Origin of the sequence: Lactococcus muris (assembly GCF_042849115.1) — a bacterium.
GTDB lineage: Bacteria > Bacillota > Bacilli > Lactobacillales > Streptococcaceae > Lactococcus > Lactococcus muris.
Genome location: NZ_BAAFQO010000004.1, coordinates 57,672 through 115,342, shown reverse-complemented (window position 1 = coordinate 115,342; position 57,671 = coordinate 57,672). Strand labels below are relative to the sequence as shown.

The 57,671-nt window shown below is 39.8% G+C and carries 54 protein-coding genes (2 of these 54 cut by a window edge); 5 read left to right on the top strand and 49 right to left on the bottom strand.

What is annotated here, in order from left to right; genetic code table 11:
* The 23 genes from ACGHCK_RS03765 to ACGHCK_RS03655 form a co-directional block, all read right to left on the bottom strand.
* On the bottom strand, positions 1-131 hold the start of the coding sequence (locus tag ACGHCK_RS03765; protein ID WP_394304474.1) for a hypothetical protein. The gene continues 1,513 nt to the left of window position 1, outside the view; the window shows 131 of its 1,644 coding nt (coding positions 1-131); it begins with the start codon at positions 129-131; the stop codon falls past the left edge of the window.
* 201 nt (positions 132-332) lie between these two features.
* Entirely contained in the window at positions 333-854 is a 522-nt protein-coding gene (locus tag ACGHCK_RS03760; RefSeq protein ID WP_251423028.1) for a dihydrofolate reductase family protein, read from the bottom strand.
* Positions 855-962: 108 nt separating this feature from the next.
* Positions 963-1,964 carry an ETX/MTX2 family pore-forming toxin gene (locus tag ACGHCK_RS03755; protein WP_271328250.1) on the bottom strand — a complete coding sequence of 334 codons (1,002 nt, stop codon included), beginning with the start codon at positions 1,962-1,964 and terminating at the stop codon, positions 963-965.
* Positions 1,965-2,001: 37 nt separating this feature from the next.
* Positions 2,002-2,778 (bottom strand): hypothetical protein, encoded by a 777-nt coding sequence (locus ACGHCK_RS03750; protein WP_251423017.1) that lies wholly within the window; start codon positions 2,776-2,778, stop codon positions 2,002-2,004.
* Positions 2,779-3,009: 231 nt separating this feature from the next.
* Positions 3,010-3,177 (bottom strand): hypothetical protein, encoded by a 168-nt coding sequence (locus ACGHCK_RS03745; RefSeq protein ID WP_202231046.1) that lies wholly within the window; start codon positions 3,175-3,177, stop codon positions 3,010-3,012.
* Between the two features lie 17 nt (positions 3,178-3,194).
* Complete coding sequence (gene obgE, locus ACGHCK_RS03740) at positions 3,195-4,508, bottom strand: GTPase ObgE (protein WP_251423014.1); 1,314 nt, start codon at positions 4,506-4,508, stop codon at positions 3,195-3,197.
* A gap of 481 nt (positions 4,509-4,989) precedes the next feature.
* Positions 4,990-7,665, bottom strand: a complete 2,676-nt coding sequence (locus ACGHCK_RS03735) for a cation-translocating P-type ATPase (protein WP_202231048.1) — start codon at positions 7,663-7,665, stop codon at positions 4,990-4,992.
* 420 nt (positions 7,666-8,085) lie between these two features.
* On the bottom strand, positions 8,086-8,421 hold the full coding sequence (locus ACGHCK_RS03730; RefSeq protein WP_251423011.1) for a DUF2200 domain-containing protein: 336 nt from the start codon (positions 8,419-8,421) through the stop codon (positions 8,086-8,088).
* A gap of 61 nt (positions 8,422-8,482) precedes the next feature.
* Positions 8,483-9,373 carry an ROK family protein gene (locus ACGHCK_RS03725; protein WP_271328249.1) on the bottom strand — a complete coding sequence of 297 codons (891 nt, stop codon included), beginning with the start codon at positions 9,371-9,373 and terminating at the stop codon, positions 8,483-8,485.
* Complete coding sequence (locus ACGHCK_RS03720) at positions 9,357-10,736, bottom strand: glycoside hydrolase family 1 protein (RefSeq protein ID WP_271328248.1); 1,380 nt, start codon at positions 10,734-10,736, stop codon at positions 9,357-9,359. Before ACGHCK_RS03720 ends, ACGHCK_RS03725 begins: the two co-directional genes overlap by 17 nt.
* A gap of 12 nt (positions 10,737-10,748) precedes the next feature.
* The gene (locus ACGHCK_RS03715) at positions 10,749-11,546 is read right to left on the bottom strand and encodes a MurR/RpiR family transcriptional regulator (protein WP_202231052.1); all 798 of its coding nucleotides are present in this window, start codon (positions 11,544-11,546) and stop codon (positions 10,749-10,751) included.
* Positions 11,547-11,555: 9 nt separating this feature from the next.
* The gene (locus tag ACGHCK_RS03710) at positions 11,556-14,174 is read right to left on the bottom strand and encodes a glycoside hydrolase family 38 N-terminal domain-containing protein (protein ID WP_251423000.1); all 2,619 of its coding nucleotides are present in this window, start codon (positions 14,172-14,174) and stop codon (positions 11,556-11,558) included.
* Between the two features lie 57 nt (positions 14,175-14,231).
* Positions 14,232-14,684: a PTS sugar transporter subunit IIA gene (locus ACGHCK_RS03705; protein WP_251422997.1), complete on the bottom strand. Its 453-nt coding sequence runs from the start codon at positions 14,682-14,684 to the stop codon at positions 14,232-14,234.
* Positions 14,685-14,698: 14 nt separating this feature from the next.
* Complete coding sequence (locus ACGHCK_RS03700) at positions 14,699-16,192, bottom strand: PTS fructose transporter subunit IIC (RefSeq protein ID WP_251422994.1); 1,494 nt, start codon at positions 16,190-16,192, stop codon at positions 14,699-14,701.
* A 194-nt stretch (positions 16,193-16,386) separates the two neighbouring features.
* A complete protein-coding gene (locus ACGHCK_RS03695) occupies positions 16,387-17,124 on the bottom strand; it encodes an MIP/aquaporin family protein (protein WP_251422991.1) in 738 nt (245 codons plus the stop codon).
* Between the two features lie 50 nt (positions 17,125-17,174).
* On the bottom strand, positions 17,175-19,004 hold the full coding sequence (gene glpO, locus ACGHCK_RS03690; protein WP_251422988.1) for a type 1 glycerol-3-phosphate oxidase: 1,830 nt from the start codon (positions 19,002-19,004) through the stop codon (positions 17,175-17,177).
* 41 nt (positions 19,005-19,045) lie between these two features.
* Positions 19,046-20,542: a glycerol kinase GlpK gene (glpK, locus tag ACGHCK_RS03685; protein WP_251422985.1), complete on the bottom strand. Its 1,497-nt coding sequence runs from the start codon at positions 20,540-20,542 to the stop codon at positions 19,046-19,048.
* A 123-nt stretch (positions 20,543-20,665) separates the two neighbouring features.
* Positions 20,666-22,132 (bottom strand): helix-turn-helix domain-containing protein, encoded by a 1,467-nt coding sequence (locus ACGHCK_RS03680; protein WP_202231058.1) that lies wholly within the window; start codon positions 22,130-22,132, stop codon positions 20,666-20,668.
* Positions 22,133-22,289: 157 nt separating this feature from the next.
* Positions 22,290-23,501 (bottom strand): chloride channel protein, encoded by a 1,212-nt coding sequence (locus ACGHCK_RS03675; protein ID WP_251422982.1) that lies wholly within the window; start codon positions 23,499-23,501, stop codon positions 22,290-22,292.
* Between the two features lie 156 nt (positions 23,502-23,657).
* Positions 23,658-23,897 carry a DUF896 domain-containing protein gene (locus tag ACGHCK_RS03670; protein ID WP_202231060.1) on the bottom strand — a complete coding sequence of 80 codons (240 nt, stop codon included), beginning with the start codon at positions 23,895-23,897 and terminating at the stop codon, positions 23,658-23,660.
* Positions 23,898-23,907: 10 nt separating this feature from the next.
* Positions 23,908-25,941, bottom strand: coding sequence for a glycine--tRNA ligase subunit beta (glyS, locus tag ACGHCK_RS03665; RefSeq protein ID WP_251422979.1), 2,034 nt, complete (start codon positions 25,939-25,941; stop codon positions 23,908-23,910).
* Positions 25,941-26,909, bottom strand: a complete 969-nt coding sequence (glyQ, locus tag ACGHCK_RS03660) for a glycine--tRNA ligase subunit alpha (protein WP_271328247.1) — start codon at positions 26,907-26,909, stop codon at positions 25,941-25,943. The genes glyS and glyQ overlap by 1 nt, the downstream gene beginning before the upstream one ends.
* Positions 26,910-26,922: 13 nt before the next feature.
* On the bottom strand, positions 26,923-27,702 hold the full coding sequence (locus ACGHCK_RS03655; protein WP_202231063.1) for a formate/nitrite transporter family protein: 780 nt from the start codon (positions 27,700-27,702) through the stop codon (positions 26,923-26,925).
* Between the two features lie 330 nt (positions 27,703-28,032).
* On the opposite strand from ACGHCK_RS03655, the gene ACGHCK_RS03650 reads away from it, so the two are divergent.
* Complete coding sequence (locus ACGHCK_RS03650; protein WP_202231064.1) at positions 28,033-28,521, top strand: hypothetical protein; 489 nt, start codon at positions 28,033-28,035, stop codon at positions 28,519-28,521.
* A 115-nt stretch (positions 28,522-28,636) separates the two neighbouring features.
* On the opposite strand, the gene ACGHCK_RS03645 is transcribed toward ACGHCK_RS03650, so the two are convergent.
* The 12 genes from ACGHCK_RS03645 to ACGHCK_RS03590 form a co-directional block, all read right to left on the bottom strand.
* Positions 28,637-30,292 (bottom strand): hypothetical protein, encoded by a 1,656-nt coding sequence (locus ACGHCK_RS03645; protein WP_394304471.1) that lies wholly within the window; start codon positions 30,290-30,292, stop codon positions 28,637-28,639.
* 199 nt (positions 30,293-30,491) lie between these two features.
* Positions 30,492-31,439: a DNA-binding protein WhiA gene (gene whiA, locus ACGHCK_RS03640; protein ID WP_251421573.1), complete on the bottom strand. Its 948-nt coding sequence runs from the start codon at positions 31,437-31,439 to the stop codon at positions 30,492-30,494.
* Positions 31,436-32,422 carry a gluconeogenesis factor YvcK family protein gene (locus ACGHCK_RS03635; protein WP_251421570.1) on the bottom strand — a complete coding sequence of 329 codons (987 nt, stop codon included), beginning with the start codon at positions 32,420-32,422 and terminating at the stop codon, positions 31,436-31,438. Before ACGHCK_RS03635 ends, whiA begins: the two co-directional genes overlap by 4 nt.
* Positions 32,419-33,309 (bottom strand): RNase adapter RapZ, encoded by an 891-nt coding sequence (gene rapZ / locus ACGHCK_RS03630; RefSeq protein ID WP_202230221.1) that lies wholly within the window; start codon positions 33,307-33,309, stop codon positions 32,419-32,421. Before rapZ ends, ACGHCK_RS03635 begins: the two co-directional genes overlap by 4 nt.
* Positions 33,310-33,353: 44 nt before the next feature.
* Positions 33,354-34,799, bottom strand: coding sequence for a cardiolipin synthase (gene cls / locus ACGHCK_RS03625; RefSeq protein WP_251421567.1), 1,446 nt, complete (start codon positions 34,797-34,799; stop codon positions 33,354-33,356).
* Positions 34,800-35,175: 376 nt separating this feature from the next.
* Positions 35,176-35,589: a gamma-glutamylcyclotransferase family protein gene (locus ACGHCK_RS03620; protein WP_251421564.1), complete on the bottom strand. Its 414-nt coding sequence runs from the start codon at positions 35,587-35,589 to the stop codon at positions 35,176-35,178.
* Positions 35,583-36,224 (bottom strand): pyroglutamyl-peptidase I, encoded by a 642-nt coding sequence (gene pcp, locus ACGHCK_RS03615; RefSeq protein WP_202230218.1) that lies wholly within the window; start codon positions 36,222-36,224, stop codon positions 35,583-35,585. Before pcp ends, ACGHCK_RS03620 begins: the two co-directional genes overlap by 7 nt.
* A gap of 20 nt (positions 36,225-36,244) precedes the next feature.
* A complete protein-coding gene (locus ACGHCK_RS03610) occupies positions 36,245-37,177 on the bottom strand; it encodes a DUF979 domain-containing protein (protein ID WP_251421561.1) in 933 nt (310 codons plus the stop codon).
* Between the two features lie 3 nt (positions 37,178-37,180).
* Positions 37,181-37,855: a DUF969 domain-containing protein gene (locus tag ACGHCK_RS03605; RefSeq protein ID WP_202230216.1), complete on the bottom strand. Its 675-nt coding sequence runs from the start codon at positions 37,853-37,855 to the stop codon at positions 37,181-37,183.
* 296 nt (positions 37,856-38,151) lie between these two features.
* The gene (gene lsa(D), locus ACGHCK_RS03600; RefSeq protein WP_202230215.1) at positions 38,152-39,645 is read right to left on the bottom strand and encodes an ABC-F type ribosomal protection protein Lsa(D); all 1,494 of its coding nucleotides are present in this window, start codon (positions 39,643-39,645) and stop codon (positions 38,152-38,154) included.
* 52 nt (positions 39,646-39,697) lie between these two features.
* Positions 39,698-40,009: a hypothetical protein gene (locus tag ACGHCK_RS03595; protein WP_251421558.1), complete on the bottom strand. Its 312-nt coding sequence runs from the start codon at positions 40,007-40,009 to the stop codon at positions 39,698-39,700.
* A gap of 211 nt (positions 40,010-40,220) precedes the next feature.
* Positions 40,221-41,567 (bottom strand): amino acid permease, encoded by a 1,347-nt coding sequence (locus ACGHCK_RS03590; RefSeq protein ID WP_251421555.1) that lies wholly within the window; start codon positions 41,565-41,567, stop codon positions 40,221-40,223.
* Between the two features lie 490 nt (positions 41,568-42,057).
* Between ACGHCK_RS03590 and ACGHCK_RS03585 the strand changes: the two genes are divergently transcribed.
* The 3 genes from ACGHCK_RS03585 (at position 42,058) to ACGHCK_RS03575 (ending at position 45,205) form a co-directional block, all read left to right on the top strand.
* Positions 42,058-42,867 (top strand): HAD family hydrolase, encoded by an 810-nt coding sequence (locus ACGHCK_RS03585; RefSeq protein WP_251421552.1) that lies wholly within the window; start codon positions 42,058-42,060, stop codon positions 42,865-42,867.
* On the top strand, positions 42,864-43,787 hold the full coding sequence (locus ACGHCK_RS03580; protein WP_251421549.1) for a LacI family DNA-binding transcriptional regulator: 924 nt from the start codon (positions 42,864-42,866) through the stop codon (positions 43,785-43,787). The genes ACGHCK_RS03585 and ACGHCK_RS03580 overlap by 4 nt, the downstream gene beginning before the upstream one ends.
* A 242-nt stretch (positions 43,788-44,029) precedes the next feature.
* Positions 44,030-45,205 (top strand): DUF998 domain-containing protein, encoded by a 1,176-nt coding sequence (locus ACGHCK_RS03575; RefSeq protein WP_251421546.1) that lies wholly within the window; start codon positions 44,030-44,032, stop codon positions 45,203-45,205.
* Positions 45,206-45,302: 97 nt separating this feature from the next.
* Here the strand turns inward: ACGHCK_RS03575 and ACGHCK_RS03570 are convergent, their stop codons facing one another.
* Positions 45,303-45,545 carry a GlsB/YeaQ/YmgE family stress response membrane protein gene (locus ACGHCK_RS03570; RefSeq protein WP_202230209.1) on the bottom strand — a complete coding sequence of 81 codons (243 nt, stop codon included), beginning with the start codon at positions 45,543-45,545 and terminating at the stop codon, positions 45,303-45,305.
* Positions 45,546-45,729: 184 nt separating this feature from the next.
* On the opposite strand from ACGHCK_RS03570, the gene ACGHCK_RS03565 reads away from it, so the two are divergent.
* Positions 45,730-46,221, top strand: coding sequence for a hypothetical protein (locus tag ACGHCK_RS03565; protein WP_202230208.1), 492 nt, complete (start codon positions 45,730-45,732; stop codon positions 46,219-46,221).
* A 63-nt stretch (positions 46,222-46,284) separates the two neighbouring features.
* Here ACGHCK_RS03565 and ACGHCK_RS03560 read toward each other — a convergent pair whose 3' ends face one another.
* The 13 genes from ACGHCK_RS03560 to ACGHCK_RS03500 all read right to left on the bottom strand — a co-directional run.
* Positions 46,285-47,400, bottom strand: a complete 1,116-nt coding sequence (locus ACGHCK_RS03560; RefSeq protein ID WP_202230207.1) for a CDP-glycerol glycerophosphotransferase family protein — start codon at positions 47,398-47,400, stop codon at positions 46,285-46,287.
* A 12-nt stretch (positions 47,401-47,412) separates the two neighbouring features.
* On the bottom strand, positions 47,413-47,826 hold the full coding sequence (locus tag ACGHCK_RS03555) for an adenylyltransferase/cytidyltransferase family protein (RefSeq protein WP_251421543.1): 414 nt from the start codon (positions 47,824-47,826) through the stop codon (positions 47,413-47,415).
* A 229-nt stretch (positions 47,827-48,055) separates the two neighbouring features.
* A complete protein-coding gene (locus ACGHCK_RS03550; RefSeq protein ID WP_251421538.1) occupies positions 48,056-49,003 on the bottom strand; it encodes an LCP family glycopolymer transferase in 948 nt (315 codons plus the stop codon).
* Positions 49,004-49,191: 188 nt separating this feature from the next.
* Positions 49,192-50,379, bottom strand: coding sequence for a CDP-glycerol glycerophosphotransferase family protein (locus ACGHCK_RS03545; protein ID WP_251421534.1), 1,188 nt, complete (start codon positions 50,377-50,379; stop codon positions 49,192-49,194).
* Between the two features lie 61 nt (positions 50,380-50,440).
* The gene (glf, locus tag ACGHCK_RS03540) at positions 50,441-51,586 is read right to left on the bottom strand and encodes a UDP-galactopyranose mutase (RefSeq protein WP_202230203.1); all 1,146 of its coding nucleotides are present in this window, start codon (positions 51,584-51,586) and stop codon (positions 50,441-50,443) included.
* 94 nt (positions 51,587-51,680) lie between these two features.
* Positions 51,681-52,604, bottom strand: coding sequence for a glycoside hydrolase family 43 protein (locus ACGHCK_RS03535; RefSeq protein ID WP_251421531.1), 924 nt, complete (start codon positions 52,602-52,604; stop codon positions 51,681-51,683).
* 143 nt (positions 52,605-52,747) lie between these two features.
* Positions 52,748-53,257, bottom strand: coding sequence for a KdsC family phosphatase (locus ACGHCK_RS03530; protein WP_251421529.1), 510 nt, complete (start codon positions 53,255-53,257; stop codon positions 52,748-52,750).
* On the bottom strand, positions 53,254-54,231 hold the full coding sequence (locus tag ACGHCK_RS03525; protein WP_251421526.1) for a KpsF/GutQ family sugar-phosphate isomerase: 978 nt from the start codon (positions 54,229-54,231) through the stop codon (positions 53,254-53,256). The genes ACGHCK_RS03530 and ACGHCK_RS03525 overlap by 4 nt, the downstream gene beginning before the upstream one ends.
* Positions 54,232-54,233: 2 nt before the next feature.
* Entirely contained in the window at positions 54,234-55,019 is a 786-nt protein-coding gene (kdsA, locus tag ACGHCK_RS03520; RefSeq protein ID WP_251421521.1) for a 3-deoxy-8-phosphooctulonate synthase, read from the bottom strand.
* A 4-nt stretch (positions 55,020-55,023) separates the two neighbouring features.
* On the bottom strand, positions 55,024-55,689 hold the full coding sequence (locus ACGHCK_RS03515) for an acylneuraminate cytidylyltransferase family protein (protein WP_251421518.1): 666 nt from the start codon (positions 55,687-55,689) through the stop codon (positions 55,024-55,026).
* 46 nt (positions 55,690-55,735) lie between these two features.
* The gene (locus tag ACGHCK_RS03510; RefSeq protein WP_251421515.1) at positions 55,736-56,398 is read right to left on the bottom strand and encodes an acylneuraminate cytidylyltransferase family protein; all 663 of its coding nucleotides are present in this window, start codon (positions 56,396-56,398) and stop codon (positions 55,736-55,738) included.
* A complete protein-coding gene (locus ACGHCK_RS03505) occupies positions 56,398-57,057 on the bottom strand; it encodes an RraA family protein (RefSeq protein ID WP_251421511.1) in 660 nt (219 codons plus the stop codon). Before ACGHCK_RS03505 ends, ACGHCK_RS03510 begins: the two co-directional genes overlap by 1 nt.
* Positions 57,058-57,159: 102 nt before the next feature.
* On the bottom strand, positions 57,160-57,671 hold the 3' portion of the coding sequence (locus tag ACGHCK_RS03500) for a hypothetical protein (RefSeq protein WP_251421508.1). 1,138 nt of this gene lie beyond the right edge of the window; the window shows 512 of its 1,650 coding nt (coding positions 1,139-1,650); its start codon lies beyond the right edge, outside the window; the stop codon is at positions 57,160-57,162.

Here is a 57,671-nt window from a genome sequence, read left to right as displayed (position 1 = left end):
TCTCGGATGCGGTCATTGATGGCCCGCTGGTTGAAGGCTTGGAAGGCGAAGGTGCCGCCTACCAAGAGCAATAAGAGGGACAGGAGCGCGAGGTTGCGCAGCCGCCGCTGGTTTTTCTTTTCTGGTGTCATAAACTCCTCCTTTGACGTAACCTGTACTTTTAGATTTTCATTACATATACATTTCTAATGTTACGTTTACTTTCTGAGTCTATAGTATAAAAAAAAAAAAAGGTCAAATGAAATGAGTGTTTGATGAGAAAAATAGGGTTGGCACATTACTTGTTGCACAAAAAAACTCAGCTTCTCATATCAGAGTTTACTGAGTTTTCTTTATTCTCTATTCTTTTTTCGCTTATAAGCCAGTTCTACAAACTGTCCATAGATTGTACTTCCTTGGAATTCTAAGTCTGCTGCATAATCGCCTTGGGGGAAAAGTGGAATTCCTTCACCAAGAAGAACCGGAGCAGTCGTTATCCTATATTCATCAATCAAGTCAGCTTCCAAAAAAGTTTTGATGAGTTGGCCACCACCAATCAACCAAATTTCTCCCTGAAGCCCCTGAACGAAGTCTGTAAGTTGTGACGGATGAACAAATTTAATATTGCCTTTGTCCTCCCAGTTCTTTTTAGAGAAAACATAGGTCATTTTGCCTTCATAAGGCCAAGTCTCCAACTTTTGATCCAAAAGCCACTGATAGGTCCGACTTCCCATAAGAATAATATCAATAGAGGAAAGAAAGGCAGATATGCCATTATCTCCTTTCCCTTGAACTGTCATCAACCAATCAAGATTATCCTGCTTGTCTGCGATGTAGCCGTCTAATGTCTGTGCAATAAAAAGTTTTACCGTCATCTGCTTCTCCTTCTTGTTTCCTCTTCCACTTAGCTTAACAAGATAAAAAAGCAAATTCAAGTCAAATACCTCCTCTGCACAAATTCTGACAGCTCTTTTCTTTCACAACTATGTAGCTTCAGCCTTTACAGGTGCTTCGTAAATTACAGGTCCGCTTGTACCATCATCCTCAATCTCTTTTATCACGAAATAAAGTTCCGTCCCATACTTGGCGTGGTAGCTCCCTACCCCCATGTTGTAAAGCGCAGTGTTATTGTTGACTTGCTGCCAGTTACTTCTGCTTTCTTTCATGAACATGTTCCAATATCTATTACTTAGCAAGTCTTCCGATGCAATGACCTTACCAAGCCCATGTGTTGAGATTGTACCTGTCTCTAAATCAGTTTTGTATGGAATCTGTGCCTTGACCTTATCCTGAAGCTTAATCGTACCAGAAGCTTCTGTGGTTCTAAGAAACCAATCTACTCGAACTTTTGTATGTGGTTCAAGGCGAATCGATGAGGAAGGAACCTTCCAAATAATCGTTTTAGACTTTGTTTTTTCATATCCCGTTGTGTACGTATACTCTACATTAAACTTTACATTAGCAACCCCTATTCCTCCAATACTTGGAAATAGGAAATGCTCTTGTGCAGACATCCCTGTATTGACAGAATGAGTCGTTGTTGTTGTAATCGAATCAGACGTCTCGAAACTGAAAGAAGGGGTGTCAATGTTTTGCACGTTATTTGTATCGTTAGTAAAATGAGAAGAATGCGCTGCAAGAGCTTCGCCCTCTTTGAGCCTCATATCACTGTTCATGGAAAGCGTGGGATGATCACTCGCATTTATTGGTTTTGACTCTGCAGCACCGATGGTACCACCTGTCGCTTGTCCAGTTGCAAACATACTGTAAGAATGTGCAATGGCCAGTTTTTCAAGTTTTTCATCAATTTTAGGACTAAGTTCTCCATTGAGACTGTTTGTTTGTTTGTTTAGACATTCACTATTTCTAGGACAGTTTACATCTTTGGCAGCCACATTCTTTGAGTCAACATTGCCTAATGGCAAAGCAATGCCAAGCACCAAAAGACCGCCAGTTAAAACTGCTCCTGTTTTCTTTAAAATCATAGGGCATATCCATTCTTATTTTTCTTCTACTACTTTGCTATTTGACCATACCTTCAGCTGCCATTCCAGGATCGGCAATCTTCGTTACACCATTTAAAAATGGCATGCCCCAGTCACTTGCATGAGCCGCTCCGTCAAACTCTTGCTCAAATTTTAAGTTATCGCCTGTTACTGCATTCCACAAGTTCCCCGCAGCCCATGCGCAGTTGCCAAGAGGAGAGTAAGCGCCCCTACTTGGCCAAAAAACATATACTCCCATCATCCGAGCGATAGCAACACTTTCCTCTGAGAGCTGTGGCATAATCGTCTTTTCGATATTTTCACAGCTTGTTTTGTCATCTCCAAGCGGCAAGGTCTTTTCAACCGCAAACTTTCTTCCCGCACTGTCATCTGTAAAGTATGAGCTTCCATTTTTCACCCATCCAAAGACCTCGTGAAAACCATAAGAAGTGTAATCACCAGGTTTATTACTATGGAAAACAACAATCCAAGTATGCCCTAGACTACCGCTCCCAAAGTAAGAAATAAGCATCTTTGTTACAGCCTTTGAACGATGTGCACTGTCTCCAACCGGATACTTTGCTGCTGCTTCATCTGCAAGCCTGACAATATCAGTTATATTCGTGCGTTCCGGTGTCCGATTGGTCCGTATACTGATTTGTGGATAGCTTACATTTGGATTTCCAGTAGGCTCATACTGACTTGTATCAATATCCAAAACTCCTGCTTTTACTGTCGTTGAAGCTGTCAAAGCTCCTAAAATACCAAAAGTAAAAGCGATGAGTACGATAGAAAATATTTTGTTTTTTCTCAAAAGATAACCTCCTTTAGTTCTTTCAGCTGAAAATATTTACTTCTACTTGGAATGTTACCCTAAATATCAGTGAAGTTCAATCACATAAAGTTTCTAGAAATACAAGTTCTCTTTTCCTAAAGAAGGAGTCGGAAGATGAGTATAAAAATTGTCTTGCTCTATCGTGCACTTTATTTTCTAAAATAATCTACAAAAAAAAGAGTGCTTCACTAGGCACTCTTTTTACTCATTTTATTCGTCTTCTTTTTTGTCTGCTTCTTGTGCAGCTTTGGAGAGACGGAGTTTTCCTGAAGGATTATATTTCTTAATCAAAGCATCAATCCGTTCATCTGTCCAAAACTCTGCGGAAGCGATAAACTCACCGTTTTCATCACGGTCAGAAATAATCTTGAAGCCCACATCAACCTCCCAAACTTTTAATCTACAAATTCAAACTCAAATTTCTCGATACGAACCAGATCACCATCACGCGCACCAGCAGCACGGAGTTCCTCATCCACTCCCATCGATCGAAGCTGCCGTGCGAACTTCATAACCGACTCGTCACGATCAAAGTTGGTCATCTTGAACAGTTTTTCAAGTTTGGCACCAGATAGACGCCAAGCGGCATCATCATCCCGTGAGATGCGGAAAGGTTGTTCTTCTTCTTCAAAACCATAATATGCTTCTTCACCGAGGAAGTCTTCATCTTCGTAAAGCAAAAATTCAGGGGTCTCGGCTAAAAGTTCACTTGTACGGGCTAAAAGAGCTTGCAAACCTGTTTTGGTTAGGCCAGACACCTCAAAAATCTGGGGCATTTCCTGACCTTCGGGTAGATTCTCCGCTAATTTCTTCTTAAAGTCCGCAAGAATTTCCGGCGCCTCTGGCATGTCCATTTTATTCGCCACAATCAGTTGCGGACGTTCAAGTAGACGAAGATTGTAACTTTCCAACTCCTTGTTAATGGTGACATAGTCCTCATAAGGATCACGCCCTTCAAGACCTGACATATCTAAGACATGCAGAAGGACACGTGTACGTTCAATATGACGAAGAAACTGAATCCCCAGACCTGCACCTGAGTGTGCTCCCTCAATCAATCCAGGCATATCGGCCATGACGAAGCTGTCCCCGTAACCAACCTGAACCATGCCAATATTTGGTGTAATTGTCGTGAAGTGGTAGGCGCCAATCTTTGGTCGTGCATTTGAGACAACACTTAAGAGCGTTGACTTACCAACTGATGGGAAACCTACTAAGCCCACATCAGCAAGGACACGTAATTCAAGCATGAGCCATTTTTGCTCACCGGGTTCACCATTTTCGGCAACTTCCGGTGCAGGATTGCGCGGTGTAGCAAAGCGGATATTTCCTCGCCCTCCGCGACCACCTTTTGCCACGACAAATTCCTGCCCCTGTTCAACCAAGTCAACAATGACTTGACCTGTTTCATTATCTTTCACTGTCGTGCCCTGCGGTACTTTGACAACCAAATCTTCTGCACCGCGACCGTGCATCCCCTTGTTCATCCCTTTTTCCCCAGATTTTGCACGAAAAATACGATTGTATTTAAAATCCATCAGTGTTGACAAACCTTCATCAACACGGAAGATGATGTCACCACCGCGACCGCCATCGCCACCAGCAGGGCCTCCATCTGGTACGTATTTTTCACGACGGAAAGCAACTGCACCATCACCGCCCTTACCCGCTCTGACTTCGATTTTAGCTGTATCTAAAAATAAGCTCATTTTTTATTTTTCCTATTTCTTCCTAAAACACCTGCACTTCTCTTGGGTAATCTTTTGCCCTCTCTTGCAGTCTGTCTCTCTTGCTTTTTTCTGAAAACTTACTTTCTCTCACTCTATTTTCTTCTCAAAATAGAGCCCTGAGCTTTCTCATTTTACCACATTTCATAAATTATCTCAAAAAGAGACTTTTGGAATATGTGATATTTTGGGGGCGAGTTCTGCAGTATTTTTTTACTTCAATTGTTTTGAAAAGATAGGAAGCCAGCTTCTGCTCTCCCTTAGTTTCTCAACTCATAACTTATGATCCAAGAGCCTCATCGATTTTTACAAATTTTTTAGTCAAGTAAGCCAAAGGCTTCAATGAAGTTTCAGGGGATGAAAAAACCTCTCAGCTACAGATGACAAAGTCCATAGCTGGGAGGTTCTCCCTCTCTTAAAAGTTCCTCATACTCACTGTTTAAACAAAAGAGGAGACATGCTTTTATCCTAATTTATTAACACTTACTTTAGCTTTTTTCTGACTGATGAAAACGCGCAGGGCTTTAATGATTTCCATCATGAGCAGAGCTGCCAGAGCAAGACCTGCCGCCAACAACCAGTAGTGCATGTCAAAGTTTGCAGGAATGCTAAAGAATTCACGTGTGAAAGGTAAAGTGGTCAGGCTATAAAGTCCTAAACAGAAGACCACTGCTCCCAAAACGTATTTGTTTGAGAAGAGTCCCAGAGACAGGATAGTTTGAGAGTTTGAACGCGCTGTAAATGTTTGTAAGCTACGTGCCAAGATTAGTGTCGTAAAGGCCATTGCAACACCTAACTCATCTGAAACCTGCATCCCAATATATTGTGAAATAATCGCTGCAATACCAATCAGAGTTCCACGAACAGCGACACTGGCCATCAAACCACCTTCAAAGATTCCCTCATCAGAAGGACGCGGTTTTTTATTCATCACATTTGGTTCTGCTTTTTCCATTCCCAAAGCTATAGCTGGCACTGAGTCATTGACCAAGTTGATAAAGAGCAATTGTAGAGCAGTAAATGGACTTGCCCAGTTCATGACGAGGGCAAAGACAATCGTGATAATTGCTCCCAAGTTACCAGAGAAAAGATAACCGATAGATTTTTTGATATTGTCATAAACTGTACGACCAACAGCGACTGCATTAACAATCGATACAAAGTTGTCGTCTGTCAGAATCATTGCAGATGCATCCTTAGCAACGTCAGTACCTGACCCCATAGCAATACCGATATTGGCTTGTTTTAAGGCTGGCGCATCATTAACACCATCACCTGTCATAGCTGTAACATGAGACTTTTTCTGCCAAGCACGTACGATACGTATTTTATTTTCTGGTGATACTCGCGCATAGACCGAAATTTTCGCCAGTTTATCATCCAGCTCCTGCTCTGACATAGCATCTAACTCTTGACCGGTCACCGCAATATCGTTCTCACCAAAGAGTCCTATCTCTTGCCCAATGGCACGTGCTGTTGTTTTGTGGTCACCTGTAATCATGACAGTACGGATGCCGGCTTTTTTCGCTTCAGCTATCGAAGCATATACAGCTTCACGTGGTGGGTCAATCATGGCTGTTAAACCAATCAAGATAAGGTCGTTCTCATCTTCCAGATCTAAAACTTCTTTATCCTGTCCCAAAGGTTTGTAGGCATAAGCCAATACGCGGAGGGCTTTGTTACTAAAAGCTTCGTTTTCTTTTTGGAAATTCGCTTTGAGTTCATCCGTAAATTCTTGAACCTGACCATTGATAAGCACCTTGCTGCAACGGGCAAACATAACGTCTGGCCCCCCCTTTGTCAACATGATTTTTTCATCATCAATAAGATTGATCGTGGACATGAGTTTACGATCCGAATCAAATGGAAGTTCTGCCAAACGTGGGTAAGCGTCACGCAGTTCCTGATAAGGCTTCCCGACTTTATTACTAAAGGCAATAAGCGCCACCTCGGTTGGGTCGCCCAACTCTTGACCCTCTTCATTTATATTTGAATCGTTACAAAGTACAGCCGCTTGTACGAGAAGTGCTTCGTCATTTCTCCAAGAATCAGGCTGAGCTGGAAAACTTTCTTCTTTGCCGCTCGGCAAAAAGTAGTCAACAACGGTCATCTTGTTTTGTGTCAATGTTCCCGTTTTATCCGTACAGATAACACTTGTTGAACCTAAAGTTTCAACAGCTGGTAGCTTACGAATAATGGCATGTTGCTTGGCCATCTTGTTCGTGCCAACTGAAAGGACAATCGTCACAATAGATGAAAGTGCTTCTGGAATTGCGGCAACCGCAACTGCAACCGCAAACATAAAGGCATCTAGCATCTTCACCTCAATATTTGCACCGTCACCAGCAAAGAAGATGCGGGCAGCTTGTATCCCAAAGATAGCTACTGAAAGAATTAAGATAGCAATACCCAATTGCTTACTGAATTTCTCCAATTTCTGCTGCAAGGGAGTTTGCTTATCTTCAGCAGTTTCAAGCAGGGTCGCAATCTTACCGATTTCTGTCTGGCTTCCTGTACCTGTAACGACAAATTCACCACGACCATATACCGTGAGTGCGCCACTGTAAAGCATGTTCTTACGGTCACCTAAAGGAAGTTCTCCCTCAAGGGCTTCATCTGTTTTCTCAACAGCTTCAGACTCCCCTGTAAGCATTCCTTCTTCAACACGCAAACTCTTACAGGTCAAGATACGCCCATCTGCAGGCACAAAGTCTCCTGCTTCAAGTAGAACAAGGTCTCCAACAACTAATTCACGTGCAGGAATAGTAATTTTCTCTCCAGAACGTAAAACTTTAGCATTTGGAGCAGAGATTTGCTTCAAGGCGTCCAGTGAACTTTCCGCCTTTTTCGTCTGAATGACCGTCACAATCGAACTAATCAGTACTACACCTAGGATGATAATGGCTTCAACCACCTCTCCTAAGGCGAGCTGGACAATCGTTACAATCAATAAGACGATGACCATCGGGTCTTTAAAGGTATCAAGGAAGACTTTCCAAGTGGGAACCTTGTCTTTGCTCTTAAGTTCATTAAAACCATCACGTGCTTGTCTTTCTTTGACTTGCTGCTCCGTCAGCCCTTCAGCTGAAGCTTGCACCTCTTCAAGGACAAGGTCAGTTTCTTTGTTGTAGAATTCCATTCTAACTCCTTTTTACAATATTTGAATATGAGGGTCAGTCAGACAACAGTATTAGCTTCTTCAGAGGAAATAAGAGGTACATTTTGTGAAGTTAAAAGTCAAAAAATGATAATTTTTGGCTAATAAAACGCGCCGGCAATTCCTGTGAGAACTATCATCCTGTATCAGCTAAGAGCTGCGTATCAAAAAGACCCCTGCCAAATCTGGCAAAGGTCTTGCTAAACATGCCGTATCCATGTCAACAAAGCCGGTGAGAAAAGGCTCACGAAATGACGACTTTGTTTCGGCTTCCGCCGACGCTACTCCCCTTTGGGAACTCATATTCATTAATGTTCCTCTATGATAACAAATTCCTTCACCAAATGCAAGAGTGACATTTACAAAATCATATAAAATGAATGAACGATAGTTTGTCTCCGTTTATAGTCTTTTTATTTTTTCCAAGCTTTTTCCTTTGGCGAGTTCATCCACTACCTTATCCATGTAGCGTAGCTTCTTCATGAAGTTGTCTTCAATTTCTTCTACACGAACACCGCAAATCACCCCAGTGATAAGAGGCGCATTGTCATTAAAGGCTTGATTTTCAATCAATTGCCCCAAGCTTCCCGCGAGCTGGCTGGGATTCGTGTATCCTGTCAACCAAGTCAAAATCTCATCCAGTTCTTCTTTTGTGCGTCCTTTTTTCTCTACTTTCTCCAAGTATAGTGGATAAACGGTTTCAAATTTCATCTGTTTTACACGATCAGTGCTTGCCATATTCTTTACCTCTACAAAGCCTTTTCTTTTAAGTATATAGAGTGCTGGTTTTTTTGTCAAATCATCTCTGAGCTTTTGGGAAAACAGTGTAAAAATTTAAAGCCGCCCCAATCAGATTTGCATGGTTCATGTATCGACAACGTTCTACTCTTGGCAAGATATGGACTATATCGTACCTCTGAAGACGTTCTGCTAATTTTTTCTGGAGGATTTCTGGCAAATCTTTCCGCGCTGACATTCCCCCACCAATGATAATTGTATCTGGATCAAGCGAAACTTGGATATTATATAAATAATCAGAAATAATCTCCAGCATATTTTCGATAAGTAAAGTAGCTTGGAGATTTTTTTGATCCATTAAGTCGTACAGTTCCTTACCTGAAATTTTCTGGCCTGTCTCTTTGGAATAAGTTTCCGCAGCTTTAACCAAAGGTCCGGTTTCGCTAAAAGTTTTATGCTTCGTGTTTTTCATCAAACCGAACTCGCCCGCAAAAAGATGCGCACCTTTATAAAGCTTGCGGTTAATGAAGATAGCTCCACCTACTCCTGTACCTATGACCAAAAAAACAGCATTCTGGGCTTCTTTTCCTGCACCATAATCAATTTCACAAATCCCTGCACAATTGGCATCATTTTCGATAGCCACCGGCAAGTCAAAGCATTGTTCAATTTCATCAAATATAGGACGATTGTGCAGATAGGGTACGGCGCTGATTCCTTCAATCCTTCTTTTCGCTGTATTGACAGCGCCTGGAGACGATATCGCTATGCCCTTAAGCTGTGGATAATCTTTGATGATACTGCCCATTTTCGCAGTAAGCATTTCGAAGCTTTGAGGTGTTTTAAAAGAAGCATTATTCAGGATTTTTTCTCCATCCCATAGACCGTACTTTACTGCTGTTCCGCCAATATCAAAAACGGCAAGATTCTGTCCATTATTCTTCATATCCATTTCGCTCACTTAATTTCTTATACCAAAGTCCGCTCTTTTTCACGGTACGTTTATAATCCTCTTCCAAATCAACCCGATAAAAACCATAGCGGTTGCGATAGCCATTCAACCAAGACCAACAATCAATAAAGGTCCAAGTATGGTAACCAAAGCAATTACTTCCTTCTTCAATCGCTTGATGAAGGTAACTGAGATGCTCCTTCATAAACTCAATGCGATAATCATCTTGGATCATGCCTGAATCATCCATAAACCGCTCCTCATCAGCTACACCCATGCCATTTTCACTGACAAACCAAGGAAGATTATGATAGTCCTTTTTCATCATCATCGCTACATCATAAATGGCTTGCGGGTAAATCTCCCAGCCACGATAAGGATTAATTTTCTTTTCAGGCCAATCATAAGGTTGGTAAAAATCATCTAAGGTTTTGGCGGGGAAGCTCGCTTTCTCAGGTGCTTGAACGCGACTCGGTTGGTAATAATTTAAACCGATAAAGTCTACCGTATTCGCTGCTACATCTTTTTCATCTTCTGGCAATGTTTCAGGTAAGAGTTGGTTATTTTTGAGAAGTTCAACCAAATCGCTGTTGTGTTTTCCAAGCACCGCAGGATCAAGAAAGCTTTTTATATTGACTAAATCAGCGGCTTTTTTAGCTTTTAAGTCTGCTGCTGACTGACTGCGCGCATAGCTCGGAGATACATTCAGAATAATACCGATGGATCCTTGCGGCATAAGTTTTCTAAAGGTTTGAACAGCTTTTACGTGTGCCATTAAGGTATGATAAGCCACTTGAACAGCTTTTTTGATATCTACAATTGCAGGATAATGAAAGCCTTGTAAATAACCACACTCCACATGAACCATTGGTTCATTGAAAGTCGTCCAATCATGGACTAAATCACCAAAGCATTCAAAAGCTTTTTGGGCATAAAAACGAAAAGCCTCAACAGACTCTCGTGTTTCCCAACCTCCCTTATCCATCAACCACATGGGCATATCAAAATGATAAAGGTTAATTATTGGCTTGACACCATTTTCTTTCATCTTTGTAAAATAATCTCTATAAAAATCAACCGCCTGAGGGTTGAGCGTTTTACCGTCAGGAAGTAGTCGTGTCCATTGGATAGAGGTACGAATCGAATTAAGCCCGATAGCTTTCATCCGTTGGCAATCCTCTGCGTAATCTTCGTAAAGATTAGAAGTTGTTTCCGGTCCTTGGTTTTCATTAAATCTTTCAGGGTTTTCTTTAAACCAGTAATCCCATGTAGAAGCAGATTTACCCTCTTTTAGAGAATAACCTTCAGTTTGTGGGCCGGATAAAGCTGAGCCCCACAAAAATCCTTCAGGGAATTTTTTCATATTTTAACCTTCTTATTTTTTATTTTTATGTAAAATTTCTTCAGATTTCATCCATTTCTTTACAGAATCAGAAAACAGGTGAAGATAACGTTCGTAAAGTATGTCTAATTGAATCAAAATCGGAATTTGTGGTGAGATATTACCGATAGATTCTTCATGTGTTAAGCCCGCTGAAATTAGTGTAATATCTGCTTGTTTAATCAAATCAGAATTAGGATTGGAAGTAATCAGTGCTATCGGAATATTTTTTTCCTTTGTTATGGTCATCGCTTCAAGAAGGTTGCTGTCTATTCCTCTCAAGGATGCCACGAGTATCATTTCACCCTCACGGGCAAATTCTGCTGACATTAAGATTGACTTTTCTTCTGAAATGACACGGACATACTTGCCAAAACGTGAAAATTTGAATGAAAAGTCAGCTCCTGTATAACTGTTAAAGCCCTTTCCAAAAAAATGAATGATGTTATGATCTTTTATTAAAGCGCACAGCTTGTCCACTTCCACCTCAGAATAAGCATTGTCACTTCGTGTGGCTAAGGCGTGATAAATAGCTGTCACTGCTGATGAAATCGACGGCTCTTCTTTTTTATCCAAGGAAAGGTTGTATAAAAACATGAGTTCCTTGTAATTATCCAAGCCTATCTTTTTACAAAAGCGGGTAATCGATGCCTTTGATACAGCTAGTGTTTGTGCCAATTTATCTATATTCAGCGGTGCCTTTTTACTGATAAAATAGTTGGCTATGATTTCCTCGACATAGGTTAATTCCAAACGGTGCGATTCAATTAATATGAAAATATCTTCCTTCATGATTTTTCCTCAATCTATGAAATGAACAGTTTTAATCTGTCCTGCTCTAAAATCTCCCAGATTAATTTTACTATTTTTTTGTCGTTCGGTCAGCGCGATTCCCTTCAGGTCCACAAACTCATAGCGAAGCTCCTGCTCTGACAGAATAAAATTCTCACCCTGAACCGCTTGGGTACTTGGATTATACACCCGTAAATCCCAACCGCCGTAAAGCTTATTCTTACGGAGTGAACTAAAGACAAGGTCAGGCGCTTTCAAGCTGATATTCTGGGGACTGCAAATTTTTTCTTTCAAGGTATTTGACACAAAATATTTTAAAGTCGTTGTAAAAAGATTTAGACTCTGAATTTGATAGAAAGGCAGGGATAAAGCATAATCAAGGTAACTTTGAGCAAGCCGTGCTGGGTTATAATCCTGTTCTAAACTTATGGCAAATTTGAATGTTAATTTTTCCAGCAATTGGCTATCAGGTGTTGGGATGTACTTAAAAGCATTACCAGAAGCTACACCTGGCCTTCTGAGCAAATCAGGCCGTCCTAAAAATCCGACACTTCGAAAGAGAGTTAAAGCTAACTGACGGTGATTTTCCCCGATTAATTGATATTCTTTGATTCCTTTGGCAAAAACCGTCCAACTGTTTTTATCATCGTGAACATTAACCCATTTTAACATAGGATAAATAGCCGTTGGTTCTTCACGCCAGCCGATATCTTGCCAATCTTTCAAATGCGGATCTTCTGCTTCACGCTTCACTGTACCAAAAGGCGTATCTGTGTAAGAATATTGATGAGCAAAAGGAAGATTGATGATTGCACGCATACGATGGTCCAGCGCTTGATTATCTATCGTCAAATGGCATTCGAGATGCTTGCTCCCTTTTTTTAAGGTAATTTTTAATTCGTAGTCTTGTGTTTGTTGGCAAATGCCTTCTGCCCGTTCTTTCAAATCCTTGGGAAGGTCCCAAGTACCAGTCAAAATCAGCTCTTGATAATGTTCCCCACAAAAAGCTTTTCGCTTACTTCCCGTAAGTGTCAAATCAAAGACACGATCTGCATGAGCTGGCGAGTAATCGTAAGTATCACCTTCATCACCGCCATCTTCAAAAGATAAGATGTTGTCATAACTTTGCTGCATTTTCTTATCAAATAAATGAAGCTGTCCTTTTTTATAGCTCAGCTTGTAGTAATCATTTTCAATATAATCTTGCTTGTCTTCGCTGATGACCATGCTTGACTGTTGACTTTCTTCAACGAAGTAATTCACAAAACTAAGCGCAGGAACCGTAACTTCTACAGCCAGTTCATGAATATAATAATATTTATACGGATCTTGAGCGGCTTCTTCGCGTCTGATTTCACCAGAATATTCTTTATTTCTTGCCAAAACATCAAAACTGAGCGCTTCCCCTGCTGTATTTTTCAGTTGGATATCTTCAAACTCAGTAGAGACATTAATTTTTACCGTTTTAGTTACTTCCCAAGGTAGGGTATTAAAAATGCTGACTTGATGGTCACAAACTTTTTTCTGTGACTCACTGATTTTTCTGGTCAAGTAGTCGACTATGGAATAAGAAAGTTGGTCTGCCTCGATAAAGCGTTCACGAATAATTCGATTGGTTTTATCGCTATTACAGCCGCCCGCACTGTCGTGAGCTTGATTTTTTGCCAGTAGTTTCCAGATTCTGTCAATTAAGCCCTGCTTGTTAGCAATACCAAGTTTTTCAGCCATGAGAACGAGCGGTTCTACCTGATAAATCATTCGTCTTTCCAGCTTATCATTCAAATACTTATGGTCGTAACGTGAAGAATAAATCGAGCGATGGATTTTCGAGACTGAGCTGGAGATAAATTCCCCTTCAATTGTGGTCAGTTCCTCTTTTTCGAGTTCGGAGAACAGCTCCTCATAGTTGCTTTCTTTTAACTCATAGTCACTCAGTTTCTGGTTGTAAAAATTAATCCGCTCACGCAGGTTAAAGTCTACATAACGCTGGTCTCCTCCTACAGGTAAGACAAGATGTTGCCCCACAGCACCGTCGTCAATCTGTGTCATAAGTTCTTGGGTTTGGTCACTATGAATAAGTCCAACGCCGACAAAATAACCATCCTTAATATTTGCGGCTAAAACTTTTGAACCATCTTCAGCTTGCCAATAAAATTCGCGGTCCCTTGTTTTTTCCTGCGGCAATCCACGCCAAAAGACTGTACGATCAATTCCTAACCCTTGATATATCTTAGGCATATCTTTGCTCTGACCGAAAGAGTCTGGCAGGTAACCGATATTCATATAACCACCCAGTTCTTCTGCTAATTCCATTCCCAGAGTCAAATTTCTCACTATTGACTCGCCACTTATGATGAGTTCATCTGTTTGAGTATACCATGGACCAATCCAGAGTTTTCCAGCTTGAACCAGCTTTTTGAGTCGTGTTTTTTGTTCAGGGAAACTTTGGAGGTAGTCATCCAAAATGCTCATTTGCCCATCGAGGAGATAATAAGAAATTTCATTATTCTCCAAAGCGCTCATTACTTCATCCAAATGATAAGCCAACTGGACGAAAGATTCATTATGAGTAAAATACCATTCTAAATCCCAGTGTGTATGATGAATGACGTGTACTTTTTTCTTCATTTTTACTTCCTTATTCATTTTTTCAAAAGGCCAAATCAAGATGATTTGACCTTTGAGTTAAAAATCAATTTTATCTATAACGGCAGTCAGATTATTCGGGTCTTTCTCTGATAAAATATCTTCACGAAATTGATCATCGATTAGTTTTCGAGCGATTAAGCTCAGCAACTTCAAGTGCTCAGTCGCACCTTCCTCAGGAATCGTAAGTGCCAGAGCGACTTTTACGGGTTTGCCGTCTAAAGCATTCCAAGGAATTTCATTGGCAAATCTAACGAAAAACATGCCCGGCTTTAAGTTCGTTTTATCTTTACAATGAGGAATGGCGATATGGTCTTTAAAGCCTGTTGTTGCTTCTGCTTCTCGCTGTTTTAGGCCTTCAAAATATTCGGCTTCATTGCCCACAAAGCCCAGAGAATGTGCAAACTGTGCAATAACTGCAAAGGCTTCTTCCTGTGTACGTGCGTTTGCATCGAAAAGGATATGTTCTTGATTAAAAACTTCTTTGTTCATCTTTATTCACTTTCTTATTTTGCTTTAACTTTTACTGGTTTTTTGAATTCAATACCTCGTGTAAATCCAATCAATAATGCGGTGGTCAAAATACCTGCACATACGCACAAAATCCATGTTACAAAAGGAATCGGTTGCTCAATATAACCAATAAAGGTCCCCAGAGGTGAGCCGATACCGCCATAAAATTTCGAACCGGTAGCTGAGATAAGTCCACCTGCAACAGCTGAACCTACAACGTTTGAGAAAATCATTCGTACAGGATGTGCTGCCACAAATGGAATAGCTCCTTCAGTGACACCGACAATCCCCATACCGAAGGCTGCACTGGCAGCAATTTTTTCATCTTTTGAAAATTTATTTTTAAATAATATCGTAGCCAACCATACACCTAAGGGAGCTACCGAAATCGCTGCTTGTGTTGCTGTACCGGGTACAAAGTTTGCACCTTCAATACCATATTTTGTCATTGTATCGGTAAATATTGCTGTCCCAAACACCAAAGCCGTTTTATTGATTGGTCCACCCAAGTCAAACCCAATCATTGCGCCACAAATGGCTCCGATAATGATTGGTGCACCTGCGAAATTATTATTTAAGTTGGTTAACCCATCATACATAGCATCCATCCCCACTGAGATTGGATTCCCGATGATATAAAGCACAATCAAGCTGATAACTGCTGTTGCAATAAAGGGAATAATCATAATTGGCACGATTGGCATAACAAATTTAGGCCATTTTATTTTTTTCAATCCTTTGACCATATAGCCAACAATGAAAGCTACAATAATAGCACCAATAAAACCTCCACCTGCTTCAGTTCCTAAAAATTCTGGATCATTAACAAGATAAGCACCAATCATGGCAGGAGCTATTGCGGGTTTGTCTGCAATGGAATTTGCTACGAAACCAGCAAATAGTGGAATCATCAGTTTAAAACCCATCTGCCCAACATAAAAGAGTTTTTCCATAAGGAAGCCCATTTGTGTTGTATTGTCAAACCCCCACTTAACAATACGTCCTAGGTCGTCTCTTTGAAAGGCATAGAGATTGGCAATGGTAAGGAGAAGACCAGCAGCGATGACCATTGGCACCATATAAGAAATACCACTCATCACATGGGTCAGAAAAGTAACCTTATCTTTATCATTACCAATCTGAATATTCCCTACTTTACTTCCTTTCTTGCCAAAAACTTCAGCCTCAGCGAATGCTTTTTTTATTAAGGCTTCAGAATCTTCAATTGCCGGAATAGATTTTGTAACATAAAGCGGCTTACCTGTGAAACGAATCGGATCAATCTTAATGTCTGAGGCAACAAGCACAAGATCTGCGCTTTCGATCTCTTCTGGAGTTAAAACATTCTCTGCTCCAATAGCTCCATTGGTCTCTACTTTGACCTCATAGCCCATTTTTTTAGCCGCTTTTTCGATAGACTCGGCGGCCATATAAGTGTGCGCTATTCCAGCAGCACAGGCCGTAACGGCTACTATTTTTTTCGACATTTTGTTTCCTCCAAAATTTTTCTTTTAGTTTCGTTATATTTGTAATATAGCAGCTCTTATTTTCAAAAGCAAGGAAAAATAAAGCGTTTTCTTTATTTAGTTTTTATTCCCATAAACTGTAGGATTACTGGTACTTTTTTCATAAAAAAAGAGCTAGATCTATGTCTAACTCTACTTTTGTCTATTATTTCAATTTATTTACTTGTAAATTGAATAACCATGTTAAAGAGAAGGGCACCTAAGCTACCGCCAATGATTGGACCTACAACAGGAATCCATGCGTAAGACCAGTCAGAATCTCCTTTGCCCTTGATAGGTAAGATAGCGTGCATGATACGAGGGCCTAAGTCACGTGCTGGGTTCAAAGCGTAACCTGTTGTCGCACCGAGTGATAAACCAATTGCTGTGATAATCGCACCCACTAAGAGTGGCGAAACTCCAGAAGTTTGCGTAATGGTATACTGGCCAAAGGCAAGTATACCCGCCGTTAAGACTGCTGTTCCAACAATTTCACTGATCAAGTTTGAGGGGGTATGACGAATAGCTGGTCCTGTAGAAAAAGTTCCCAAGATATCTGCTTGATTTTTGGTTTCTGCATAGTGTGGATAGAACATCAGGTAAAGAATAACACTGGCTGCCATTGCACCAAGCATTTGCGCGATAATATAAGGTAAAACCAAGCTCCAGCTAAAGCTACCAATCATTGCCATTGCAATTGTAACTGCTGGGTTCAGGTGGGCAGGCGACATAAATCCGGAAATGTAACCCCCCATCATTACTGCAAAGCCCCAACCAAGTGTGATGGCAACCCAACCTGCACCTGTTGCTTTTGTCTTGCTCAGGACAACGCCTGAAACCACTCCGTTACCAAGAAGAATTAAGGTAAATGTTCCTAAAAATTCCCCAAGTAACTGTATCATTTCTGAGTGCATATTGACTCCTTTTTTTCTATTTTATTGAACAATGCTTCTTATGCGCATAGTTAGGCTTTCAAATCCGACAGGCTTGATTCACGAAGGGCCGCTTCCAAAGCTTTTTCTTGATTGGCCTTTTCTTCAGGAGACCACTCTAGGAAATTAGACATAGCATTTACCACATGAACTTTGATGGCGTCAACTCCCTCACTCATAAAGAGAATATGGTTGGTTCGACGCAGCAAGTAATCCACAGGTGTCAAGATCATCTCGTCTTCAAGTGCATAGCGTAAGCGCGCTGACTCTGCTAAAGAGAGTCCCTCATAAGCTGCCATTTCCGAAGCATAAGCAAATATTTTAAGTGCATTCATCCCATAAAAGTCTGCAATGTATTTTGCTTCATCTTCTGTGAGACCTGCTTCCACTCCCGCTTTCATATTTTCAGCAACAACTTCTTCTACTTTTCCTGGGTCAAATTCACCTCCGGAAATTTGATATTTTTTAGAGTCAATGGGCTCATATTTTAACCCAAAATCTTCTTCAAGAAGTTGGCAGATCAGCTTCATCGCACCAGCTGCCATTTTACGGTAGTCAGTGATTTTCCCACCTGCCAAGGTGATTAAGCCGTCGCTCTCGCGCTCAAGCGAGCTGCCACGAGATACGGATGAAGGCTCGCTTCCTTTTTCAGAAAGACTCGACTCCATATGATTCAAAAGATGCTCTACTTCTGCTTTTGTTGCTGTTTTATTTTTATAACGCAGTACAGCCTCAACAACAGCATTGAAACTGGTTTCGGAAACTGCACCGTTGTCACCACCATTATAGTCTGAGCCTGAATTTCCGCCTAATAATGGACGCAAGCCAGCCCATGAAGCTTCAATGTCATCAAGTGTAATATGTGCTTCAGGGTAACGGAAATTAATGACATCCAGAAGGTAGTCCACATCTTCTTGGGTCACTTTTGGATCGGTAAAGTCGCCATGATAATCCGTATCTGTCGTACCAAAATAGGTTTTATTTTCACGGGGAATAGCAAAGACCATACGTTTATCATGCTTGCCTGTATCAAAGTAAGTCGGTTGTGGCACAGGCAACTTGGCAGCATCAACCACGAGATGGACACCTTTTGTTGGACGCATTTTTGGTACGATTGGACGTGTAAAATTCAGATAACGAATCTTATCCACCCAAGGACCACTGGTATTAATAACCAACTTTGCCTCTACTTCGATGATTTCATCTGTCAATAGATCACGCGCACGTACACCAGAGATTTGGCCGTCTGTATAAAGAAAATCAATGACTTTCATCTTACTGATGGCTTGTGCACCATCTTCGACAGCTTTTTTAATATTATCAATAACCAAGCGCGCATCATTATTACGAAAATCAAGATAGACTCCTGCACCTTGCAGGCCTTTTTTCTTGATGAGCGGCTCACGGCGGAGCACTTCTTCTGGCGAAATGGTGTAGTTGGCATAGGGAGAATCTTCGTTTATACCCGCTAAACGGTCATACAAATCCATCGCTATTTTGACTGAAAACATGTCAAAGGTTGTTCTTCCCTCATCGTCATAAATGGGAAGAAGCATTGGATCAGGTTTTGGTATATGGGGCGCAATCCCTTGAACAACAGCTCGTTCAGAAACTGTATCGGAAACCACTTGTACATCAAAGTTTTTGAGGTAACGGATGCCCCCATGCACAAGTTTTGTTGAACGTGACGAGGTTCCTTCTGAAAAGTCCTGCATTTCAAGCACGGCAACTTTCATGCCAGCGGCTGCAGCTTGCAGAGTCAATCCTGCACCTGTTATGCCTCCCCCAATAACGAGTAAATCCAGTTCTTCCTCTTGAACTTTCCTGATTGCTTCTTGTCTTGTTTTTTTAGAAAAAGCCATTTCTATCTCTCCTTTTATCTCCCTGTGTCATCGTCTATCAGTTATTTAAAAGCACGTGTTGCATGCACAGCTTTCTTCCATCCTGCATAGAGTTCTTCCCTGCGTTCTTCCTGCATCTGTGTTTGGAAAATTTTACCTGGTTCGTAAGACTCCTTGAGTTCCTCAATATCTTTCCAGAAGCCAACCGCAAGCCCTGCTAAGAAGGCCGCACCAAGTGCGGTTGTTTCCAAGTCACCTGCACGCTGAATAGGGATATTTAAAATATCGGCTTGGAACTGCATCAAATATTCATTATTTGCTGCACCACCATCTACTTTGAGGAGAGATAGGTCAATGCCAGTATCTTCTTTCATAGTACCAACAACATCACGAACCTGATACGCAATACTCTGCAAGGTTGCTTTAACGATATCTTCTTTAGTTGTCCCTCGTGTCAGACCAAACATTGCACCACGTGCTTCTTGATCCCAGTAAGGGGCACCAAGACCAACAAAGGCGGGAACCACATAAACTTCATCTTTATTGGTAGATTGAAGTGCAACTTCTTCAGAATCACTTGCACGCTCCAGCATCTTTAAGCCGTCACGAAGCCATTGGATGGAAGAGCCTGCGACAAATATGCTGCCCTCCAGAGCATAATAAACCTTTCCATTGATACCATATCCAATGGTTGTCAGTAAGTTATTCTTAGAAATGTGCGGTTTTTCTCCTGTATTCATGACGATGAATGAACCTGTACCATAAGTGTTCTTGATCATGCCTGGTTCAAAGGCCATCTGACCAAAAAGTGCCGCCTGCTGGTCTCCAGCCATACCTGAAATCGGTACTTCTGAACCGAAGAAATGAAAGCCTTTAGTTACGCCGTAAACTTCAGAATTTGACTTGACTTCTGGAAGTAAGGCTGCAGGTATATTGAGGATATCTAAAATTTCTTCATCCCATTTTAACTCATGGATGTTGTAGAGCATGGTACGACTTGCATTGGAATAGTCTGTATAATGCGCTTCACCATCTGTTAATTTCCATAATATCCATGTATCAATCGTTCCAAAAAGGAGTTCCCCTCGCTCTGCACGCTCTTGTGCTCCCTCTACATGGTCAAGAATCCAGCGAATCTTGGTAGCTGAAAAGTAAGAGTCAACGATGAGTCCTGTTTTCTTATGAAAGAGTTCTTCATGTCCGGCTTCTTTAAGAGAGTTTGCGATATCAGCTGACTGGCGCGACTGCCAAACAATAGCATGATAGATAGGTTTTCCAGTTACTTTATCCCAAATGACTGTTGTTTCGCGCTGATTGGTTATACCTATTCCCGCAACTTGAACAGGTTTAATACCTGACTCAATGAAAGCACCTGCGATAACAGATTGGACCGAGTTCCAGATTTCATTTGCATCATGTTCCACCCAGCCTTCTTGCGGGAAATATTGTGTAAATTCTTTCTGGGAACTCCCGATATGCTTCCCTTTTTTATCAAATATAATAGCTCTTGAACTTGTAGTCCCTTGGTCAATTGCCATAATGTAAGAAGTTTCTGTCATTTTCTTTCTCCTTTGTAAACGCTTTCTATGTTTTATATTATAACATCTTTATGGTCTCCTATACTTTCATTTTTTATGGGAAACTTAAAAAAATTGAAAGTATACATAAAAAAACTAAAGCTATCAATTGAGAATAGCTTTAGTTTGAAGTTTTTCTATTTTCAGAGCTTCTATGTGTGTAATGAGCCGCTCAATATCATAATCCCCCGAAAATTCTGAAAGAACATAGACAAATTTTCGACTGTCATTTCTTTTGCTAGAAATAAGCAAATCATAGCTTTGTCCCTCATGATAGTGCTCCAGTTTTATCTTTTCAACCGCGCGGAGACGAATCTTCAAAAACTGTTCTAGGGGAATCTGGTAGGCCGGAGTATCCGACAAGTCGTAAGCCACAATAAGTTTTTGAGAGGATAAGAGTTCCAACAACATAAGGGCATTGCTATAGCCAAAAATTAATTCTGGGAGATCTTGTTCCTTGGGAATATAATGTAAAGCAATACGCTTTAAATCATCCAGTAGTTCTTGAAAACTTTTATCTACCCAATTTTGTTTGCGCAACATCAAAGATTCCTGACTTCTAGTAAAAAGACTGCCTTGGAAAAAAGAAAATTTATTATTGACCTGTGCAAGTTGATAGCTAATCGCTTTTTCTTCCTCAAAACCCAAGCGATTTGGGCGATAATGTTTCAGCATACGTTCTCTAAGAGAAATATTTAACAAAACTGTCGGAAGCTTCTTACTACGAAAGATATCAAACCGATAGTAACTTTCCTTGTCTAAGATAAAAAATGAAAGAAGGAAGCTGTAGAAAAAGATAGTTTCGCACTTGTCCTTAGCATAACTATCATAAATCTTTTGATAGAAAATCGAATCAAGCAACTGATACAGATGATCGTCTTGATAAATTACTTTGGTTTTCAAGGATTTTGTAACCTGAATATCACTTATCAATCGTCGCTTTTCAGCAATAGCTAACCAATGATAAATTTTATCCTGACTACTTTTTGAAAAACTGAGCTTCAAGGTTTCCTCCAGCTGTGTTACAAAGTCTGATTGTAGTTTTGTAACTTGTAGCATATCTGGTCGAAATTTCGGATTTATAGAGTCAAAAAGAAGATAGTAAAAGTATCGAATCTGACTTTCTTCTCCGACAAGCTTATTGTTTTTGACTTGTATTTCAAATTCAGCCAGTAGTTTGTTGAGTTCCTTTATTTTACGAAACAATGTTGACTCACTGATAAGTAATTCCTCAGCCAAATCGATAATCATGTAGTTTTTCTGCTCTAAAAACAGGAGAAGCAAACGATATTTTATACTGTCTTGAATTAAAAAACTGATGATTTCATCTAAACTCTGAGATTCTTCCATTTCCAGAATTACTTTATTGTCCTGTCTCAAAACCTTCATCGGCCTACCCATCATCTGCCCCAGATAGGCGATATCCTCCAAGTAACTTTCTATTGAAGGGCGTGATAAGCCTACCCAATCACTAAGCTCCTGAGCAGTGATTTTTTCATTTTTCAAAACCAACTGCCGAAGAATCTCAATCTGCACCTGCTCCTTTTTCTCCAGTAAAGCTTCAATATTCACAGTTGCTCCAATCTTTCTACAATTCGTACTTTTACCAATTCATGTCGTTCTTTAATTCTATTCTATCATTTCCCTCATTTTTGTTAGGTAAAAATGCTTACTTCCAGTAACTAATAGACAATAAAAAAAGAATAAGACAGCACGCCTTATTCTTCTTTTAGTCTTCTAAATTGAGTTTGCCCTGAGCATAGATTGAAGCATTTCCATTAAGTATGTAAGCGATTGTTACAAGCGGCAAAATATATGGAACCGAACCATAGCCAAAAACTTCTGCTGCTATAAATATCGAAGCAAAATAACTGTTTGTTGCCGCAGAAAAAACAGATACATAGCCTGCTGCTGCGATTAGACCAACAGGTAGACCCAAGAGTAGAGCCAAACTTGCACCCAGACTTGCACCGATAGCAAAGAGTGGCGTTACTTCTCCCCCTTGGAAACCAGCCGAAATACTTAAAACAGTAAAGAGCAATTTCAAAATCCAGTCATAACCATTGATAGGTTGACCGTTAAAACTCATCGAAATCAAATTTGTTCCCAAGCCCGCATAACGGTCTAAGTGAATAAAAATTAAACCCAAGCTCAGCATTAAACCTACGATTAAAATTCTGCGGTAAGGATTGCTGAGTTTAAGCATCATATAGCTTTTCATAAAGGACAAGCCTTGGGCAAACAGGCGACCAACTAAGCCAAAACATAGGGCCACCACCAAAAGCTTCAAAAGTGTAATTGCATCCATATTTAAGTCAGTATTGACCGCAAAGGAAAATTTTTCTAATCCCAAAGCATGGGAAGTTGTACTGGCAACATAGGAAGCAACTAGGGCTGGAAACAAAGCAATGTACTCTATCTTGCCCACCATCAATATCTCAATAGCAAAGAAAGTCGCAGCAATAGGGGTCTGAAACAAACCTGCAAAACCTGCAGCCATACCAGTAATTAAGAGAACTTTCTGCGCTTCTTTAGAAGCGAGTTTTCCACCTAAGGTATGTCCTATTGTTGCACCGATTTGTACAGCTACTCCTTCTCGGCCAACACTTGCTCCAAAGAGATGCGACAGCCATGTTGAAAAGATAATCAAGGGGACCAAGCGTTTGGGAATGTTTTCACGTCCTTTATTCCCTGCCTCAAAAATTAAACCCATACCTTTTTGACTTTCCTTGCCAAAATGCTGATAAGTATAAACAATCACGAGACCCGCCAATGCTAAAAAAGGAAGAAAATATAAGGGATGGGCATCACGTATCTCCGTGATAAAAAGCAAGCCCCGCCCAAACAAAGCATCCACTGTTCCAACAAGAAGACCTATGACAAGTGCCAAAACTGTATAGAAGATAGCCCATCTTGATATTCCAATTCTTACATTTTTCACTAAAAGTAATTCCCCTCACTCCTATGAAGTAGCTCTTGCGCCATCGATTAAAACCTGTACTTTTTTGATTGATGGCTGAAAAGACACTCAGCATTAGCGCCTTGGGCGCAATGATGCGTGTGTATTAAAAACAAGCCAAGCCCACATCCAGTATGTTTAGTCACGCATACCTTTCGCACGTTGAATATCTTTTAGTTTCTCTGGTGTGACATCTTTTCCTTCTTCATCCACCAGTTTTACAGATTCGACCTGTCCACGAAGATTTTCACGCACACTGTCAAGATAAATACGACGTAATTTTGCACGCTCTTCAGTTTCCGCTTCTGTTAAACCTTCTGCTTTGTGTTTACGGGCTAGTTCGTTGATACGTTCAATTTGTTCGTTTGTGATTGCCATAAAATTCTCCTTACTTTGTATTGATTAAACTAAAGTCAGCCATTGTCGCTGTGAGCGATGATAAGTCTGACAGTAAAGCCAAGCGATTGCTGCGTACTTTTTCATCTTCTGCCATAACCATAACCTTTTCAAAGAAATTGTTAATTGCGGGCACAGCTTTGTTAACCAAAAGGTCATATTTTTCTGCGGCAGATAGGGTAAACCATTGGGCTTTAAGCAACTCCGTCACTTCATAAAGTTCCTGCTCCACTTCATTTTCAAAAAGTTCTGAAACCACAGTTCCAGTATTTTCCACTTTTTTGGCCAAGTTAACGACACGTGAAATATTTTCGATAGCTGGTTTAAACTGCATATCGTCTTTATGGTCATTAAGCATCGGTGCAACTTCCATCATGCTTGCGATATCCATTGTGTCTGCTGCAATCGTTGCTTCAACGATATCATGACGAATTTTTTTATCCAAAAGAAGTTTTTGCACGCGACCTTTAAGGAAGTCAATCACTTGTTCCTTGTTCGCATAGTCAAGTGTAGCGATAAACTCAGTAAAGTTAAAGTGCCAATTGCATTTTTCAATGATACGTGTCAAGCCTTGTGCTGCGCGTCGAAGGGCATAAGGATCGTTTGAGCCTGAGGGGATTAAACCAGCGCTAAAGAATGAAAGAATGCTGTCGATTTTATCCGCAGCTGCTAAGACACTACCTACAGCAGTACTTGGTAACTCTCCTTCTGCTGAAACTGGCATGTAGTGCTCACGAATAGCAGCAGCTACATTTGCATTTTCACCTGCTAAGAGGGCGTATTTTTCACCCATCACACCTTGAAGCTCATCAAATTCGCCAACCATGCCTGTCAAAAGGTCAAATTTGTAAATATCTGCTGCACGTGCCACATCTGCCTTCTCAGTTTCTGTCAGTTGAGCGATGTCTGCCAAGTGTGCAGCAATCTTTTTGGTGCGCGCCATGTGTTCCGTAATGGATCCAATCTTAGCGTGGAAAGTGACATTTTCGAGTTTTTTCACCAGATCTGTAATGTTTAACTTTTGATCTTCCTTCCAGAAAAATTCGGCATCCTCCAAACGAGCAACTAAAACTTTTTCATTTCCCAAAATAACATTTTCCATGCCTTCTGCATTGCCATTACGGACAGAGATAAAGTGAGGAGCCAGCTTGCCTTCTGCAGTATAAACTTCAAAATAGCGTTGATTATCACGCATCGAAGTCACCAAAACTTCTTCCGGAACTGACAGATATTTTTCATCAAAGCTTCCCACGAAAGCTGTAGGGTATTCTACCAGATTATTAACTTCTTCAAGAAGTTCAACATGTTTTTCGTCCGAAAATTCAACTGTCCAGTTGTTTTCAATGGCTATTTCTTTGATTTGTTTGCTGATCTCTGCTTTACGTGCTCCGGCATCAACCATGACAAAGTTGGCCTTCAAAACTTCTGCATAATCCGTAGCTTTTTCAATGGTAATTTCTTGGTTTGAAAGGAAACGATGTCCACGTGTTGTGTTTCCAGCAGTCACATCAAGAAGTTCAAAAAGAACCACTTCTGAATCCAATAAAGAAACCATCCATTGAATAGGACGTACAAAGAGGAAGCTATTATTTCCCCATTTCATATAAGTTTTAAACTGCATCTTGCTGATGACTTCAGCGCCAACTTTTGCTAAAATCTCCTGTGCTGCTACACCAGCAATATGCTTGTTTGCAAAATAATAATCGCCTTTAAGCACCAAATCATCTGGTGTCAAACCTTGACCACGGGAGAAGCCTTGGATAGCCTTAGACCAGTTTCCTTCTGCATCTTTAGCAATTTTAGCAGAAGGTCCTTTGACTTCTTCATCCATGGCTTCTGAGCTTTCAGCAAGTCCTTCCACCAAGACAGCCAAACGACGTGGTGTTGAGAATTTACGGATAAGGTCAAAGTTCAAGCGATTTTCATTCAAAAAATCTGAAAGGCGTTCTGCCAATTGGTTAATCGCAGGCGTTACCAAGTGAGCCGGCATTTCTTCCAAGCCGATTTCGAGTAAGTAATTTGCCATTATTTTTCCTCCTGTTCTTCTGCCAATTGTTCTAGAATTTTTGTATATTTCCCTTTTTCGCCCAGATATTTATCGCGTAAAACTTCGTCTTTCAAGAGAGGAAAACCGAGCTTTGCACGTTCTTCAATAAATGTTTTTGCGACTTTACGTGCCATTGTACGCACCCGGTGCAAGTAGCCGGCACGTTCTGTTACAGAAACAGCACCACGTGCATCCAAAAGGTTAAAGGTATGAGAACTCTTCAAGATGAAATCATAAGCAGGATGAACCAAACCTAAATCCAGCAGCTTATGCGCTTCTGCCTCGTACTGATTAAAGAGGTCCAAAAGCATCTCTTGATTGGAAACTTCAAAGGCAAATTTTGAGTGTTCATATTCGGGTTCTTTGAAGATATCACCGTAAAGAACGCCATTTCCCCATTCAAGATCGTATACACTGTCTACTTCTTGAATGGCTGTAGCTAGGCGCTCCAAACCATAAGTGATTTCTGCAGTAACTGAGTCTACTTCGATACCTCCAACTTGTTGGAAGTATGTAAATTGCGTACACTCTTGACCATCAATCCAGACCTCCCAGCCGATGCCGGCACATCCCATTGAAGGATTTTCCCAGTTGTCTTCAACAAAACGAATGTCATGCTCTAGTGCATCGATACCCAGCGCGGCTAAACTTTCCAAATAAAGTTCTTGGATATTTTTGGGTGAAGGTTTCATGACCACTTGAAACTGATGGTGCTGGAAAAGACGGTTGGGGTTTTCTCCGTAACGACCATCAGCTGGACGTCGTGAAGGCTGCACATAGGCTGCTGCCCAAGGTTCTGGACCGTTTGAACGTAAGAAAGTGTATGGACTCATCGTTCCTGCCCCTACCTCATCGTCATAAGCTTGCATTAAGTTTGCACCTTGCTTGGACCAAAAAGCTTGCAAAGTCAGAATCATATCTTGAAATGATAATTTATTGTTTGACATTCAATTCTCCTTATTATTTATTAAGTTCATTCATTTGGCGTTTATATCCAAGGAAGTAGAAACCAGCAACAAAAATGACGCCACCGAGCATATTCCCCACATAGACCAGACTGAAATTACGGATGAATTCCATCCATGTTGCTCCGCCTTCAAAAATCGCTGCAGGAATAGCAAAAGCATTTGCCACACTGTGCTGGAAGCCAATAGCAACAAAGGCCATTGTTGGAAACCAAATCGCCATTAATTTTCCGGCGGCATCTTTGGCACCGTAAGAAAGCCACATGGCAAGACCAACAAACCAGTTACAGCCCACACCAGAGACCAGGGTTTGGAGCCAGGTCGCATCAATTTTTGAATCAGCAATGACAATGAGTTCCTCACGATATACACCTGAAGCAGTTAAGCCCACAACATGAGCAAAAAAGAAAGCAACAAAGAAAGCTCCTAAAAGGTTAAAAAAAGTGATAACAAGCCAATTTTTGAGCAAATCTGAAAATTTCACTTTTTTAGCAAAAAACGAGGCTGTAACAGCTGTCATATTTGAAGTGATGAGCTCTCCTCCGCCCATCAGGATAACAATCAAACCGATAGGAAAAACAGCTGCACCGATAAAACTAGCTAAACTTCCTAACTCATCAACAACACTGGAAATAACCCGTATATAGAGCAAGTAGCCCATCGAAATCAGTGCTCCTCCAATAAAGCCAAGCACCGCTTTTTCTAACATCGGTCGTTTGACCTTTTCTTGTCCATGGTGAATGGTGGCAGACAATATTTCTGCTGGATTCATCATAATATTAATACTCTCCTCGTATAAAATAAATATAAAAACCGCGCAATACACCTGTCCTGAGACAAAGGGTGCTATGCACGGTTCCACCTTTATTTTTTACTTCATTCGTATTGCGATGATTTTGGGCCATTTTAAGTCTCGGCTTCCACTGTCCCGAGTCGCTTTCTTCATCTTAAGATTGTAGTCCTTTTTACGAGAAATGTCAAGAGAAGACGAAAAAATTTTTAACTTTCTTTATCAGTCTAAGTTCTAAAGATTGACTGTTCACTAAAAAATCTCTAACCCACGTTCGCTTCTTTTCCGGTCTGTTTTCTCTCTACGATAAAGTCCATGAAAAAGGGTCTTGTCAGTGTTTCCGATGTTCCTGGACAGGATGCCACTTGCCTTTCGAATAACTTTGCTTCTTCCATTTTAGCTCTCTCCTTTCTTAGGCTATCTGCATTTTTCTTTACAAAGCCCCATATAGGCCTCATTTTACTTCAGATGCGCCAACTCTTCAAACAGAAAAAGTTTTCAGATAAGAGATTAGGAAAAAACAAGAATTGTCCAGAAATATCTTTCCCCTTGAAAAAGATGCTGGAGTTACAATTTTTAAGAACTTTTCTGATTATCACTTTCATTTTTTGTCTGATGACTTCATTTTTGAATCAAATCCTCTTGTTCTTATTGACTGCTGTTCTGGATACTAGCGTATTCTTTGCTGTAATCACTGCTGAGGAAGCCTTGTTGCCTGAGGTACTCACCACATTGTTTGTGCTATCCTCATTAAAGTCAACACAGCATGAGCATGGGTTAAACCACCAGCAGTTGCTCCCTTAAACTGCGACTCTTGTTTAAGAGAAACCGGACCAGTCCCACGATTATCAATTACCTACATAAAAAAACGTTCAATATCGACACATCGTATTGTCGTATTGAACATTTTTTGTAATTTTTAATTCGATTGATGAACGATGATGGCCGGACGTGGTCCTCCTTGCACTAGATCAAACATTTGCCAGTTATGCGAACCCATAAAACCACCACCAAATTCTCTGCGGACAAACCATGCCGTATTTGGAGCGTCTGCCCCAGTACGTAAAAACCAATGTCCATTATTCGCAGACATACGCTCTGTAGAGTTAGGAAAGGCGCGGCCTGGACCTGATAAGCGGACTACATCTGCTAAGGAGAGCGAAAAGGCACGAGCTGTTCCACCTGGAACAACTTGAGTCACATCGTTTGCAACGTCTGGAAAATTATTTATGTCAGTTGGAAGCCAGCTATTATTAACCTCCTCATTTGCTTCATTAACCCAAGTTAACACACTAGAATTGATGGCCCCTGTAACAAAGTTATCGGCCACAGGGCGTACCATGGCACGAACCTCAGAACTGAGAGAGTCATACCAATTAGTGATTGCTGACTCTTTCTGAGTAAAATGTACCCCACGTATTGCATCATTCCGAATAATCAAATGGTTCCCACCACCTTGATTCTCCAAATAACGATACTGCTCATTAGCCATAGTAAAGATCGTCCCCGGTGCCATGATGCTAAAGTTGATTTGGTCGGGTTGGACATTGTCATCTGGTCCCGGGTTCCCCCAGTTGTTATCAATAGAGCCATTCTGTACAGCTGTCAAGAAGTCAGAGAGGTCGTCATGATGCGTATAGTTTGGATCTGCAGCCAAGAAGTCATTGATACGGTCGGGACTAATCAGTTGCCCGTCCACATGGATATCGTAGTAATATTCTCCCGGAATATTGTTTGCTGCTGCGGTCATCTCTGCTGCATCCAAGAGGTAAGAGGTGGTCTCTCCTGCTTGGAGTTGGTTGGCCCAGTAGGCCCAGCCTGTTTGGTGGTCGATGACCCAGAAGTTTCCGACTTTTAGGTTATTGGGCAAGGCTGCCCACTGGCTGATGGTCATCGGGGCACGCTCTTGTTGCAGGTTTTGAGCCGCATCATGGGTGACTTCTTCTCCCGGCCAAACTGGACCGCTGTTGTCAAAGCTGTCGCCAGAGGACCAGTAGGCATCTGTACCATCTCCGGGGTGAGTGGCGCCGTCTGTTACCCCGTCTGTGGCTGTGCTCGTGACCCAGTCACGGGCATGTCCTGCGGCTGCGGTCATCAGGTCTTGGTTGTCCCGGTTGAAGGTCGGCATGAACCATGGGGCATCTTGACCGGAGCGGCTCCAACCAAAGGTCAGGTTGGAGTAGGTGTTGAAGGCTGCCGAGTCATCTACACGGGTGTTGAGGTTGTTCTCTGAGGGACGCATGACCGTCCAAGTGTCCACTTGGTCACGGATGGTGCCGTTCACTATAGGGGTGAAGTCTGTATCTCCTGTTGAGCGTTTCTCCATGAACTCAGAGAGGCGGATACGGGCCATGAGGGGCACATTGCCATAGTTCTCCACGAAGACGTCCTTGTTTTCCGTGTCACGGTTGTAGTAGTCGTGGACGCGGCCTCCGGGGATATTTTCTCGGATGCGGTCATTGATGGCCCGCTGGTTGAAGGCTTGGAAGGCGAAGGTGCCGCCTACCAAGAGCAATAAGAGGGACAGGAGCGCGAGGTTGCGCAGCCGCCGATGGTTTTTCTTTTCTGGTGTCATAAACTCCTCCTTTGACGTAACGTGTGGTTTAGATTTTTCATTACATTTGTATTTCTAATGTTACGTTTACTTTCTGAGTCTATAGTATAAAAAAAAAAAAAAGGTCAAATGAAATGAGTGTTTGATGAGAAAAGGGTGGGTGGGTGGTTGGCTGGGGCTTGTTTCTCTCTTCTGAAAGACATGAGAAAAGAAGCCCTGACTAGAGCTTCTTTTCTTCATGTAGCGAATCAGTCTTCGCTTTTTTTATTTCCTCAGCTAGAGCTGTTAATTTTCTTAGACGGTGGTTAACCCCTGACTTTCCTAGTGGAGGATCCAATAACTGGCCCAGTTCCTTAATGGTGGCTTCGGGATGATTAATCCGAGCATGTGCCACCTCTGTGAGCGCTGGTGGGAGATTTTCCAGCTCCTTTTTTTCTGCTAAATATTTCACTGCAGAGATGACTTCCTGTGCTGCTGAGACAGATTTATTTATATTTGCTGACTCAAAGTTTGACTGACGATTTGCCAGTCCCCGCATCTCACGCATAATCTTAGCATTCTCAAATTTCAAACGCGCTTTCATGGCTCCAATCAGAGTTAGAAAGTCCATAATTTCTTCAGCTTTAGAAAGATATAAAATATAACGGTTTTTCCGAGAGATTATACGCGCATCAAAGCCAAAATTATTAAAGATATCTTTTAAATCTTCTGCATGTTCCTGATATACACTGGAAATAGACAGCTGATAATCTCCTTTTTCTGGATTATGCATTGATCCGCTAGAGAGAAAAGCGCCACGCATGTAGTCTTCCTGTGCCTCTTGATCGTATTTCACAGATTCTGGAATTCCAGAATCTAAAAACATCAGTGTATCGGAGAGCTGAAGTTCATTGAGCAATTCATTCACTTTGTCTTCAATAAAAACAGTATAAACACGGTTTTTTGAAAGTGTTGTTTTTTGATGTACACGAATCTCTGCACGAACTTGATAAATATCGAGGAGCATTTGATAAATGTACTTTGCTGTCGCAGCATTTTCTGTAGACAAAGCCAAGGTCAGACCACCAGAAATACCCAAAGAACCATTCATCCTAATCAGAGCCAATAGAGTGCCACGGCTAGGTTTCTGACTTGTCAGTTCCTTTTTTACATCACTTGTGAAACTCATACTTCTCTTCTCTCATGTTGAGCGCTGATTCCCATGATTTCCAAAGCAATGGCATCTCCATCATGAAATGCCCCACCATTCACCAGCTGCAAAAAATCATTGGAAATAATATTCACTTCTTCTTCTTGTAAAGCCTTGAAGTCGTGAACCACCTGCACTAAATACTCGTCAAATTTGTTGGAATTCATATATTCTTCAGGTACTTCTGCACTGTTTACCAATACAGTATCGATAACGCGGGTTCCCAGATGTTCATGAATAACACGAACATGGTCTGCATCACTAAAGTGCTCTGTTTCACCGCGCTGTGTCATAATGTTGCAGACGTAAACAATGCGAGCAGGTGTTTTTAAAAGTGCTTCGGCAATTTCAGGAATAACAATATTAGGTAAAATTGAAGTAAAGAGTGACCCAGGTCCTAAAACAATAGTATCTGCTTCCATGATAGACTGTACGACCTTTTTAGATGCACGCGGACTCTTTCCTGTATTTGTTTCCGTAAGATAGACATGATGAATCAAATCGTCATAGTCTGTAATCTTACTTTCGCCCTCAACTTCATGACCATCTCTAAAGACGGCATGCAGGGTCAATGGTGTATCACTTGATGGATATACGTTGCCCTTTACGTGGAAGAAACGAGCTAATGTTTGAATGGCCTCATAGGTGGAGCCCTGCATCTCACCAATAGCAGCGATAATCAGGTTTCCTAGAGGATGACCGGCCAGCTCTCCATCGCTCGAATCAAAGCGATACTGTAAAATATCCGCATAAAACTTAGGCATATCGCTCATAGCAATCAGAACATTTCGTAGATCGCCCGGAGGAGCAATATCAATTGCGGAACGCAAACGTCCCGAAGAGCCGCCGTCATCCGCAACGGTTACAATTGCGGAAAGGTCTATATTTTCTTGACGCAAGGACTTCAAAATGACAGGAATACCCGTCCCGCCTCCTATAACCACTATTTTTGACTTGCTCATGATCGGTTAACCGTTTCTTTCCTTTTATCCTTATCTCTGTGGCTTGTATTTAAATGCCAATCTTCCTTAAGTAGTGCCTTGGAAACACGCTCAGCAAAGGCGACAGAACGGTGCTGACCTCCCGTACAGCCAAAAGCAATCGTCAAAACTGATTTTCCTTCTTTCTGATAAGACGGAATAATCGGCAAGAGCATATTCATTAAATTTTTATAGAATTCCTCAGAGGCTTCTTGACGCATGACATAGTTAAATACTTCCTTGTCCTGCCCTGTTTTATCACGGAGTTCTGGAATATAGTGAGGATTTGGAAGAAAACGAACGTCAAATACTAAGTCTGCATCCATGGGCAAACCATATTTGAAGCCGAAAGAAAGTACCTCAATACGAAATGGCGCTTCTTTTGTTTCAGAAAAACGCTCAAGAATACGTGCCCGCAAATTACGCGGAGTCAGCTCACTGGTATCTATCACCACCTCAGCCAGAGCTTTGATGTCTGAAAGAATTTCGCGCTCTTGAGTAATTCCATCAAGTACACGTCCATCAATAGCCAAGGGATGTGAACGACGTGTCTCTTTGTATCGTGCAACCAGTTCAACATCGCCTGCATCTAGAAATAAAAGCTTAAAGTTTACTTCTGGGCTGTTTGAAAGTTCTGCAATAATGCCCCGCAAGCGATCAAAGAAAATACGGGAACGCATATCAACAACCATCGCAACCTTGTTAATCTTACTGTCAGGTGTATTAAGAAGCTCCACAAATTTTTCAATCAAGTTCGGCGGCATATTATCAACCGCAAAGTAGCCCATATCTTCAAAAGATTGGATTGCTACGGTTTTGCCAGCACCCGACATCCCTGTGATAATGACAATATTTAGTTTGTTCTCCATTTTTTCTCCTCTTCCTTATTCCTAGCAAGCGCTTCGTTCACAGTTTAGAGCATTGGGCTGATAAGTCGCGCCAAGCCTTCCTTGAAACGAATGCTTGTGCTGCGTTCTTCGTAAGTTTCAAGTGTCAAACGTTTACTCACTGCAAGGTCTTTTTTGAAATCTTCACGTAGCTTTTGCGAAATATCATAGTCATAGAGTACCATGTTTCCCTCAAAACAAAGTTGCAGACTACGGTTATCAAAGTTCGCAGAGCCAACTGATGCGTATTCGCCATCGATAATAAGTGTTTTAGAATGTACAAAGCCTTTCTCATAAGTATAAACCTTTGCTCCCATTTTAAGCAAGTCAGCTGCATAATAATAGGTGGCCCAATAAACCAGAGGATGATCTGGTTTATTCGGAATCATTAAGCGAACTTCCACCCCTGACAAAAGTGCCAGTTTTAAAGATTCATGCAGTGCATCATCTGGAACGTAATAAGGGGTTTGAATGATAATCTCGCGCTCCGCACTGTTTATCATCTTCATGTAAGTCATCTTGATTTGGGTTTTTACTTCATCTGGTCCTGATGTTACAAACTGTGTAATCACTCGGTCTCTTTCTAAGGCTGCTGGAAAGTATTCCGCTGCTTCAGAAATTTCAAATTTGTGTTGGCTGTTCCAATCCATAATAAATCTGTTTTGAAGGGAATAGACCACATCACCTGTCAGACGAAGATGTGTATCACGCCAGTAGCCAAACTTCTCCGTTTCAGTCGCATATTCATCACCAACATTAAACCCTCCTGTATAACCAATCTGACCATCAACAACCACAATCTTTCGATGCAAGCGATAGTTGGTACGTGGGTTAATTAAGGACAATATCAGTGGAAAGAAATACGAAACTTCTCCGCCAGCTTTCGTCAACTGTTCAAACTCCTGCGGTTTTGTTTTACTACTTCCCCAAGCATCAATTAAAAGACGTACTTCAACTCCTCTCTGAGCAGCCTCAACAAGAGCATCTGTTAATTCTTTACCCAGATTATCCATTCGAAAAATATAATATTCTAAATGTATATGGTGCTTTGCATTACGAATGTCTTCGATAAGGGCATCAAACTTTGCACGTCCATCTGTAAAAATTTTTACGCCTGTATTTGAAGAAATAACTGCCTTTTCTTCTACAAAAAGCATATGAATAAGCTGCGTAATGCCATGATTTCGTGTAATTCTTTTGATAAATCCTTCTTCTTCATAAACCCGCCAGGTGCGCTTTAACTGTTCTTCAAAACCTACACGGAAAGCGCGCTGCACTCTAAAAATACGGTAATGCGCAATCCCGCGCCCCACTAGAATATACAAAATAAAACCAAAAATAGGTAAAAGATTAACGACAAAAAGCCAAGCCCATGTCGTTGAAGTACTTTTACGCTCTCTGAAAATAATCGTCATTGACAAAAAGAAGTTTAAGACAAAAATAGATAATTCAATGATGGCAACAAGACCCAAAATAAAACTCCTTTTCTAAATTTCTTCTTATCCAATTATAACACAGGCAGCAAACAAATATTTAATCTAAACTGAAGGTTCGCTTAAAGGTTTACAACTTGCTTCGCCCCTTGCGTATCAGCAGTCTCTTTGCTTTAGCAAAAAGAATGAGAAGGGTTCACCACTCGCTGCGCTCCTTGCGTATTATCATTCTAATTTGCTAAAGCAAAAAGAATGATAAAGGTTCACCACTCGCTGCGCTCTTTGCGTATTATCATTCTAATTTGCTAAAGCAAAAAGAATGATAATACCCACGGGCTCGCCATGGGTACTTAATGGTATATTCTTGAAGTTAAAACCTGCCACCAATAGCTCATATGGCAGATTATTACTGTTGTTAGCCAGCCATATGTTCTAGCCAATCCCCCGAATAAACTGGAATAAGTTGGTCATTTGTATTAACAGCTGCGCTTGAATTGTAGTGATAATAATAAACCTGTTCCGTTTGCCCATCGCTTAACTGAGCCTGTGCTATATATCTGAGATATTCGCTTTCATCACGATTATCCGAGAAAAAATTCTCCATCTCATCAAGGACTGCAATGTTCTTTGGAAAGTCCTTCAATATAAAGATTTCTCCTAAGATTTCCGAGTTTCCCTCGATGATTGCGGGATAGCCTTTATTTTCAATGTGAAATAAGCTTCCTTTAATCTTCCCAGGATAGCTTTCTAAAACCTCGCCTTTCAAATACTTGTCATAATTGAACATGCCTGTACGCAAACTCCCATAGACAAACACTTTGTTCAACATATTTCTCCACCAATAGTTCGCAAATCTTCTGTATAACGTGTACAAGCATCCAATGCTATTTCTATCCCTTTAACAATTTCGTCTAATGACATATAAGGCGTATCTTTTTTGTCAATCACCTGTGATGTCGCATAAGGAATATGGATAAATCCACCTTTGACATTCGGATATTTTTCTTCCAGAAGGTGGCGTACACCATAAAAAACATGATTACACACAAAGGTTCCTGCTGTGTTTGAAAGTGTGCCTGGAATGCCTGCTTTATTAAGTTCGCTAACAATAGCTTTTACGGGAAGTGTTGAAAAGTAAGCAGGAGCACCTCCTTCCTTTACAGGCTCATCAACCGGTTGATTGCCTTCATTATCTGGAATGCGAAAGTCATCCACATTAATCGCTACACGCTCAGGTGTAATCGCATAACGTCCACCTGCTTGCCCAATGTTTACAACAAAGTCTGGCTGATGTTTTTCAATTGCTTCCTCAATCTTTTCCAGTGATTTATAACGAACGGTTGGAATAATTAGTTTAATGATTTCAGCATTATTGATTTCTGAGGCTACACGCTTGACAGCTTCCTCAGCTGGGTTAAGTTTCTCTCCACCAAAGGGATCAAAGCCTGTTAACAATATTTTCATAATAAACTCCTTATTAGTACTTAAAATGCAACGAAATACATGACGAGAATGTGCAGAACGATGAGAGCAAGCGCTACAGGTGCTTGCATTTTAATCACCTTATTTTCATCTTTCATCTCAAGTAAGGCTGCTGGTACAATATTAAAGTTAGCAGCCATCGGGGTCATCAAAGTGCCACAATAACCTGCTGTAAGTGCTAAAGCTCCAGCAATAACTGGATTTGCACCTTGGGAAAGAACAAAGGGAATACCAATACCCGCAGTAATTACAGAGAAAGCTGCAAAGGCATTTCCCATAATCATCGTAAAAATAACCATCCCTAAAACATACGCCACAACACCGAGTAAACGATTATCCGCAGGGACTACACCAGTGATGGCTTGTGAAATGACTTCACCTACTCCTGCTGTTGTAAACAGAGCGCCCAAAGCAACAAGCAACTGAGGTAAAATTGCGACTGGTCCCATCGAATCAAAAAGGCGCGCACCATCCTCGACAGACTCTGTGGCTTTCGCTTTCGTCATTATCAGTGCAAAAAGTAGAGAAACAAGCGAAGACACACCAATAGCAAAGAGCGATGAATTAGCATAGTTACCTAAAGCCATCGCAATCCCAACAGCAACAAAGGCAAGAATGAAGGAAGGGATGAAAATTTTATTTTTTAACAGCTTAGACTGCTTTTGTCCAAACGTCTCATCTAACGATTTATATTTCCCGAAAGTGACCTGTTTGCTGAGTGTAAGTAAGCTGCTCAATACGACAAAAAGACCAATCAGCCAAGCTGGAATAAGTGCACCTAAAATAAAAGGCAAAGCGATAAGAATCCAAAAGACTGTCGTTCCAATACGTTTTACACCTTGAATTGTAGTGAAGGCTTTATAAGCCATATAAAGCATGAGCAGGCCCATTAGAACATAAAATACATTTAAAGAAACATCAATAAAAGCTTGCATAGACTAATTTTCCCCTTTCTTTCCGAATTTTCGCAAAAGTTTTCGATCATAAAGCATAAACTGGACAGCAGTCACAACAAAAGCAAGTACAGCCATAATAATACTGGCTACTGCCACATCAACCGCTGTAACATTGTAATTGAAGCTTGACAAGGTTGAGGTAATCAAAAGCACTCCGGCACTGCCAGCAAACAAGTTTTGCCCAAAAAAGTTACCGTAATTTTCCGCTGCGGCTGAGAGAGCTTTAATGTTATCGTCTTCTGATTCAACGTCACCATATTTGCTTACTGCAGCTGCTTTTGCCATCGGTTGAATCAGAGGTCTCACAAACTGCGGATGCCCGCTGATACGGATAGACATAGCTCCTGCGATAAATCGAACAAAAACGTAAAAGAGTGTAATCCGACCTGTGGTGAGAGATTGCATACGTCCGATAAGCTCAACTGCACGCTGGCGAAGACCGTTTCGCTCTAGAACCCCAATAACGGGAAGGGTTAACACAAAAAGGGAAACCATGCGGTTATCCACAAAAGACTGCCCCAAAATTGTAAGAATCTCCTGAATGCTCAAACCAGCAACAAGTCCAGTCGAAACACCCGCAAGAACAACAACAAATAAGGTTTCTATCTTGAAAACAAACCCAATCAAAACAATCAAGACACCTATTAACTTGATCATGAAATAATTCCTCCTATTAATTATATTTTAGACAATTATACACCATTTGTCCTTTTTTGTTCAATTTATTTCGAATTTTTCTTTTTTTCTGATTTTTCATGATATTAGATACAAGATGAGCTTTATCGTACCTCCCTTGGGGTGTTCAAATTTTTTCTGAAAGCTTGTTAAGGCTTCCTTGTATTTTTAAGAGTATTAATTTTATAGTTGCAGAGTAAAAACACCCGCTTAAAACGGATGTTTTTTGCTCTTTACATACTATTTCATCTGTCAAGAGATACAGCATGTTAAACTTTTTATCCCTTGCTCCTATGTAACTCAATTTTGATATCTGCTACTTGCTCTACAAAATATGGATCATGCTCAATGACAAGCATACTTGGCTTCTCTCGCTTTATCATCTCAATAATTTGTTCTTGATTGAAAACATCTAGATAATTGAGCGGTTCGTCCCAAAGATAGAGATGAGCAGGCTGCGTTAAGGCTCTTGCTAATTCAACTTTTCGTTGCTGCCCTTGACTCATATGTTCAATTTTTTGTTCAAAAACATTACGTTCGACACCTAGTTTACGTAAGTTATTGAGGAAAGTTTCTAACTCCAGATTTTCCTCTTTGACAAAATCACTCAAAAATCCTTTGTTATCTGCAAGCTGCCGAACTTGTGAAAGGATTAGATTATGAGCCATATCAAAAGTTCCTTCATATCTGCCGGAAAATGTTCTGGTTAATACATGAAGCAAGGAGGATTTTCCGATACCATTCACCCCTGTCAAAGCAATGACCTGTCCTTGGTTTATATCAAATGAAACAGGTTGAAAAAGGAAATGCTCAAAGCCTGCTGTCAAATTTTCGACTTTCAACAAGCGTTTTTGGTGACTCCTCAGAACATGCATGGCTAATCCCGGTACTTCCTCCCAGTTTTTTAGAAGTTTTTCCTTATCTGCAATATCTTCTTTCATACGCTTTTCTAGATTTTTAGACTTTTGCATCATATTTGCCGCTTTCCGTCCTATAAATCCTTTATCCACACGCTTAGTTTCCGAATCAAAACCTCTTTTTCGGCGTGATTTTGTCGCTTCAAGGTTACGCGACCAAGCTTCTTTTTCACGTGCGGTTTGTTTCAATCTGCTGATTTCTTTTCTGAGCTTATCATCCTGAGCTTTTTCAGTAATATCCCTCAATCTTTTTTCTTCCTCATAAAGCGCAAAATTTCCCGCATACAGGTGCAAATCAGCACGCTCAATAGCTAGCGTATGGTCTGTCGTTTGATTTAGAAAATTGCGGTCATGAGAAACCAATATATAGCCTGCTTTTCCTTGGAGATAAGCAGCCACCTTATCTCTTGAAGCTTTGTCCAGATGGTTGGTTGGTTCATCAATAAGCGCATAATTTTGCTCATCTAAAAAGAGAAGAGCCAGTAAAACTTTTGTTTGCTCACCTCCTGATAAACTCCTAAAAGGACGCCAAAGAGTATCCAAATCGACATCCAGTAAGGTAAGTTCGCGTTCTAACTCCCACTGTTCAAAATCTGCTAGCTCTTGCAAGACAAACAAAGTCAACTGACTTTTATCTTTAACTGTTTGTGGAAAATAGACAAAACTCTTGCTGGTTTTCACCTCAGCATTAGCTTCTGTTTCACCGACGAGAATCTTTAAAAGTGTCGTCTTCCCTCTACCATTACGCCCCACTAAACCCAGTTTCCATTTGTCATCAATATTGATACTTACCTTATCAAATATCAACTGATCCGTGTAAGCAAAAGTTAAGTTCTTAATTTGAATGTTTGACATATGCCTCCTGTCTAAACCCGTTTCTGCCGCGATTAGTGAACAGATAGGGTTTCTATGTGAGTTTATTGACCTTTAGCGATACTGTTACGCGATATGCTTGTATTTGTTTCAGTTGTTGCTTCATAGTTTCCTCCTTGTTTAAAATCCAATCGAATAATGCGTATGATGACCGTGAGGTTTGGTTGCTTTTTTCAAGCCCTTGTTCTGAACCTGCTTGCCTGTCTGCACAGTCATTTTCTTTTGTTTTGACCTGATTACCTGTAATTTTTCCTGCATTATTTTTTGCTTTGGGGACATTAAAAAACTCCTTTTCTCTATATTTCGCATCCACAAAAATAGAGAAAAAGAGTTCAAAATGCGCCACAAAAGGGGCTTTATTTCTGAAGGTCTAGTTTCTATAAATCATGAACACGAAAAAATTCTTGCGGATACACTGCTTAACCGCTTTTAACATTTTTTCAAATTTCATGACTTATAATTTCAATAGACCTTACCTCACTTTTATTGTTAGAGTAAGTTTATCAAAACAGTAATATACTGTCAAGAAAAATACTTGACTCTGTTTTATACAGGCGTTAGGCTACCTCGGAAACGGTTTTTTCGCGGTAGCTCAAGAGGCTGAGTACACACACCACTAAGGCAAATACAGAAATCCCCCAAGGATTTGAGACAACAACCTTGTAGCTTATGATAAGTAGGACAAGCAATGTAAGGATTGAAATTGCCTTGATGAACCAGCCCCCTATTCCAGTTTTAAAATAAAAAATAATCGCGGAGATGAGAAGCATTATCCATACGATAAGTATTGTATAAGAAATTGAGCCTGCTAAGTATACAAATAAATTATCTTTAAAAATAAAGGAGAGGATTGCCCCAATAAAGAGCATACCTGAACAAAAAATTATCGCTGGGACGGGAACGCGCTTGCTTGACAGTTTACCAAGTGTTTTTCCCATGATACCTTTTGAATCTTTAGCTCGAGAATAAACCGAACGAGATGTGGCATAAACCGCAGAATTAATCACTGAAAAGAGGGCTAAGATAATGACAAAATTGACAATAAGAGCTGCTCCAGGAATACCTAACTTTTCAAAAATCAAAACAAAGGGACTCTTTTGAGTACTACTCAAAAATTTCCAAGAATAGAGTTCTACAAAGATAAACATAGGAATAACATAGAATGAGAAAATACGCATAATAACACCACGAATAGCTTTAGGTATTGCTTTTTTGGGATTTTCTACTTCTGAAACTGTTAATGCTATGAGCTCGGAACCCCCATAAGAATAGATAACAATAAGCATGGCATTGAAAACACCCTTCATGCCATTTGGCATAAAGCCACCGTATTTGTTCATTTGACCTAGTCCCTCACTTAGTCCAAGGTGAAAAACTTGTACAGCGACCAAGTAGAGGCCAACCACGATAAGAATAAGAATAACCATGATTTTTGCCCAAGCTAACCAGTATTCTGTTTCAGCAAAGACACGTACCGAGTAGAGGTTGAGCCCTAAAGTGATAATAGCAACAATAAGTACAAAAATCCATGACGGAACTTGTGGGAGCCACACGCCTAAAAATTGAGCTATAGCTACAGACTCAGCCACCATAGCAGCCATCCACAATGACCAGTAAACCCAGTCTGTAAAGTGGGCAAATCTTTTTCCTACATAGGGTGCAATAAGACCAGCTAGACCCACAGTCGTCTCTTTTTGATGCAGAATAATCTGACCCGCACCATACATCACGACATAGAGGATTATGCCAGCTAACAGATAAGCTAACATTACTGCGGGACCTGAGGCTTGTATAGCACTGCTTGAACCGGCAAACAAACCAGCTCCAATAGCCCCACCAAGTGATAACATAATCACATGTCTTGCTTTCATTGAAGACTTCAGTTTTTGCTTAGAATTTTCCAAGTAAAATCCCTCATTTCTATTATTTTTATCTTTTTAGTTTCTTCACAAAAGGATAAAGTCCAGCTTGGCACTCTCCGAGTCGCTTTATGCCTTACTAAAAAACTAAAAAATTGCTCAATTTGAAAAGAAAAAAACCGGGTCAAGACCCGGCTTTTAATCACGGGCACAGATACTTTTTGAGAATACTCAAAAGCTGTATCTATGCCGAGCATAAACACAACTTATCTGTGCCAAAAGTAAAAGACTGTCAATGTTGGTGCTTTGCTCATGTGATTTTTTCTCCTTCTCAAATTTAAAATTTATTATATATGAAAATATTTTAAATTGCAAGAATTTGTATGAATTTATATAAAATTTATAATGTTATCTATCAATATCGCAAGTTTTTTCTGTTTATACAATAAATAAAAAAGTAAATTCTTTTTTCTTGACATGGAACGCGTTTCATAATTTACAATGAAATCATCAAAAATATAAAGGAGATTTGACGATGATCAAACACATTTTCGCAGATATGGATGGAACACTTCTGGACACACATGGCTATCTTTCTGATACAAATCGCTGGTCTATCTGTCTTAGTGATATCCCAGTTACACTGGTCTCAGCACGTAGTCCCTTTGAAATGAGCCACATACTGAACGAGCTCCAATTAAAAACGCCACAAATTGCCTTCAACGGGAACTTGATTTTTACCCAAAATGACTTTGGAATTCAAGTTATAGACAAACACATCTTACCTGCTGAGACGGTTTCAGAAGTTTTAGATTACATTTCTTCAAATTTCCCCACTGTAAGCCTCAGCTGGTATAGTCTTGCACATTGGTATATCAAAAAACAGGACAAGGCTGTCTTTATCCAAAAGGCGCTCACTGGCGCTGAACCACGAATAAAAGCTTTTGACGGAAATTCTGAAATTTACAAGATTATGCTCATGACTTTTGACCCAGAGGAGCTGTTGCATATACAAGCTTCACTGGAAGCACTCAACATCTCGGAAATTCAGCTTACACGTTCGACAGTTTATACTTTAGAGATCACTTCCAGCCAAAAAACAAAGGCAGATGCTGCCCAATCCATTCTGAAAGAAAAAAATCTAAACTTTGAAGAAGCTGCTGCCATTGGAGACGGTCATAATGATATTCCCCTCCTAAAAGTTGCTGGTCTCCCCATTGCAGTAGATAATGCTCACGCAGACGTCAAGAGATATGTTAAAATGGTCGTAGGAAAAAATACAGATCATGGTGTGACTGAAGCTCTTTCAGCCATTCGCGAAATCAATGAACAGGTAATCTTATGACCTCTCTTTCTGATATTGCCAAACTCACGGGATATTCCAAGGCAACTGTCTCTCGTGTCTTATCAGGTAACGGCTATGCTTCCCAAAAAGCATGTGAAAAAATACTCAAAACCGCTGCTGAGCTAGACTATGCTACAAACGCAATTGCACAAGAGCTTGCGCACGGTGCGACACATAATATAGGTGTTGTTCTCCCCTATATCAAAGCCTCTTTTTTCAGCAAGATACTCGAAGGTATCCTTGAAAGAAGTTTTGAAACTGGGTATAAAATTATTATTCTGCCTTCAAACTATAATCAAGACTTGGAAATCCAATATCTGGAAAAATTACGAAAAAAAGCCCTTGATGCAATTATCTTCACCTCCCGTCAGGTATCTGAGGAAACGATTCTTAAATATCAGAAATATGGCCCCATTGTCCTTTGCTATCGGCCCGAAAACAGTAACATTCCAGCGACCTATGCCAACCGTATTCCAGCCTATCGTCAGGCTTTTCAATGGCTTAAGGAACAGAATTGCTCAAATATCGGATTTCTTTTATCCAGAGGAAACAGTCCAACTATATCAACAACCCTACAAGCATATAGGGATATTTATAAGATCAACCCCCATCTTGAACAGATAAAGTCGGGCTTAATATCAGCCGAAGATGCCTATCGTTTAGCCCCAGAACTTATTCAGTTTGATGGGATATTTGCCAACTCTGACGACATTGCTGCCAACGTTTGGCGCTGGTTTGATGAACAACACCTTCCCAAGCCTATTATTGTAGGGCAAGAACGACTACTTTCAGGGCAGCTGCTCAAAATTCCTACTGTAGATAACCACTGTCAAGAGGTTGGGCGGATGGCTTTTGAGCAAGCTATCTCCAAAACAATGGAGCAATCCTCTATCCATTCTGAGTTTATCTTGAAGCGTTAATCTGAATACATGCAACTGAAATAAATCCCAAGTTGTGAATTTCTTGGGATTTTTTGATTGGCTAAAAACCAAAAAATACACTCTTCTCCTTCTTATGGACAAGAGAAGGGTTTTTGCTTTAGAAAAACATTCAAAACTTGCTCCAAATCCGCCTATTAAAAAACAAAAGGATGGACAAAGCCTAATCTTGAAAATATTGATATAATAGCTTAGGATAAAAATTAAAAAGCGGAGAGGTTTTAATGAAAAAAATTATTGAAATTCCAGATGAGCTTATGCATAAAATCGATCAAAAGAAATATAAAATATTCGTTGAACAAGATCAAGTTGTCTTAAAAAATGATGCAAAGCAAGTTGATATTCAAAATTTTTCTTTACATTATGTTCTTATCCCCAGCCTATTAAGCTTAGTAATTTCCTTGATGACTTTCTTACTAAGTGGTGAAGGGCAAATAGCTTTCACAGGTGGCAGATATCACTCTGTAGCTGGTATGAGCATGCTCTGTGCTACAATTATTGGTTTTATCACTTTTATTTGGGTTTATGCAAAACAGAACATAGCCACGAAAAAACGGAAAATCAGTCGCATAAGAGAACTTGGAACCATCGGACTAGCCTATACACTCATTATTTTCGCAGTTCAAGCTTTGATTTGGCATATTCTTGGAATGACCTTTGTTGGCGTAACCTTGGACCCTCTGACAGCCTCCTTCTTGTCTGCTCTATTTTCTGCAATCGTCTTTTATTTTTTGATTCTCTTTGCAGTTTCGGTCAAAATATCTCATCTCATCGTTTTGCTTTTTGTTACTTTCATCGGTGGAATTTTTCTTTCCATGGCAACAAATGGACAAAATGGCTGGTGGCAATATAATTTTAGCTTCTTAGGGACGGGCGAGGCTGAAAATCAATGGCAGTTTAATTTTACGATGATTTTTTCAGCCCTAATGCTCCTGACAATCACTGATTATTTATTCGTTGAATTCCAAAAAAGTAAATTTTACAACTTCAAGATTAAAGTTGTTCAAGCCTTTTACTATGTTATTGCTCTCTTTATCGCTGGGGTGGGACTTTTCCCTGCCCAGTCCTGGACCATGGTTTTTCATAATGCTTCTGCCTACGGTATCGTTTTATGCATTATCGTTTTAATCCCGTTGAGCAAATATCTTCTTCCACAGTTGTCAAAAGAGTTTTTAAGCATGTCTGCCTTTGTTTTTATAGGACTTGTGGCATCAGCTGTCTTATTTCTAAAAGTTCATTATCTCTCACTCACTGTTTTTGAAATCATCGCCTTTGCTATTTCTTTCTCCTGGCTCGTAATGATGATTAATGCGCTACAAAAGATGCTGCACGAATCCAGTGTGTACTCTATCAGTATACTTGAAGATGAAGAAATTAAAATACAAAAACAAGGAGAGTAGATGATGTGACCTCCAAAAAGTTAAACTTTTGAGGTGTACATCAAGGCTCGCCTTGTTTTTTTGCTCTTCTTTCAAGTATATATTGACTCTATCCAGCCTACTTGTTCATCTTGCTTAAGAAGAAAGACACAACAGCTACAACGATAACAGCACCAATGATGGAAGGGATAAGAGCCATTCCTGCTAAACTTGGCCCCCATGTTCCTAACAATGCTTGACCGACAGCTGAGCCTACAAGACCAGCTAAGATATTAGCAATCCATCCCATGGATTTTCCTTTACTTGTGATTGCACCTGCAATCATCCCAATAATTGCGCCAACGATTAATGACCAAATCATAAGATACCTCTTTCTATATTGTATAATAATTCTAACAAATTAAAAATACACTTACAAACTTTTCATCTTGCTTTTTTTAAATGGGATTTCGTCTACCTAATAATTTTTATAAATAGTTAAAGGAAGTTTTTTTAGATAATATGGTATACTAGGGGTAGTAAAAGGAATTTTTAAGGAGTTCTATATGAAAAAATTTAAATTACCATTACTTATAGTGAGCTCATTTGCTGCTCTCTTACTTCTTGCAGCTTGTGGCAACAATACGAATGCTAAAAAAGACACAAGTTCTGAATCTTCTAGCTCTGTCAAAAGTTCTACCTCAGACACAAACAAAAAATCTGATACAAAAGCTTCTGAGAGCACAGACACTGCATCATCTACAGAAGCTCCAAAATCTTCCACCACTGAAAGCAGTGACACGGGTTGGGTAGACAACTCGAATAATCCTGTAGAAAATAACGGTGCAGGTGGACACAGTCCACAAGCTGACTCTAATGCATCTTCCTCTCACTCAGAAACAGACACTGTCGGGCATTCTTGGGTGTTGGTCTACGTTGATAAGTCTGGAAACAAGCATGAATCAACAGTTTCAACATCTTACAAAGAGCTTCAAGATAAAGCCAATGCTTTACTTGCCTCTGGTGAAGCAACCTCTTATTATTTTATTCAAAAATAAAAAAAGTAAGCTATTAGATTTTATCTAAAATAGCTTACTTTTTATTTGGGGCAAGCACATGTTCTACAAAGCATCATTCATAATAGAATGAATCATCGAAATCACTCTACCTGTTGATTTTCCATCGCTGTATTGGTAAGTTTTTTTGAAAAAATCACTTCTTTTTTTCTTATATTCATCGTCCTTACAGCTTTGAAGTGCTCTGATTAGGTCATCTTCATTAAATGCCAACTGACCTGGAAATTCATTCCTGTAATCAATGGTTAATCCTGGTTTCATTGAATATTTTTTAAAATCAGGAACATAAGCAACAACAGGCTTGTCAAAAATCATCCAATCAATAGCAATAGCAGAATAATCTGTTATTAGAACATCGCTCACACAAAAAATTGAGGAAATTAATTCATCCTCAATAAAGAGAACATTAGGAGTATCAGCATATCTTGAATCTGGAATCAAAGGGTGTGCCTTATAAATAATAATGTAGTCGCTCCCTAGGGCTTTCTGCACACGCTCCAAATCTATAGCGACTTCTCTAAAATGGGTGCTTATACGGCCACGGAATGTCGGAGCGTAAGTGATAACTGTTTTATTTTCTATGAAAGGATACTTTTCCAAGAGCCTTTTTCTTGTTTTATCTACAAAGTCCGAATCAAAAATTTTATCGTTGTTAGGTATGCCTGTTACAAGTACATTTTTCTCTGAGAGATTAAAGGCTTCAGCATAAATCTTTTTAAAAAAATCAGAGTTCGCAATGACATAGTCATAGTTTTTAACTTCATAATCACGCTCTACCTTGTTTCCAAAATTCTTCAACGCACCTGTCGCATGCCATACTTCCAATACTTTGACTTTGCTTCTGTGAGGAAATTTAGAAATCACAAAATTATTGTAGTCAATGATAACCAACTTTGAACTTTGGATGATAAAAAGCTGTCTGATACAAGCCAGGCCATATCGGAGATTTCCTAAAAATGTTGGCTTGAACTTGAACAACAAAGTTTTCAGCTCATATCTCTGTTCTGCGGCTAGAGCTTCATACAAAATTTTAAAATCTTTTGAGAGGTTATCATGCTCTAGAGAGATAAAGGTAATTCGATTTTTGTGCAGGCGCGAAAGAAAAGTAAATGGATAAAAGAAAGACAAAATAAGAGTTAATACAATCGCTTTAAATTTCACTAAAAACCTCTGTCATTCTTCTTTAAAACTGTATTTTAAATCTTTTTTGATTTGACTTGAAGAGTGCTTGCCGCGAGAAAAATACATAATTTTTAGCTCAGGAAATTTCTCCTTCAAAAAGGCAAGTTTTTCATGCCACTCCTCTCCCATAGCAAATATATCAACATCAAACCTATCAATATACAAGCCCTTATCCTCCCATGATTGCTCAGAAACTACTAGATTCCCCCATCGCATCGCTTCTAAAACGCATTTTCTAGTATTACAGTTTTTACAGGCTTTTTTATTCTTTCCTTCCTTAAATTTATCTGTAGAAAGCATCACAATACGCCTGTCTCCCAAATTTCGAACATGTCTTAACATATCACTATGACTTTCGTGCAAAATGTCAAAGCTTCCTGCTACTAGAGTTATTTTTTCTTTCATCCATTTATTCTCGTGTTAATACGCTGTCCTCCTTGTACCTAAAGGCACTAAGGAGGAACGGCAATTCATATATCAATTGCCTGAGCGTCTTATTCATCATTCTTCAAAAAAATATCGTTTTTGAAGAATTACTTCATAATCTTTTATTAAAAGTTGCTGCGCTGATTTGGAATAGGGGACACGCTATCATCCTTACACCTAAAGACACTAAGGAGGATTGATTGATGAATTATTGTGCTAATTGCTCTTGAAGCAAGTTACGAACGCGTGTTTTTTCGTCTTCAGTCACTACTTGAAAACTTAAGCTATTGAGCATCTGTCCTTGTCCTTGAATGGATTCATGGACGACATTACCAAAAGCTTGATTATAATTCAGTACGATTTTTTGCATCTGATCCCAAGTCAAATCTGTTTTAACATTTCCACCCAGAGCTTCAAGAATACCTTGATAAGCCGTGAGACTTTGCGGAGATTTTATCTTACTTAGAATAGCAGCGATAACTTCTTGTTGGCGCTTTTCTCGTCCATAAGTCCCCCTTGGATCGTCATGGCGCATACGAACATAAGCAAGAGCTTCCTTACCATTTAAAGTATTTTCTCCCTTATGAAAAGTCATATCATCAACCTTAAAATCTAGGTCAGAGTTAACGGTTATCCCGCCTAGAGCATCAACCAGATGTTCAATACCGCTAAAATTCATGGTCACATAGTGATCAATATCCAGTTGAAGCAATTGATTGACCGCTGCTATGGAAGCTGCTGCTCCTCCCTGAACATAAGCAGCATTAATCTTATTAGAAGCTGTAATGGATCCGTCTGCAGCTTCAATAAAGGTATCTCTGGGAATGGAAACCATGGTCGTTTGCTTTGTTGTCGGATTAACCGTAACCAGCATCAAGCTGTCTGTTCTGCCTGATAAATCTTCCTGCCGTGAGTCAAGACCCATGATTAGAAAAGATAAAGGCTTATTTTCACTGATCGCACGGCTGGCCTCCGCTTGGTTTTTCGAAGTTTCCAGTGGAGCATAGGTTTTATCAATATTTACCCTTGCTGTCTGGTAGAAAAAAGCAGCAAAGGCCGTGCCTGTAACAAGTAGAAGTCCTAAAGTAATTAATATTGCGTTTCTTATCGGATGTTTCTTTTTCTGCTGTTTTTTCTTGCTTCTGTTCATTGCCATACTGACCTCTTTTTCTATCACATATATAACTACATAAACATTTCTTTTGTGACATTTTTTCCATCACATTATATTCAATTATATCATTATTTGCATCTTTTGCAACGAGATTACAATTTTATCGTCAATAAATTAAAGTTATATATTTGAAACTTTAATATTTGATAAAAAAAGAAAGGAAATCCTTTCTACTGCATAATCATTTCAACAATTTTTCGGCTGCTGTTGCTTTGAGAACAGGGATTAAAGCGCTGGTTAAAAGCTTTTAACCGCTCCTGATCAAAGTGCCTATCTCGAATGGCTAAAAGAAGTTCATCCTCCGTCTGAAATGGCGAGCTGGGGAGGTCATTATGTACATCCAGATAGAAACCTCGCAAGGCTGTACCATAAACGTCTAAGTCATACATATAAAAGTAAATAGGACGATTCAAAATAGCATAGTCAAAGAAAACCGATGAATAATCTGTTACTAATACATCTGCCATAAGATAAGCTTCATGAATGTCCGAAGTCGCAGGCATCGAGAACACAAAATCTCTTAGGTTCGCATCAATCTGAACTTGATTTGAAATTAAATAATGCGGTTTGAACAGGACAACGTAATCTTGCCCCAGCACAGTTTTCCAACGTGCAAAATCAACTTGTAACTTGATATGGTAACCGTCTAAGCCATAAGTATCATCCCGCCAAGTGGGGGCATAGAGGATGACCTTTTTATCTAAAGGCAACTTATAGGTTGTTTTGAGTTGTTTCACTTTTTCAGGTGTTGCTTTGCTCAACACATCTGTCCTTGGATAGGCTACTTGAATCATTTTTTCTCGAGGAAACTGAAAAGCCGTTTCAAATTTTTCAGCCGCAAAGGAAGAAGGTGCAACCAGCCAATCCCAGTGCCTACTGTCTTGATCATAAGATTTGACCATTTGCCCGTGCGTCAGATAGGCACGATAATGTTTACCTGTGTCTTCAATATCATGCCCTAAACGTTTCAGAGGCGTACCATGCCAAGTTTGAAGGTAAATCTGGTCTTTAGCCTTGTGATAATAAGGCGCCATTTTGGCATTGAAAACCCAGTATTTTGCCTTGACTAAGGCTTTGTAGTAAGCCAAACTGTTGAACTTAACCACCTGAGCAGCTCCTGCAACGGGATAGGGCTTTTTTAAAGCCCAAACCAGCTGATAGTCCGAATAAGCAGGATGCTCCCGTAAAGCTTCAAAGATAGCGCCAGGGCTGTCCCCTACTGATTTGCCATTATAACTAGCAAAAAGAACCATCTTGGGTTCTCGCTTAATGAAAAAGGTTAAGAGGTATAAAAATATTGCAAGCAAGGATTTTAATACAACGCGCCTTAAGTTCCCCAAAAAACTCACCCATGTCATGACTGATTCTCCCTAGCTTTGCTTTGATCATTTGTATTTGGCTTGTTTTCAGCGCCTTTAATCATGAAACATCAAAATTTTTGAATTCTTTTGCCACATCAACCAGCGCTGCATGGAAAACCATATCCATATCGTAGTATTGATAATTCCCTAAACGGCCACCAAACTTGACTTTATCCGCTATCTTATCTGCCTCTTTACGGTAAAGTTTGAATATCTCAGAATTTTTATGATCGTTAACTGGATAATAAGCTTCCTTAGTTTTGTCCCAATTTTGAGGGTATTCTTTGGTTATCACACTCTTGCCCTCGTCAGAGTTTTGATCAAAATGTCGCCACTCCATCACTCGCGTATAAGGCGTTTCGGCATCTGTGTAATTAATGACGGCATTTCCCTGAACATTGTTAGAGTCGTGTATTTCATGCTCAAAATGTAGAGAACGCCACTCTAACTCACCATGTATGTAGTCAAAAAAGCTATCAATCATACCTGTATAAATAATCCGTGGAAATTCTGCCAAGTAAGCTTCTTTATCCGCAAAGAAATTCACGCTTAACTGCACATCGATCAGATCAGAAGCAAGCATCTTCTCAAAAATAGACGTATAGCCATTCACTGGTACACCTTGATAACGATGATTGAAATAGTTGTTGTCATAAAGATAACGAACAGGAAGGCGCTTGATGATAAAACTTGGAAGTTCTGTGGCAGAACGCCCCCATTGTTTTTCAGTATAGCCCTTGATTAGCTTTTCATAGATATCTGTACCGATGAGAGAGATGGCTTGTTCTTCTAAGTTTTTAGGATGAGCGATTACTCCAGCTGCTTCACGTTGTTCTGCGATTTTGGCTGCTGCTTCTTCTGGCGTTTTAGTGCCCCACATCTGGTAAAAAGTATTCATATTGAAAGGAAGATTATAACGTTCTCCCTTATAGTCTGCGACTACCTGATTAATGTAGTTATTGAACTCCGTAAACTGGTTGATATAGTCCCAGACTTCTTTATTATCCGTATGAAAAATATGTGCCCCATATTCATGAACATTAATCCCCTGTTCCTTGCGCGTATACATGTTCCCACCGATATGGTCGCGTTTGTCAATCATGAGTACACGTTTGCCTCGTTTGGCAGCTTCATAGGCAAAAATAGAGCCATAAGGACCTGTACCAACAATGAGATAATCGTAGTTTTTAGTGTTATGCTTCATCCGTTTTTAAGCTTCGCTTTCTTGTATATTTTGCGCAAATTTACAGGCTTTCCAATCAAGCCTACAGGGTAAACTGCTCTCCTCCAGCTGTAAATCACTGATTTAATTTCAAATTTTCAATATAAGGGTGATGGCCATTTTTCCATGAAAGTTGTCCTGTGTAAAGCGCACGATGACCTCCTCTATGATAGCCTATGCCATTGACCCAGCCATGGAGCATCACATGGGTTCCTCCAAAAATGTCCAAACCACCAGGACCAACGACAATTCCCCCTGTGCTGTGTGTCGTTAGCAAAGGGGCTACATACTGATAAGGGCCATAAAGATTTTTACTCGTGGCATAACCTGTAAAATAATGTGACGTCCCGTAATTACCTGCTGAGAAAAAGAGGACGTAAGTACCATCTGGCGCTACGGCTAATTCTGGATTTTCAATGGTTGATACAACTTTCTCTGTGCCGTTGTGAGGAGGATTAGGGATTGACAAATCTGTCAGCAGTTTTTTAGGATTGCTCCCGATAAGCTCTGCATTACGGTCAATCTCAATCATCCACAAGTGACTAGGAATTTTGATGTCATTACCATCGTTCTTATAGAGGAGATAATATCTGCCTGTATTATGGTCCTTAAAGAAAGCAGGATCAATGACGCCACCTTCAGTATCTGAGATAATGAAAGGATAGTCTCTCGCCTCAAACTTCGCTGTGGCACTCTTAGTTGTAGCGATTCCAATACGGCGTTTGCCATTTTCTTTACTGGGTGCTGAAAAGGCCAGTAAGGCTTGGTCGTCCCAAACCACCACATCCGGCGCCCAAAAATCCGTAGCTTTTGACCATTCTGGTGTGTGAGGCAAGGCATTCCCGCGTAACTTGTAGGTGCCTTGTGGCGTATCTGCAGTCGCAAAAGGAACAACGCCGATATCTGATGCTGTTGAAAAAGCGTAATATTTCCCTTTAAAGGCTATACCTGCAGGGTCTGGGAAGTTTTCTGTTGGTTCTCCTATTTTTTCTTTGGTCATGATGTTCTCCTTTTTGTTTTCCTTTAACTTTTTTAATAGAAATACAATACTTTTATAGATGAAGGATTTTTTCATAATGCTCCTAATGTTCCTTAGAAATATTTGCCCCCAGATTTTAACTTTCAAAAGAACTTCTGTCCCACTTACACTCCATATAGTGAGAGGATATCTTTCCAATGCCCTGTTTGTTTTAACAAGTGTTCAATTATCTCACGCACAGCGCCATCACCTGCCTTGCTCCTTGAAACATAATCTGCAATAGCTTTAATCTCTGAAACAGCATCTACTGGGGCGCCTTTGAACGCTGCCTGACTCATAGTAGAAAAATCATTCAAATCATCTCCAATGTAAGCGACATTTTCGTATGTCAGACCTTTTGTTACCAAAAGCGAATCTAACTCTGTTTTTTTATCAGAAATCCCTTGAATTGCAATAATTCCAAGCTCCTTAGCACGTATATCCACAGCTTCACTCTTTCGCCCTGTCAACATTATTGCCTCAATGCCAACTTTGGAAAGGGCAGCCAAAACAAGTCCGTCTTTAATGCTAAAAGCTTTAAATTCTGAACCATTTGTTCCTAAATACACCTTGCCATCAGATAAAGTACCATCAACATCTAGAACTATTAACTTTATATTTTTTAAATGTGTCATAAGGTAATTCCTGTCTTAAGAATTTCATTGCTCGCAATTGTGCCAACTAAATTTTTATCTTTATCAAAAACAGGAGCTGCACTAATGCCTGCTTTTACCATAATTTCTAATGCGTTTATCGCTAACAAATCTTCTGTTAGAACGATTGGATTGGGAGTTGCAATTTCGCCAGAGGTAACTTTATAAACATCAAGCTTTCCTGCTACCACACGTCGGACATCACCATCTGTAATTACACCATAAAGACGATTTTCAGCATCTAAAACATTGACAAGTCCGAGCTTCCTTTTGGAAATTACAAGAAGCGCTTCGGCTAATTGAGTGTCCATTTGAGATACAGGAACTTCTTCTCCAGTAACCATAAGGTCTGAAACTTTAAGCAATAATTTTTTTCCCAAAGCACCGGCTGGATGAAATAGAGAAAAGTTACGGTCACTAAAGCCATGAAGCTGACTTACCACAATAGCAAGAGCATCTCCTATAGCAAGAGTTGCTGTACTTGAACTGCTCGGAGCTAGTCCATTTGGGTCGGCTTCTGATATTTTAGGTAAAACAAGCGCAATATCACTATGTTTTGCTAAGGAAGATGAAGAATTACCCGTAATTGAAAGTAATCTCGCTCCTATCATTTTTATGTTTGAGATTAATGCAATCAGTTCGCCCGTTTCCCCGCTGAAACTGATACCAATAACAATATCCTTGGCTTCAATCATTCCTAAATCCCCATGCGCAGCCTCTGCAGCATCAAGAAAAAATGATGGCGTTCCAAGACTTGAGAAAGAGGCTGCAATTTTTTCACCAATATGACCTGATTTACCGATGCCACAAACAATTACCTTTCCTGTCCGTGTGGCAATCAACTCAATAACTTTTTCAAAATCAGCGCCCAACGTTTTTTTAGTGGCTTCTAAAGCTAAAATTTCTGAGTCAAATACTTTTTGAGCAGCTCGAATTACATCAATTTCTTTATTCATGGTTAAGCCTTATTCACCAAATTATAGATTTCAACTAGTTCTGTCAGTATCTTATCAGCATCTTCAAGTCTCACTTGATTAGGACCATCTGCCCAAGCGTTAGCAGGATCTGGATGAATTTCCATAAAGAGATGGTCAATTCCCATCGCAACAGCTGCTTTTGCTAAAGAAGGAACATACTCTCGATTTCCACCTGTTGTTTCTCCTAGTCCACCAGGTTGTTGAACAGAGTGGGTCGCATCAAACACAACGGGATGTTTCAGTGTTTGCATGTAGAGCATTCCCGTATAATCCACAACCAAGCGATTATAGCCAAAAGTTGAACCGCGTTCTGTCAGCCACACGTCTTTTGCCCCAGCTTCTTCTAACTTAGTAATTGCATTTTTCATGTCCCAAGGCGCAGCAAATTGCCCTTTCTTAACATTGACAGTCTTTCCTGTTTGAGCAGCTGCAACTAACAAATCTGTTTGTCGAAAAAGAAAGGCTGGAATTTGGATAATGTCAACAACTTTTGCGACAATCTCAGCCTGATAAGACTCATGTATGTCTGTTGTTACTTGAATGCCATGAATGTCTTTTACCTTTTGTAAAAGTCTTAATCCTTCTTCCATTCCCAAACCACGTTTGGAATTTATAGAAGAGCGATTGGCTTTATCAAATGACCCTTTAAAAATGAAATTGATTCCCAAGCGGTCCGTAATTTCTTTAAGCTTAGCAGCAACTTCAAGGACCATTTCTTCATTTTCCATCGGATCTGGTCCAGCGATTAGTGTGAGTTTTTTGTTCATTTTGCTATCTTTCTTTTATTTTTTGATATACTTCAGCTTGAGCGAAGTCATAAATATCATCAATATCTACACTTTCATATTTACTTATCTCAAATGGATAGGCCGATTTCCCATGATATAATTTCCACTTAATCATATCTTTCCTATTAGCTATATAAATACCATCATTAACATAAAAATAATTAGGCAGATTATTTTTTGGAGTGATGGGAAGAATTGAATAGTCAACATTAACAGGTCCACTATCATTCCAAATATATTTTTGAAGCTTTGTTACAGTTACTAACGAATCAAACCCTTTTTCTTTAACTTCCAAAAATTTATTAATTAGTTCAGGACCAATAAGAGGAGCTGTTGCAAAAGCCCAAACAAGGATTTCCCCATCTAGATTGCTTGCTATATATTCAACAACCTCATTAAAACTCTTTGTCTTTTCATCAGCATAGTCTCTAGGTCTATATTGATCAGCTGCTCCGTTTTTTCTTGCAATATCAAGCATTTCCTCAGAATCACTAGAAACAACTATACGAGAAATTTCTGGAACTTTCTTTAGCTGATTTATTTTATTTACTAATAGATTTGTATCTCCAAAAGGAAGCAAATGCTTATTGGGTAATCTTTTACTTCCCGCACGCACAGGAATGACTGCAACAATTTTTTTATTTATCATGCAGCCACTCCTATATTCACGGTTTGCTGTATGATGTTAATTCTACTTATCGCTGCTTGCTTGCGATTATACCCGAACAAATAATATTTGCAAACTCAAAATCTTCCGGAGTATCAATATCGAATGCCTCAATTTTAGATGCTTCTAAAAGATAAGGCTTTTCACCATATCTTTGTCCTAGTTTCAATGCTATTTCACGTTTCGTCATATATAAACCCATTGTTTCGATAATGGTATCCTCTAAATCCTTAGAGTTTGGAACATGATTTCTGTTATAAGTTGGGCGATTTTCTCTCCATAGATATAGTTTTTCTTTTCTAACAAGAACTACAGAATCATTGTTATCTGATGCTTTTAATGTGTTAATTCCTCTTTGTATAGTCTCTTTTTTTATAAATGGGGAGGTCCCTAGACCTTGAATATAAATATCAGCTTCCACCTGTCTGACCTGATTCATAAAAAGCTGATGACCATCTGTATTATTATTCGCAAATTTTGCCTCACGCTTCAAAGGAATAGCACCACATCCTTTTCCTATCTCCAAAATTTCATCTGAATCTGAATCAATGTAAACTTCATCAATTTCTTCAACAGTCAAGAGAGTTTCTAATAAATGTTGAAATAGGGGTTTCCCAGCTAGGTTACGCATGTTTTTGCCTAAAACCCGTTCACTCGTTCCTTTGGCTGGAAGAAAAGCTACTACTTTCATCAAAATGCTCCTTCCTCATCGTATATTGTCATTGCATCCACTCCTAAAGTAATTTTATCAATGATATTCTTCTCTGTTTGGATAACTTCAATAGCTCTGGTAACCACTTTTTCCTCAATTTCTTGCGGGATGATGGCAACACCATTGATATCAGCGAAAATCAAATCCTTTGGTTTAATACTAACTCCATTGATTGTAATCGGTACATTATGACCTTCAAGGGTAGCACGCCCGCGTACGTCCTGAGCAAAGTAACCTACGGCAAAAACTGGATAGCCCAAGTCTTTGACTTCTTTGGCATCACGTGTTACTCCTCCAATGATAGAGGCAATTGCTCCACTACGAATAGCCAAATTCGCATTCAATTCTCCAAAATAAGCTCTGTCAAAGACTTCATTTTCAACAATAATAATATCTCCTTCGTTGACACTCTTGTATGTATCTAATGCAGCATATATTCCCCGAAAATCTTCGCCTTCTTTTAACTTTCTTATCTTTAAAGTATTTGCACGTCCAAAACTTTTTGCCCCTTCAATATTGGGATGTAAACCTGCAATCATTTGATTTTTATACCCCATATCATCCATAATGTCGGAGAATATGGAGGAGTTAAATATGCTTGATAAGCTTTTCAGTTTTCTACTTGTTAAATTTTCCATGTTTTTACCTATAAACTTCCATCTCTGGAGTATGCATATAAACGCTATACATCACCACAATGTTTATCCCTATTTCAATAATTTATAGAGGCACCTACCCCATTACCTTATTCGATTACTAATCTCCCTAAAACTTCTTTCAAAATGTTTCAAATTAAGGCGCTCAACAGTGTCCCATTGTTCCGCATATCCTAAGGGCTGAATATATAATGCCTGGTTTGAGAAACTCAATTTAAATGCTGCTCCATATTTTTGTATATCATTCTGAGTTTTAGTTTTCCTTGTCACAAAATGTAAAATCTCATTGCTTTCAAGTTCAAAACTATACTTAGTTTCACTTTCTTTTAAAATAAGTAAACTTCTATAGTCATTATTGTTGATATTAGCATATGACTCCTCAAAGAAGATAACATTACTGCTTTTCTTTTGTTCCTCTCTATAATGTTGAACTATTACAAAGGTGCTTTCTCCAGTATATGCAACAGTCGGATTATAAGTCTCTGCCTTTAAATCATCTCTGTTAAAAAAATACTTGAGTAACAAATTAATTTGACTGATATATGGAGAATGGGAATATATTATAGGATTTTTATTGTTATCCAAAATGAACAATA

What these genes read in the sequence shown, in the direction of transcription:
- ACGHCK_RS03760 (WP_251423028.1), bottom strand. Translation starts at nt 854, where the DNA reads ATGACGGTAAAACTTTTTATTGCACAGACATTAGACGGCTACATCGCA.
- ACGHCK_RS03755 (WP_271328250.1), bottom strand. Translation starts at nt 1,964, where the DNA reads ATGATTTTAAAGAAAACAGGAGCAGTTTTAACTGGCGGTCTTTTGGTG.
- obgE (WP_251423014.1), bottom strand. Translation starts at nt 4,508, where the DNA reads ATGAGCTTATTTTTAGATACAGCTAAAATCGAAGTCAGAGCGGGTAAG.
- ACGHCK_RS03735 (WP_202231048.1), bottom strand. Translation starts at nt 7,665, where the DNA reads ATGGAATTCTACAACAAAGAAACTGACCTTGTCCTTGAAGAGGTGCAA.
- ACGHCK_RS03730 (WP_251423011.1), bottom strand. Translation starts at nt 8,421, where the DNA reads ATGGCAAGCACTGATCGTGTAAAACAGATGAAATTTGAAACCGTTTAT.
- ACGHCK_RS03725 (WP_271328249.1), bottom strand. Translation starts at nt 9,373, where the DNA reads ATGGATATGAAGAATAATGGACAGAATCTTGCCGTTTTTGATATTGGC.
- ACGHCK_RS03720 (WP_271328248.1), bottom strand. Translation starts at nt 10,736, where the DNA reads ATGAAAAAATTCCCTGAAGGATTTTTGTGGGGCTCAGCTTTATCCGGC.
- ACGHCK_RS03715 (WP_202231052.1), bottom strand. Translation starts at nt 11,546, where the DNA reads ATGAAGGAAGATATTTTCATATTAATTGAATCGCACCGTTTGGAATTA.
- ACGHCK_RS03710 (WP_251423000.1), bottom strand. Translation starts at nt 14,174, where the DNA reads ATGAAGAAAAAAGTACACGTCATTCATCATACACACTGGGATTTAGAA.
- ACGHCK_RS03705 (WP_251422997.1), bottom strand. Translation starts at nt 14,684, where the DNA reads ATGAACAAAGAAGTTTTTAATCAAGAACATATCCTTTTCGATGCAAAC.
- ACGHCK_RS03700 (WP_251422994.1), bottom strand. Translation starts at nt 16,192, where the DNA reads ATGTCGAAAAAAATAGTAGCCGTTACGGCCTGTGCTGCTGGAATAGCG.
- ACGHCK_RS03695 (WP_251422991.1), bottom strand. Translation starts at nt 17,124, where the DNA reads ATGCACTCAGAAATGATACAGTTACTTGGGGAATTTTTAGGAACATTT.
- glpO (WP_251422988.1), bottom strand. Translation starts at nt 19,004, where the DNA reads ATGGCTTTTTCTAAAAAAACAAGACAAGAAGCAATCAGGAAAGTTCAA.
- glpK (WP_251422985.1), bottom strand. Translation starts at nt 20,542, where the DNA reads ATGACAGAAACTTCTTACATTATGGCAATTGACCAAGGGACTACAAGT.
- ACGHCK_RS03670 (WP_202231060.1), bottom strand. Translation starts at nt 23,897, where the DNA reads ATGGCAATCACAAACGAACAAATTGAACGTATCAACGAACTAGCCCGT.
- glyS (WP_251422979.1), bottom strand. Translation starts at nt 25,941, where the DNA reads ATGGCAAATTACTTACTCGAAATCGGCTTGGAAGAAATGCCGGCTCAC.
- glyQ (WP_271328247.1), bottom strand. Translation starts at nt 26,909, where the DNA reads ATGTCAAACAATAAATTATCATTTCAAGATATGATTCTGACTTTGCAA.
- ACGHCK_RS03655 (WP_202231063.1), bottom strand. Translation starts at nt 27,702, where the DNA reads ATGATGAATCCAGCAGAAATATTGTCTGCCACCATTCACCATGGACAA.
- ACGHCK_RS03650 (WP_202231064.1), top strand. Translation starts at nt 28,033, where the DNA reads ATGAAAAAGGGTCTTGTCAGTGTTTCCGATGTTCCTGGACAGGATGCC.
- ACGHCK_RS03645 (WP_394304471.1), bottom strand. Translation starts at nt 30,292, where the DNA reads ATGACACCAGAAAAGAAAAACCATCGGCGGCTGCGCAACCTCGCGCTC.
- whiA (WP_251421573.1), bottom strand. Translation starts at nt 31,439, where the DNA reads ATGAGTTTCACAAGTGATGTAAAAAAGGAACTGACAAGTCAGAAACCT.
- ACGHCK_RS03635 (WP_251421570.1), bottom strand. Translation starts at nt 32,422, where the DNA reads ATGAGCAAGTCAAAAATAGTGGTTATAGGAGGCGGGACGGGTATTCCT.
- rapZ (WP_202230221.1), bottom strand. Translation starts at nt 33,309, where the DNA reads ATGGAGAACAAACTAAATATTGTCATTATCACAGGGATGTCGGGTGCT.
- ACGHCK_RS03620 (WP_251421564.1), bottom strand. Translation starts at nt 35,589, where the DNA reads ATGTTGAACAAAGTGTTTGTCTATGGGAGTTTGCGTACAGGCATGTTC.
- pcp (WP_202230218.1), bottom strand. Translation starts at nt 36,224, where the DNA reads ATGAAAATATTGTTAACAGGCTTTGATCCCTTTGGTGGAGAGAAACTT.
- ACGHCK_RS03610 (WP_251421561.1), bottom strand. Translation starts at nt 37,177, where the DNA reads ATGCAAGCTTTTATTGATGTTTCTTTAAATGTATTTTATGTTCTAATG.
- ACGHCK_RS03605 (WP_202230216.1), bottom strand. Translation starts at nt 37,855, where the DNA reads ATGATCAAGTTAATAGGTGTCTTGATTGTTTTGATTGGGTTTGTTTTC.
- ACGHCK_RS03585 (WP_251421552.1), top strand. Translation starts at nt 42,058, where the DNA reads ATGATCAAACACATTTTCGCAGATATGGATGGAACACTTCTGGACACA.
- ACGHCK_RS03580 (WP_251421549.1), top strand. Translation starts at nt 42,864, where the DNA reads ATGACCTCTCTTTCTGATATTGCCAAACTCACGGGATATTCCAAGGCA.
- ACGHCK_RS03575 (WP_251421546.1), top strand. Translation starts at nt 44,030, where the DNA reads ATGAAAAAAATTATTGAAATTCCAGATGAGCTTATGCATAAAATCGAT.
- ACGHCK_RS03570 (WP_202230209.1), bottom strand. Translation starts at nt 45,545, where the DNA reads ATGATTTGGTCATTAATCGTTGGCGCAATTATTGGGATGATTGCAGGT.
- ACGHCK_RS03565 (WP_202230208.1), top strand. Translation starts at nt 45,730, where the DNA reads ATGAAAAAATTTAAATTACCATTACTTATAGTGAGCTCATTTGCTGCT.
- ACGHCK_RS03555 (WP_251421543.1), bottom strand. Translation starts at nt 47,826, where the DNA reads ATGAAAGAAAAAATAACTCTAGTAGCAGGAAGCTTTGACATTTTGCAC.
- ACGHCK_RS03550 (WP_251421538.1), bottom strand. Translation starts at nt 49,003, where the DNA reads ATGGCAATGAACAGAAGCAAGAAAAAACAGCAGAAAAAGAAACATCCG.
- ACGHCK_RS03545 (WP_251421534.1), bottom strand. Translation starts at nt 50,379, where the DNA reads ATGACATGGGTGAGTTTTTTGGGGAACTTAAGGCGCGTTGTATTAAAA.
- glf (WP_202230203.1), bottom strand. Translation starts at nt 51,586, where the DNA reads ATGAAGCATAACACTAAAAACTACGATTATCTCATTGTTGGTACAGGT.
- ACGHCK_RS03535 (WP_251421531.1), bottom strand. Translation starts at nt 52,604, where the DNA reads ATGACCAAAGAAAAAATAGGAGAACCAACAGAAAACTTCCCAGACCCT.
- ACGHCK_RS03530 (WP_251421529.1), bottom strand. Translation starts at nt 53,257, where the DNA reads ATGACACATTTAAAAAATATAAAGTTAATAGTTCTAGATGTTGATGGT.
- ACGHCK_RS03525 (WP_251421526.1), bottom strand. Translation starts at nt 54,231, where the DNA reads ATGAATAAAGAAATTGATGTAATTCGAGCTGCTCAAAAAGTATTTGAC.
- kdsA (WP_251421521.1), bottom strand. Translation starts at nt 55,019, where the DNA reads ATGAACAAAAAACTCACACTAATCGCTGGACCAGATCCGATGGAAAAT.
- ACGHCK_RS03515 (WP_251421518.1), bottom strand. Translation starts at nt 55,689, where the DNA reads ATGATAAATAAAAAAATTGTTGCAGTCATTCCTGTGCGTGCGGGAAGT.
- ACGHCK_RS03510 (WP_251421515.1), bottom strand. Translation starts at nt 56,398, where the DNA reads ATGAAAGTAGTAGCTTTTCTTCCAGCCAAAGGAACGAGTGAACGGGTT.
- ACGHCK_RS03505 (WP_251421511.1), bottom strand. Translation starts at nt 57,057, where the DNA reads ATGGAAAATTTAACAAGTAGAAAACTGAAAAGCTTATCAAGCATATTT.